Genomic DNA, 45153 nt, shown 5'->3' with positions numbered 1-45153 from the left:
CCTGCGAGCCCGCGCAGGCGGCCATTTTTGGCAAACCGGCGCGCATGGAGGGCCCTCGGCGACGGCGGCGAGCACGTGGGCATCTCCGGCCCGGAGCATTGATGGCGGGAATTCGCTCCTTCGGGCGGGTGTTTTCAGAAAATAGTAATCCTGCTTACTATTGACGGGCATACGGGCTCGGTGCACCTGTCCGCTGGGGGCTGGGAATCCGACGCCGGAACTGGAGCCTGGCGTGAGCAATGAACAGGGATTGACCCCGCTTTCCGACGACGAACTGGATGCGCAGGCAGGCACCGCCCTGCCGGACAAGGAAGTCGCGTCCGTACTCGACCTCAACGCCGACCTCGACCTCGGCATCAGTGCCGCCGCGCCGATCGACCTCGCAGTGGCCGCCAACGCCAACGTCGCCGCCCCCATTGATGCCGCGGCCTCGGCAAACGTCCTGTCCTTCGGTTCGGAATCACAGGCCCTCGCCGACCAGGGCGTCATCATCGACCAGGGAATCACCGCGGATGCCGCCGCAGACTCCGTGCAGGACAGCACCATCACCCAGGGCACGGGCGCGGACGGCGGGACTCTCGACGCCGGCACTGCTGATGTCGCTGATGGAGGCACACCGGCGGGCAGCGGTCCCGGCGTCATTGACGGCGGAACGCCTGACGCCACCCTCCCGGACGGCACAGGTGTCGGCGCCCTTCCCGTAGATCCGTCCACGGCCCTCGACGGGGACCTGCTCAACGTCAACGTGGACCTTGCGGCCGACGCCGACATCGCCGCACCGATCAACGGCGCCGTGGCCGCCAACGCCAACGTCGCCGCGCCGATCGATGCCGCCGTTGCGGCCAACATCGGCTCGATCGACAGCGACGCCTTCGCCGTTGCCCAGCAGGACGCCATCATCACGCAGGACATCGACGGCGAGGCCACGGCATCGGCAGATCAGCAGTCCGATCTGCAGCAGTAGAACCTGAATGAGCGCCAAACACAGCGGGCCGTCCGGCGTGGACGGCCCGCCGGTCTCCACTACACCCGCACCCGGTGTAGCGCCCTCACCGGGAAGCCGGGCAGGAGTCTCGACGTCGGCGGGCTCGTTCCCCACCCAAGGCACCCGGGCCGCCGTCGTCATAAGCCCGGACACCAATCAAGGCCGGGTTCCGGTACGGGCGGACGGAATCCAGCTCATTGGCGAGGCCAACGGGTCCGGCTACCGGGAGGCCCCCTCGCTGGTTCGCCGTGCCGACGGCCAGACCATCCAGCTCACCGGGCTGCTTTTTCAGGTCCTGGACTCCATCGATGGTGTGCGGGATGTCGATGAGATCGCCGAGACGGCCAGCTCGCGTTCCGGCCGGCTCATCAGCGCAGACAATGTCCGGACGCTCATTGAGGGGCAGTTACTGCCGCTCGGCCTCCTTCAACTGGCGGACGGGTCGCAGCCCGACGTGCGCAGGTCGAATCCGCTGCTGGGCATGCGGTTCCGGTACACCGTCACGGACCCCGAGCGCACCCGGAAGCTGACGGCTCCGTTCGCCGTGCTGTTCAATCCGCTGATCGTGGCAGTTGTGGCCGCGGGGTTCCTCGCCTCGTGCTGGTGGGTCCTGATGGTCAAAGGCCTGGCCTCCGCCACGCACGATGCCTTCGCAAACCCGTGGCTCCTCCTGCTGATCTTCGCCGTCACAGTCCTGTCGGCCGGCTTCCACGAATTCGGCCATGCGGCGGGAGCACGCCGGGGCGGCGCCACGCCAGGCGCGATGGGTGCCGGACTCTACCTCGTTTGGCCCGCCTTCTACACGGACGTTACCGATTCCTACCGGCTGGGGCGCGGAGGCAGGCTGCGCACAGATATTGGCGGGCTGTACTTCAACGCCATGGTTGCCGTCGCCACGATGGGTGTCTGGTGGGCCACGGGTTTCGACGCGCTGCACCTGGTGGTGCTCACGCAGATTCTGCAGATGGTGCGCCAGCTCCTTCCCCTGGTCCGTTTCGACGGCTACCACATCCTGGCCGATGCCACGGGGGTGCCGGACCTGTTCCAGCGGATCCGCCCCACACTGCTCGGGCTCCTGCCGTGGCGCTGGGGCAAGCCCGAAGCGGAGGCGCAGGCCCTCAAGCCGTGGGCGCGTGCCGTGATTACCGTCTGGGTCCTGGTCACTGTTCCCCTGCTGCTGGTCAGCCTTGTGCTGATGGTCGTTTCCTTCCCGCGGCTCCTGGGCACGGCGTGGGCGAGCCTGCAGCACCAGCAGGCCCTGCTCTCCGGCAGCCTCGCGGAGGGGAACTTTGCCGACGGCGCCGTGCGCCTCCTGGCGATTGCCGCCGTCGTCCTTCCCGTGGTGGGCGTCGCCTACATGCTGCTCCGGCTGGCGCGGCAGCTCGTCACCGGGCTCTGGGCCAAGACCCGGGGCAAGGCGATGCAGCGCGTCACCGCCATTGCGGTGGCCGGCGCCGCCGCCGCCGGGCTGGCCTGGGCCTGGTGGCCACTGCCCGACGCCTACCGCCCGGTGCAACCCTACGAACGCGGGACACTCGCCGATGCCACGGCCGCCGTCCTGCCCGCCCTGGCTGGCGGCGACGGTGCTCTTAGGGAGGGCCGGACGGGGCAGACGGTGGCACTCTGGCCGGACGGCACGGCGCTGCCCACCCGGGAGCAGCCGCAGCTCAGCATGGTCCTCGTGCCGAGGCAGGGAGCGCAACCGGCTTCCACGCCCGGCAAGCCGGACCAGAACCCAACGGACCCGGGTCAAGGCCAGGGCCAGGCGTCGGCACCTGCCGGCACGCCGCCATCATGGGTCTTTCCGTTCGGCAGGCCCCCGGCACCGGAGGAGAACGGCACCCAGGCGCTTGCCGTCAACACCACGGACGGATCCGTCACCTACGACGTTGCGTTCGCGCTGGTGTGGGCCGAGGACGGACCCGTGGACACCCGCAACGAGGCCTATGCATTCGCCAGTTGCGCGGACTGCGCGGCGGTGGCAGTCGGGTTCCAGGTGGTGCTGATTGTGGGCCAGGCCGACGTTGTGGTGCCCGAGAACCTTTCGGCCGCCGCGAACTACAATTGCGTCCGGTGCCTGACGTACGCCTTGGCCAGCCAGCTGGTGCTCACGCTGGACGGGCCGCTCAGCTCGGACGGCATGGCCCGGCTCAACGCGCTGTGGCAGGAGATCGCCGAGTTCGGACGCACACTGCAGGGTGTCCCCCTCTCCGAGATCGAGGGACGGCTGAGCGCCTACAAGGAACGGCTCATGGAGATCGTCCGGACCGATCCCAGCGGCAGGCCCCGGACCGGCACCGCGCCAACGCCGGGTTCCTCGCCGTCGTCCGGGGCGAGTGACGGTGCTGACCCGGGCCCGGGATCCCGTCCGAAGGAGCCGACGCCGGGTGTTCAGTCGCCACGTGCACCGTCGCCAGGCGTGCCGCCTGGTGGGCGGTCGCCAGGTGAGCCGTCGCCAGGCACGACGGCGGATCCCGCGGCTCCGGCGCCCGGAACGGGAACGACGGCGGACCCCGCCGTTCCGGCCCCGACTCCCACCGGTGCGGCCCCGGCCCCCACAACTACGGCTCCCGGCAGCGCAGCCTCTGCGTCGCCGACCCCGAAGTTGGCAGCCCCGTAGAGTCCTTGCGTCGTCGATTTACCTAAAATGGCCGCCCGAGTATCCGCCGGGCGGCCATTTTTGGCAATACGGGTCGACAGGCAGCTCGACGGCACCATTGAACGGCGACGTGTCACAGGCAACATATATTTGAATGATGCTCTCGGCGCTCAAGAAATACCTGCTGCTTCCCAAACTGGTGAAGCTGTCCTCCAACGCGCCCAAGGACCCCAGCGTGGCCTGGGACCAGTACTGGGGCAGGGTCGGTGCCACCGGCGCGCGCGGCGACGTCCTCTGGGATTCAGGCAGCGATCACGAACTCCGGGCCTACCTGGAGCACCTGACGCGGCAGCTGGACCCCAGCCTTCCCATCGTCGATGTCGGATGCGGCAGCGGCGTCTTCAGCCGCGCGCTTGCCGCCTACTTTCCGCATGTTTTGGGGGTGGACGTGTCAGCCAACGCCGTCGCCCGCGCAGCCGCCGAATCCAACGGGCTCGAGCGGATCTCCTACGTGGCGGCCGACATGACGGCACCCGCGGGCTCCCGCACCGTGACCGCAGCCCTGGCCGCGGCCGGGTTCACCGGTGAAGCCAACGTCTTTATCCGGGGTGTCCTGCATGTACTCAAGAGACCTGCGCAGGCGGCCCTGGCCGCGCAGCTGCACCCGCTCGTGGGCAACCGGGGCCGGGTATTTCTGGCCGAGACCGACTTCCGCGGAAATCCCATCCAGTACGTCAGCCACCTCGGCGCCACGCTGCAGTCCATCCCTGAGCCACTCGAGAAGGCAATCCGCGGACTGCCCATGCCCGGCCGTTTTGGCACCGAGCAGCGCAGGCGGGCGTTTCCCGAAGCCAGCTGGGATGTGGTGGAGGACGGCCCGGTGACCATTGAAACCCGGCCCCTCACATCAGTTGACCGCCCGGAACAGATCCCGGGCTACTTCGCCGTGCTCCAGGCGCGCTGAAAACAAGAAGCCCGCTGCGGGGCTAGTGGACATCCAGCCAGGAGAGGGCCTCGGACTCGGACGTGAAGAACTTCGTGGGGCATGGAAGCTTGTTCAGACCCAGGAAAAAGTTGGCAATCACACGGTCCACCGGTGACGCACCGAGCAGCGCGATCCGTGAGGCCTGGCAGGGACGGCCGAACACCGCACGGGCTCCGCGGCTCACATCAGCGGTGGTGGCCATGTCCACGAGCATGGGGTGGCGGTTGTCGCCGCACAGCGCGTTGACCTGCCCCATGGCAGCCTCGGCGTCCCCCTCGGTAATGCTGGAGTCCCTGGCCCAGGTCAGCCTCAGCAGGCCGTCGGCGTCCAATTCCAGGTTGAACAGCGTGTTCCGTCCGGTGCTGTTGGAATTCAAATCAAACCTCCGCAGTGGCTAAATGTGGACAACTAACAAGGTACATCCCTCCGGGACGCAGCCACGGGCCCGCCTACTGATAATGTGAATCCAAATTCACGGTAGCCTCAAAAGGCACTCGCAACACAGGGGGCACATGGTCCAGGCACCGGCGGAGTACGCCTTCGCACCTCGCGAGGCGGTGGTCGCGCTCACCGATGCCGCCCGCCTCGACGCCGTGGCGTCTGTTCTCACCCATGCGGGTTTTACCGTCCGCAAAGCTCCCGACGCCGGATCCCTCGCCCAGGAGCTGGAAGGCGACCGGGCCGCCGTCGTACTTCTTGATGCGGTGCTGACGGACGGCTACCGGTGGGAAGGCACGCCCGTGCTGCTCCTGGTGGACCTCGGCGGCGACTTCGATCTTGCCCGGCTTGAGTCCTGGGGCATCGCCGATTACATCTCCAGGGACGCCCCCGCCCGTGAACTCACGCGCCGGGTCGAAACCCTGATAGGCCGGGCGAGGGAACGCCGCCGCATCCGGGCAGAAGCCGAATTCCTGCGCGAAAGCCTCCGCAACGTCTCTGCCGCCATCCGCGGCACCAACAGCCCCCAGCAGATGGCCGGACACCTGGTCCGCGGCTTCGGCGAATCCCTGGGCGTGGACCACGTCTGGTTCACCACCTTCCAGGATTCGCGGGTGCCCCGGATCAGTTCCCAGTGGTCCCTGCCCGGCCACGCCAAGCTGCCGGACACGCTCGGAACGTTTGAGGACGAGGCCCGGGAGCAGACCACGTCGCTGTGGTCGGCCGCGGAGGCCCTGGCAGTTCCGGACCACCGGACGGACCAGCCGGCTGCTTTGGCCGCAGGCTTACTGGAGTGGTCAGGCTTGGCCTCCGTCCGCGCGTCAGTCGCCTTGCCGGTGGGAGAAGGCGAGTCGGCGCTGGGGATCATCTGGATCGCGCAGCTGGAAGGGCCGCGCGACTGGACCAGGGCCGAGATCGCCCTCATCCAGCACGTCGCCGGCAACCTGGCCCACTCCCTCATCCAGGGCCACCTCATCAGCGCGCAGCTGCAGGTGCTGCAGCAGCTCCGCGAGCTGGACAAGGCCAAAACGGACTTCCTGGCCACGGTCAACCACGAGCTCCGCACGCCGCTCACCTCCATTACGGCCTACCTCGACATGATCCGTGACGGGGCGGGCGGCCCCGTTCCCCCGGGCATCCTGTCCATGATGGACGTCATCTCGCGGAACTCGGACCGCCTCCGGAGGCTGATCGAGGACATGCTCACGGTCTCCCAGCAGGACGCCGCCGGCAACCTGAACCTCAAGCAGGTGGAGCTTGGCCAGGTCCTGCGGATCGTCGTGGCTGCACTGCGCCCGCTCGCCGATTCGCGGAATGTCACCATCACCGGCGCCGATTCGCACGAGGACGTGAAAGTCCAGGCCGATGAGGCCCAGTTGGAACAGGTCTTCACCAACATCGTGGCAAACGCCATCAAGTTCACCCCGAAAGGCGGCCGGATCAGCATCAGTTTCATGTCGGCGGCCTCCGACGCCGGCAGCCCGTTCGCCGTCGTCAACGTCATGGACACCGGCGTCGGAATTCCGGAGCAGGAAATCGCGCAGGTGTTCACCCGTTTCTACCGGGCGTCCAACGCCTCCTCCGCGGCCATCCCGGGCAGCGGACTCGGCCTGGCCATTGCCCACGACATCATCCGGCGCCACGGCGGTTCGCTGGATCTGTCCTCGGTGCTGGGCGAAGGAACAACCGTTTCCGTGCACCTTCCGGTCGACGGCCCCCGGGCCGATGAAACGGACGACGACGGGGCCGACGGCGACGAAGCACCCGGCGCACCCCCAACCGACTGAGCCCGCGCACCCCAAACCGACTGACCGCCGTCGCCCGCCGACGGGCGCAACGAGCCGGCCGCCGTCGTCCGTCCCACCCCAAATGAAAACCGCCCCGGACCTGTGGGTCCGGAGCGGCTTCCGTAATTCTGGCCAGCTACTGCCAACCTCTAGTTGGGCCACCAGCCAATGGTGGCGTAGTTGACGTCGCTCTTCGAAGTGGAGGACGTGGTGGTGTCCTTGTCCTTCGCGGCGGCGTTGGCAGGAGCAGCGAAACCTGCCACTGCAAGGATGCCGGTCATAACAAGTGTTGCGGCAAGTTTCTTCATCCGCTGTCCCTTTCGTCGTTTGTAGCCGTGAGCCGAATTACGCATTACGGGCGACAGTATACGGTCACTGGATCAAGGTTTGGTCAAGTCATTTCCTGTCAATTCCACAGGATTTGCCATGTTTTCCCGCCGGCGTCTTGCAATTGCCGTAACAAGCGGAGTTCAGCCCACTTCAGCGGCCTACCGTGCGCAGGATTATGGATAATTGGGAGCATGCCGATGCAGCGCGACTTGTCACCCTTCGTGATCGCGGAGTTGGCTGCGCGCGAAAGCTGGAAACGGCGGGACTACGCCGCCTGCCACGCCGAAGCCGGGCACGCCGCCGAACTGGCCCAGGAGGCCGGCGACGAGCTGCGCTGGTGGACGATGGTCCTGCTGCAGGCCGAATGCCTGCGGAACCAGGGATCCATCCAGGAATGCCAGGAACTCGCCGTTGAACTCGCCGCCCATCCCGTGGCAGCATCCGCCCCCGATCTGGGCGCCCGGGCGGCCATTCTCCTGGCGCATTCGCTGCAGGGCCTGGGCAGGCTCCCCGAAGCGGTTGATGCCGCCTCCACCGCCGCCCGGCTCGTGGCCGGAGACTCTGAAAACGTCTACCTGCACATCCAGGCCCAGCAGGCCCTCATCGCCGCCCTCGCGGAAAGCGGCCGGCACGAGGACGCCTGGGAGGAGTGCCTGGACCTGGAATCGCTGCTCACCGACCACGTGGACGAGGACACGGCCGGCAAGGCCTTCTGGGTGATGGGCAATGTCGCGTTCCTCAGCAACCGGGTCAATGAGGGCGGCCACTACCACGATCTGGCCGCGGGCAAACTCTCCCCCTCGCAGGACGTCGACCTGTGGGCCCGCTTCAACCGTGCCTCCGCGGAAATGCGCCTGCAGGCCAAGCTGGGCGACGCCGCAACGCTGCGCTGCATCGAGCGTGCGGAGCTCGCCACCGAGGTGGTGGGCGGCAGCGAACGGGACATTTTGGAGATGTCCCTGGTCCGCGCCCATTGGTACTACCTCACCGGCGACATGGAGACGGCGATCAGCCTCCTGACTCCGCTTCGGAGCAAGTTCCCCATCCTCGCAACCCAGACAGCGGCGGAGGCCACCTTCGTCCTCGGCAGGGCCCTGATGGCACAGGGACACGAACCGGAATCACTGCAGATGCTTGACGAGGCCGCTACGCTGTTCGATACAGCTGCTGCACCGGAGCGTAGCGCCACCGTCCGTGGTTTCATCGCCTCAGCGGAGCCTTCGGAGCGGCGGCAACAGCAATTTCTCCAGGGGGGGTAAATGCCAGAAGCTACTCTGTTTCCCGGTGCCGCACCGCTGCAGCCGGAGTCCTCGACGCGCCCTGCTCCCGCGCCAGTCGTCACCTTCACCGTGCTGCCCGACCTCGCGGTCAAAGCGGTGCTCCCCCGCGGTGCCGACCTGAACGAGACCGCGGCCGCCCAGCTGTACCGCCGCCTGGGTGAGCTGGCCGGGGACCGGAGGGTCGCCGTCGTACTTGAACTGACCGGAGTGAAGTCCGTGAACCGAGCCGCACGGGCCGCCTACGCGGCGATCCCTTCGGTGTCCGCCTGGGCGATCCTGGGCGAAACCCCGGTGGACAGGCTGCTGGGGCACTTTCTGCTGGGCGGCGAATTCAGCTCGGTGCCGGCCCGCTATTTCACTGCCGAAAACGACGCCCTCGACTGGTTGAGCCGCCTTGACGATGTTTTCTAACGACGATCCCCGGCTCGGGAAGCTGCTCGACGGCATTGTCCGCCTGGCGGCCGGGGAACTCCACTCGCGCATTGAAATTTCCGAGGCCAGGGACGAGCTGGACGCGGTGATCATGGGCACCAACCTGCTCGCCGAGGACCTGCAGATCATTTACCAGGAGCTCGAGGAACGCGTGGAAACGCGCACGCAAATGCTCAACGAGGCACACAAAGAGCTGCAGCAGATGGCGCTCACCGATTCCCTGACGGGACTCTATAACCGGTCGGCGCTGGTCAGCGCCGTCACCTCGGCCCAAGCTGAAGCGGCCGACGGCGGGCTGCCGACGGCGCTGGTACTGCTGGACCTGGACGCCTTCAAGAGCATCAACGATTCATACGGCCACTCCATGGGCGACCAGGTGCTGGCCGCGGTGGGCGAACGAATCCGTTCGTGCGTGCGCGACGACGACATGGTGGCCCGGCTGGGGGGCGACGAGTTTGCCGTACTGCTTCCGGCAACGACCCCGGCCAAGGCAGCCGCCGTCGGAAACCGGATACTCGATTCGCTTAACGGCACCCTGGAGGTGGACGGCAAAACCATCCGCTGCGGTGCGAGCCTGGGGCTTCGGATTGCGGATCCCGGCGAGACGTCCGAGGAGCTGCTCATGGAGGCGGACATCGCGATGTACGCCTCCAAGGCCGACGCCCGCAACAAGCTGCGGATATTCGAACCGGCCATGCTGCACGCCCGGCAGCTCCGCAACCAGCTGGTGGGGGAATTGCGCGAGGCGATCGCCACCGACCAGCTGGTGCTGTACTACCAGCCGGTCATCGAGCTTGCCTCAGGAAAAATCGAGGGCGTGGAGGCCCTGGTCCGCTGGAAACACCCCAAGCGCGGCCTGATCATGCCGGACGAATTCATCCCCATCGCCGAGGAGACGGGCCTCATCTCGGAGCTCGGCAACTGGGTGCTCAAGAATTCCGTGGAGCAGCTCCGGCGCTGGCGGAGCTCCCCGGGGACCAGCCGCCACAACTTCGACATGCGTATCAACGTCTCGGCCGCGGACCTGCAGCGGCTGGAGTTCATCGAGGACGTCAGGGACGCGCTCACCGGTGCAGACCTCGAGCCGGCATTGCTGGTGCTGGAGCTCACGGAGAGCGACATCATCAAGGGCAACGAGCTCGACCGGTACACGCTTGCCAGCCTGCGGAAGCTCGGAGTGGGCCTGGAGATCGACGACTTCGGCACCGGGTATTCGTCCATCAGCTACCTGAGGCGCCTGCCCGTGGACCGGGTCAAGGTGGACCGGACGCTGCTCACCGCCCTCGGCAGCGATCCCGCGCAGCCCGCCCTGATCGCGGCCATCCTCCAGCTCATCCGGGCCTGCGGGCTCGAGGCCGTGTGGGAGGGCGTCGAAAACGCGGAGCAGGCCGAGCATCTGCGGAACACCGGCTGCGTCAGCGGGCAGGGCTACTACTTCAGCCGCCCACTCCCCGCGGCCGAGTTCACCGAACGCCTCGCCTGGCAGGACATCTGGCCCGCCTGAGGGCCGGACCGGCGATTCAGGCAGGCTCAACGCCCGACGACGGCGGTTCCGGCAGGCTCACTCCCCGACGACGGCGGCAGTTGCCTCGGCGATGGCACGCTCCTCGTCCGTGGGCACCACCAGCACAGGGATGGCGGACGCCTCGGTGGAAATCACCCGGGGTTCCTTGGACCGCTCACTGTTCAGGCCGGCGTCGAGCTCTATGCCCAGCGCCCCCAGACGCTCGCCCACCAGGGAACGGAACTGGTGCGAGTTCTCGCCGATCCCGGCCGTGAACACCAGCGCCTTGGCCCCGCCGACCGCCACGTGGTAGCCGCCGATGTACTTGGCCAACCGGTAGGAGGTGACCGCCAGTGCGGTGGCCGCGCGGGAATCACCGGATTCGGCCGCCTCCACCACGGAGCGCATGTCGTTGTTGCCGGCGAGGCCCTTGAGCCCGGACTCGCGGTTGAGCATCGAATCGAGGTCCTCGGCGTTCCAGCCGGTGCGGGCCAGGAATACCAGGATGGACGGATCCAGGTCGCCGGACCGGGTGCCCATGACCAGCCCTTCCAACGGAGTGAAACCCATGGAGGTGTCCACGGATTTGCCGCCCCGGATCGCTGTGATGGAGGCGCCGTTGCCGAGGTGGGCGATCACGCCGTCGAACTCCTCCACCGGGATGTCCAGCAGCGCGGCAGCACGGTTGGTAACGTATTCGTGCGAAGTTCCGTGGAAGCCGTACCGGCGGATCCCGTGGTTGGTGTAGAGCTCGTCGGGAACGGCGTAGCGCCAGGCGTGCTCGGGCAGGCTGCGGTGGAAGGCGGTGTCGAACACTGCCACCTGCGGCATGCCCGGCCACTTCTTCGTGATGGCGCGGATGCCCAGCACATTCGCGGGATTGTGCAGCGGCGCCAGCGGGTTGAGCCGCTCGATGGCGCGGGTGATCTCATTGTCGATCAGCACGGGCTCGCCGAACCGCTCGCCGCCGTGCACCACCCGGTGCCCCACCGCGTCCAGCTGCCTCTCGCCCAGCACCTCGTGGATGGCCGCGTCCACCTGCTCGAGCGCCTCGGCGTGGTCCGCCGGGCCCACCACCTCGCCGTCGCCCTGGCCGCCGTTGGACACGCCGATCCGCTCGATCAGCCCCTCGGTGAGCACGTTGCCTTCGGCGACGTCGCGCACCTGGTACTTGAGCGAGGACGAGCCGGAGTTGATCACGAGCACGAGCATGGGGCCTCCTAAGCCTTGGCTGCTGAAACGGCGGACGGTTCGGCGGTGCCGGGGGTTTCCAGCGGGGCGGCCAAACTCTGCGCCTGGATGGCGGTGATGGCCACCGTGTTCACGATGTCCTCCACGGTGCAGCCGCGGGAGAGATCGTTGACGGGCTTGCGCAGCCCCTGCAGGACGGGACCGACGGCGACCGCTCCCGAGCTCTGCTGCACCGCCTTGTACGTGTTGTTGCCGGTGTTCAGGTCCGGGAAGATGAACACCGTCGCCTGCCCAGCCACGGACGAGCCGGGCATCTTGGACTCGGCGATGGAGGCGTCCACGGCGGCGTCGTACTGGATGGGGCCTTCGACGGCGAGATCCGGGCGGCGTTCCCTGACCAGGTCGGTGGCCTGCCGGACTTCCTCCACGGCCTCGCCGGAGCCGGAGCCGCCAGTGGAGTAGGACAGCATGGCAACCCGGGGCTCCACCCCGAACTGGGCCGCGGTCTCCGCCGAAGCCAGGGCAATGTCAGCGAGCTGCTCCACGTTGGGATCCGGGTTTACGGCACAGTCGCCGTACACGAGCACGCGGTCCGGCATCAGCATCAGGAAGACCGAGGAGACGATCTTCACGCCCTGCCGGGTCTTCACGAACTCCAGGGCCGGACGGATGGTGTGGGCCGTGGTGTGCGCGGCGCCCGAGACCATGCCGTCCACCACACCCAGCTGGACCATCATGGTGCCGAAGTAGCTTTCGTCCTGCATGACCTCCAGCGCCCGGGCCAGGTCAACGCCCTTGTGCGCCCTCAGCTCGGCGTACCTGGCAGCGAAGTCCTGACGCAGCTCCGAGGTGGCGGGGTCCACGATGTTGATGCCGGCGAGGTCGATGCCCCGGGTGGCGGCAAGCTCCCGCACGTCGGCTTCCCGGCCCAGCAGGGTGAGGTCGCAGACGTCCCGCCGGTGCAGGATCTCGGCGGCCTTCAGGATCCGGATGTCCTTGCCCTCCGGCAGCACGATGTGGCGGCGCTGCGAGCGGGCACGCTCGATGAGGTCGTGCAGGAACCGCAGCGGGGTCATCCGTTCGGCACGGGGCAGATGCAGGCGCTCGAGCATCTCAGCCTCGTCCACCTGACGGGACCACAGGCCCAGCGCGGACGCCACCTTGCGCCGGTGGCCGCTCCAGATCTCGCTGCGCACTTCGGACACGCGCCGGGCCGTGGTGTACGTGTCATCCTGGGTCGCGAACACCGGGAACGGGGCGGAGGCCAGCAGCGGATAGATGTTGGCGTCCGGGGCCAGGCCGCCGGTGAGGATCAGCCCGGACGGCACCGGGAATTCGGGCGAGAACGACGACGCCAGGCAGGCCACCATCACGTCCGCCCGGTCTCCGGGCACGATCACCAGTGCCCCGTCGTCGAGCACGTTCAGGAAGTTGCCCACATTCATGGCGGCGACCTTAACGTCCCGGACGTCCCGCTCCATGTCCGCGCGGCCGGCGATCTGCCGGACGTTGAGGGCGGCAGCCACCTCCCCGGTGGTGGGCCGGGCAATGTCCTCCAGTTCCGGGAAAACGTACACCGGCCGGCCGGATGCGCCGGGCTTCACGGCGGCCACGATCGCGTCCACGTCCGCCGGGTCGGCCCGGTTCACCATCAAGGCCAGCAGCGAGCACTTCTCCGCGGACAGTTCCTTGCGGGCGACGTCGACGGCGGCCGCGGCCTCCGCGACGCTGCGCCCCTTGGCGCCCACCACTGCCACGACGGGCGCGGCCAGGTTGTTGGCCAGCCGGGCGTTGAGGTCGAATTCGACGGCGGCGTCGTGGCCGGTGAGGTCCGTGCCCTCAACGATGATGACGTCGCAGTGCCGGCCCATCTCGGCGAAGATCTCCACGCAGCGGGAGTCGATGTCCTCGCGCCTGCCTTCGGCGAGCAGGCCGCGGACCTCGGTGAACGTCAGACCGCCGCGGCAGCGCCGGTCGTCGAGGTCGAAGCGGGACTTCATGAGCGCCACCATGGGATCCGCGCCGGCGTCGTCGCCATGGACCACGGGTTTGAAGAATCCGATCCGGTCCGCGTGCCGGTGGAGCGTGTCCGCCAGGCCCAGCGCTATGAGCGACTTCCCCGATCCCGGAGTGGTCGCACTGACATATATCCCCTTGGCCATGATCTGTCCTCTGGTTGGAAGCTCCTGGGTGGAACGTGCTGCATTGGACGCGCCGGTGTGCTGGCTGGGTGGACCGAAGCCCGCACTCCCCCATACTTTCACTTGTTGCCGCGCTTCCGGGGGCACACAATGGTGTTGATTGCCACGTCGGCGCACATTCGCCGTCCCGGACCCGGAGTGGGCCAGCGCCCCGGGACCGGTCCATCCGCAGCAAAGGCACCGATCGGCAGCCTCCGGGCTGCCAGGTCCTGAACGATGGTGGTCCCGATGAACCCCGCTGGCCCTGTTTCCGATCCGTCCGCCCGTCCCCTGCGGCGGCTCATCGCCGGGCGCCCGGTGACCGCGTTTCTGGTCATCGCCGTCGGGCTGACGTGGCTGGCACTCATCCTGTCCATCGGGCTGCTCGGCAACGCGGTGCCCGGCATCCTGGCCGAACTGCTCATCCTGCTGGGAACGGCCATCCTGGTGACCCGGTCAGCCGGCGGCAAATCCGGTGTGCGGGACCTTTTCCGCCAAACCATCCGCTGGCGCGTCGGTACGGGCTGGTACATCGCTGCGGTGCTCGCCCTGCCTGCGCTGACCGTCCTCATCGCGGCCGCCTCCGGCACGTTCCGTCAGCCGGCGGACGGGTGGGCCGCCGTTGCGGCGATGTACCTGCTGAACACGCTGGTCGTTGGCGCCCTGCTGGGGAACATCTGGGAGGAGCTGGCCTGGACGGGGGTGGTCCAGAGCCGGCTGATGGAGCGGCACGGCGTGGTGGCCGGCAGCCTGCTCACCGCCATACCCTTCGCGCTCATCCACCTGCCGCTGGCGTTCGGGGAGAAGGGCTTCGCCGGCACCCAGTGGCCTGACGTGGCGGTCGCGTGGGGCGTGCTTCTGGTCTTCGCCCCGCTGTTCCGGCTGCTGGTGGGCATCGCCTACCTCGGGACGGGCCAGAGCCTGCTGATCGTGGCCCTCCTCCACGCCTCGTTCAATGCCTCCTCGGCGGACAAGTTCACAGTGTTCGACGGCGCGTGGCAGCAGATTGCCGCGGCCACCCTTTTGCTGGTGGTGCTGGCACTCCTGCGGAGATTCCGCGCCCTGTCGGCGGAGGCGGGCCATGGCGCATCCGTCGCCCGCTGAGCAGCCCCCGTCCGCCAACCAGCCGCCGGTTAACAGGCCGTTGCCCGCTGGCGGCGGGGACCGCCGTCGGGCCCGCCGTCGAGCCTTTGAGCAGGAGGCCCGGCGCGGAACCGATACGCGGCGCCGGATCCCAGGGCGGCGTGCCGTGGCCTGGCCGGCCGGCCACCGGCTGACGCTGTTCTTCGTTCTGGCCTTTGCGATTTCATGGCTGGTGTGGCCGCTGACCCTCCTCAACCCGAACAGCTCGCCCCTGATACCGTTCGGGCCGGCTGTGGCGGCGGCCATCACCGCCTTCCTGGCGGGCGGCAAGGCCGCGCTGCTGCAGCTGCTCCGGCAGCTGGCCCGGTGGCGCGTGGCCGGCCGCTGGTACGTTGCCGCCGCGGGGCTGCCGTGCCTGCTCGTGACGATGGCGACTGGCCTCACGGTTTCCGGCGGCGCTCCCGCCCCGGAGCTCGGCCCGAATCCAGGCTGGTTCATGCTGCTGGGCACTTTCGCGTTCACGCTGGTGACCGTGGGCCTCTTCGAGGAGCTGGGCTGGCGCGGCTACGCCCTTCCGCTCATGCAGCAGAACCGCCCGGCCCTGTCTGCGGCACTGCTCCTGGGGCTGGTGTGGGCGGCATGGCACCTGCCCGAGCTCCTCTTGGATCCCACCGGGCAGCGGCCGCCGCTGCCCTTCCTGCTCATGGTCCTGGCGCAGTCCGTGCTGCTGACCTGGCTCTACAACGGCAGCGGCAGCGTTCCCATCTGCATGGTGTTCCACGCCGCGCTCAACACCTCGGGTGCCCTGGTCTTTCCCGCTATGGCGGGCCCTGACTACCTCACGCTCTGGTGGACCGTGGCGCTCCTGCATGTCCTGGCCGCGCTGGTGGTCATCGCCGTCGCCGGACCGCTCCGGCTGGCCCGCACCCTTGACATGAAGCCCCCAAATGGGTTTACCTAATGAACGATCGGTAAATAAAGCTGGAGGCAACGACGCATGGCTGAAACGGCAATCCCCGGTGTGGCCCACCACATCCTTGAGAACGACTACGCCTCGGAATGGATGGGCATAGAAGTCCTCACCCTCAGCGACGGCCACGCAACCATCCGGATGACCCTCCGGCAGGAAATGCTCAATGGATTCGGGATGGCCCACGGCGGAATGATCTTCGCCTTCGCGGACTCGGCGTTCGCCCTCGCCTGCAACCCCGCGTCGCCTGCCGATCCTGACAGCATCACCGTTGCTGCCGGCGTCGACATCAACTTCCTCAAACCGGCCTACCGAGGCCAGGTGATCACCGCCGTCGCCGACCGCCGCTCAAGCGCGGGCCGCAGCGGCCTCTACGACATCCAGATCTTCGCTGCCGATCCCGGTGCCCAACTGCCGGGGGAACTCATCGCAGAGTTCCGCGGTCGCAGCCGTACCATCCCCAAGAAGTAGGAAGCAGACCATGACCCTCCACGCCCCTGAACCCGCTGTCGCCGCGCCCGCAGTAGCCACGCCCACCGACGCCGTGCTCGACCCTGAGGAGACCATGTCCCGGGACGAACTCGAGGCGCTCCAGCTCAGCCGGCTCCAGCACACCGTGGCCTATGCCTACGACCGCGTACCGCTGTACAAGCGCAAGTTCGACGACGCCGGTATCCACCCCTCGGACCTGCGCGAGCTCACCGACCTCGGCAACTTCCCGTTCACCACCAAGGAGGACCTCCGGCAGGAGTACCCGTTCGGGATGTTCGCCGTCCCGCAGAGCGAGGTGGCCCGCGTGCACGCCAGCTCGGGCACCACGGGCCGGCCCACCGTCGTCGGATATACCAAGCAGGACCTGGCCGACTGGGCCAAACTGGTGGCCCGCTGCCTCCGGGCCTCCGGCGTCCGCCCGGGCATGAAGGTCCACAACGCGTACGGTTACGGGCTCTTCACCGGCGGGCTGGGCGCCCACGCCGGCGCCGAAGCCCTGGGCTGCACCGTGATCCCGATGTCCGGCGGCCAGACCGAGCGCCAGATCCAGCTGATCCAGGACTTCGAGCCGGACGCCATCCTGGCGACGCCCACGTACCTGCTGACCATCGCCGATGCCATGGCCCACATGGGAATCGACCCGACGTCCACGTCGCTGAAGTACGCGGTGCTCGGCGCCGAGCCGTGGACGCAGGAAATGCGCCACGAGCTCGAAGTAACCATGAACATCAAGGCCTGCGACATCTACGGACTCTCCGAGGTCATGGGCCCCGGCGTCGCCGGCGAATGCGTGGAGACCCAGGACGGCAGCCACATCTGGGAGGACCACTTCCGGCCGGAAATCATCGACCCGTTCAACCCCGCCCCGGGCAAGGAAAACGTGCTGGGCGACGGCGAACACGGCGAGCTGGTGTTCACCTCGCTCACCAAGGAAGCCCTGCCGATCATCCGCTACCGCACCAAGGACCTCACCCGGCTGCTCCCCGGCACCGCCCGCCCGGCACACCGGCGGATGGGCCGCATCACCGGCCGCAGCGACGACATGATCATCCTCCGCGGCGTGAACCTTTTCCCCTCCCAGATCGAGGAAATCGCGCTGCGCATCCCCGAGCTCAGCCCGCACTTCCAGCTGGTGCTCACCCGACCCGAGGGCCAGCGCATGGACCAGCTGACGGTGAAGATCGAGCGCCGTGATTCCGTTCCGGCAGAGGCAGTCACGACGGCGGCCCGTACCCTGCGCGAGCAGATCAAGATCCACGTGGGTTCTTCGTGCACGGTGGATGTGGTGGAGCCCGGGGCGCTCGAGCGTTCCAGCGGCAAGCTGCGCCGGATCTACGACCTGCGCCCGAAGGGGTAAGCCCGCACTGCCCCGGCACCTGCGCTTGACCGGGGCCGGGCCCGCCTGCGCGGCGGGCCCGGCCCGAGGGTTTCAAGGGGCTGTCACGGCGTGATCGACCAGCCGAACATCATGGCATGGTCCTCGTGGGCCAGGTTGTGGCAGTGCGCGACGTACGGGCCCACGAAGTCCCGGAAGCCCCGGTAGATGATCACGGACTCGCCGGGATCGAGCGCTGTCAGGTCTTCCCTCGAGGCGTCATCGGGATGTCCCGGATCCACCGTCCGGCTCACGTCCCTGCCATTGCGCATGACGGTCCGGTGCTCCTCCATGTGCAGGTGGAACGGGTGCACCCAGCCGCCGCCCCCGTTTTTGAGCTCCCAGAGGTTGAAGCTCCCCTTCTTTTGCTGGGCAAGCGGTGTGCGGCCCGCCCGGTTTTTCAGGCTGGCAAGCACGTTGTTCGGGTCGAAGGGCTTGCCGTTGATGAGCCATTCCGTTTCCCCGCCCGCGCTGCCGCGTTTGACTTCGAAGATCATGCGGTTGTCCAGCATGCTCTGCCAGTTGCTGGGCAGCGGCGGAAGATCGCGCAGCTTCGGGGGGACCTGGCTGTTGTCCGGCGCGGTATCGCCGATCACGAACTTGAGCACCGGGACCTTGTACTTCGGGTCGGGCGAGAACCGCGACGAGTTGGACCACATCCTGCCGTTGGGCATCTTCATCACGTTGGTGAGGTAGACGACGTCGCCCTTGGTTGTCGGCGTTCCGTCCTGGTACCGCGTAAAGTCGACCACCACCTCGCGTCGCTTGGCCGGCCACAGCTCAAAGGAATCGCGCTTGAGCGGGAGCGGCAGCAGCCCGCCGTCGGCCGCGATCTGGGTGAACTGCATGCACTGCTGGCCGTCCTCGATACGGTACTGCCCCTCCAGCTCATCGCCCTGATATCCGAGCGATGCCGACGACTTGGGACCCTTCGTGGAACTCATCAGCTTGAACTCGTAGATCCTTGAGACCGAGGCGTCCAGGAACCGGAAGCGGTACTTGCGGCGCTTCACCTCCAGCACCGGGGAGGCGGTGCCGTTGACCGTGAAGATGTCGCCGACGAAGCCGTGGTTGGGGAAGTGCTTGTAGAAGGTCTTGCCCCACCACTCCGGGTGCTCGGCCGGGTTCTTCGCGTTGGGAAACTCGCCCTGCACGTCGTGGATGTCCTTGTGGATGGTGACGCCGTCATCCAGGCGGCAGTCGTAGAAGGCCAGCGGGATGTCGTATTTGACGTCGAAGGATCCGTTGGCGTTGTTGGTGCGGACGCCCGGCAGCCGCAGTCCCCGGGTCTCATCGCCCATGTCCATGCCGTTAGTGGTGTCGTAGATCGGGTACAGGCCCACCATGCCCTTGTAGACGTTCGAGCCGGTGTGGTCCATCGTGTGGTCGTGGAACCAGAAGAAGCTCTGCTTCTCGCGCTCGTCGTTGCCGGCCGGCCGGTTCAGGTACAGGTTGTCGACGAACATCCCCGGCCTGAAGCCCGGGTGCCTGGGTCCGGCCACCATCGAGTAGTGCGGGTTGCCGTCACTCTCGGGCGCCGTGTGGCCGTTGTGCAGGTGGGTCAGGAAGGACAAGTCCGGGGAGCCGAAGTCCTGCCGGTCCAGGTTCAGCGGGTTCTCGTCGAGGTGGTTTTCGAACCGCACCAGCACCGGCCTGCGGTACTCGGCGTTGATCATGGGCCCGGGGAAGGTCCCGTTGAAGCCGTAGATCGTGCTGAGCGGGAGCGTTCGTTTGGTGCCCGCGGGATATTTCCTGCGATTCGCATCGAAGGAGACCGTGGGCTCGCCGTCCCCGTCGATCGGCAGAACCTGCGACGTGGTGAACGCGTGCTGCCGGAGCAGGACGTCGATCTTGTAGACGATCGGGTCCGGCTCGCCGAATTGGCTCGGCCAGACCTGGTGCTGCTCGTTGCGCAGCGAGTTCTGCTGTCCCGGGCCGGGTCCCGGCGGATTCCGCCAGGCGCTGAACACCGATTTCGGCACCGGAGCCAGCGCCTTGGGGATCGGCAGCGGGTCGCTGAACGGCGAGATGATCAGCGGGCTCGTGGGGTACTTCTCTATGTAGAACAAGTTGTCACTCAGCGCTGTCGACGTGGCGCCGAAAGCGCCGTCGGGCGAGAGCAGTCCCCGCTGGGCAAGCAGTGGAGCGGCCCAGGTTTGTGCCGCTGCCAGTGCCGCTCCGGCACCTCCGGCAGCACTCAAACGCAGTAGCGTGCGGCGTCCGAGGCCGCTGGTGTTTGCAGATTCTTCAGGCATGGTCTGGCCTCCTGGCGTTGGGGGCACAAGCGCCTTTGCCGGCCCCGGTCGTCAACCCCTATGTGCGGTTTCGAGACCAAATCATGACCACGAGGACCTCCTTGTCCCGTGGCGTCAGCTGTTCCGCGGCGATTCCCCAATGAGAACCAACTATGGGTGCGGACCCTGCGAAAAACTGGTGCCCGCGGGGCGGAGACCCTCCAAATTGGCGGTCCGCCGGCAGCAGATTGCTTCGATGACCGAACGTTCATGAGAAAATAGCCGGTATGCCTAGTACAGAAGCCAGCACAGCAGCCCCCACCAAACGCGGCCGTCCGGGCTACGACCAGCAGTCTGTGCTGCTGATCGCCGTCGATGTCTTCAACCGCCACGGTTACGATGCCACATCCATGGGCATCCTCGCCGAAAACCTGGGCATCTCCAAGTCGGCGATCTACCATCATGTGCCATCCAAGGGCGACCTGTTGAAGCTCGCCCTGGACCACGCGCTCGGTGGCCTGGAGGCCATCCTGGAACAGCCGGGGGCCACCTCGGGGGCTGCGGACGCGCGGCTGGAGTTCGTGCTGCGCCAGACCATCGCCGTGCTGGTGGAGCGGCTGCCCTTCGTCACGCTGCTGCTGCGGCTGCGCGGCAACACGGACATCGAGCGCAACGCCATGGAACGCCGCCGCGCCTTCGACCACAAGGTGGCAGGGCTGATCTCCGCCGCCCGCGACGAGGGATCGCTGCGCCAGGACATCGACCCCCGCACCGTCACCCGGCTCCTGTTCGGAACCATCAACTCGATCGTTGAGTGGTACAAGCCGGGCGGGTCGCTCTCGCCGGAAAAGCTGGCCGACGACGTCATCACCATGGCCTTCGACGGCCTGCACGCCAAGCCCTGAGCCGGGCCCCGGCCATCAACAATTAGGCGTTGACGCCGGGCGTCCGGATGCCCACCCTGAATGCATGGCCACGAAACTGTCGGATCTTCTGTTCGGCGTATTCCCCGATCTCCGGTACCAGCCCACCTCCAAGAGGATCCGCGCGGGCATCGACGGAAGCCCCGTCGTCGACACCCAGGAAGCCCTGCTGGTGTGGGAACCGAAACGCGTCACCCCGGTGTACGCCGTTCCCGAGAAGGATTTGCTGGCGCGGCTCGAGCCGCCCGCGGCCGAGGGGGACGGCGGCCCTGACGAGTTTCCCGTCCGGCTGTCGGCCGATGCACCGCAGGCGCTGGACCCGCGGACCGGGTTCCGGCGGCATACGGCGGACGGCGAGGAGCTCGACGTCGTGGCATCCGCGTTCCATGTTCCCCGGGCAGCCTTCCGGCTCACCGATCCGGACCTGGAAGGGTACGTCATCCTTGATTTCGGCGCCTTCCACTGGCTTGAGGACCACGAGGAGATCATCGGCCACCCGCGGGACCCGTTCCACCGCGTGGACATCCGCGCCACCCTGCGGCACATCGAAGTGAAGCTCGACGGCGTGACGCTCGCCGGCACTGTGGGGGCCCAGCTGCTGTACGAAACGATGCTTCCCGTGCGGTACTACATCCCGGCCCAGGACGTCCGGCTGGACCTGCTCGAGGCCAGCCCGCACCGGACCGTCTGCCCCTACAAGGGCGAGGCCAGGTACTGGAGCTACCCCGAGTCATCCAAGGGCAGGAACATCGCCTGGGCCTACGACTCGCGGTTCATCGACGCGCGGCAAATCCACGGGCTGGTCTGCTTCTTCAACGAGCGCGCCGACGTGTATGTGGACGGCGAGCCGCAGGAGCATCCGATCACCCCCTGGTCCTGAACGCTCCCTCACCTTTCGCCGCCTTTCCCCCAACCCTTCCTCACCTTTCGCCGCCTTTCCCCCAACGCTCCCTCACCTTTCGCCGCCTTTCCCCCAACCCTTCCTCACCTTTCGCGGCCCAAAACCAAACCCTCCCTCACCTTTCGCCGCCTTTCCCCCAACCCTCCCTCACCTTTCGCCGCCTTTCCCCCAACCCTCCCTCACCTTTCGCCGCGTTTTCCCCAACCCTCCCTCACCTTTCGCGGCCCAAAACCAAACCCTCCCTCAGCTAGGTGAGGAAGGGTTTGAGGGCCTGCGACGGCAGGGCGGATCAGAGCTGGTACTCAGCCTGTGTTCCGAGCCTCTCGTGAACGCAGAGGATGTTGTTTTCGGTGTCCATGAACCAGGCGCATTTCTCGGCGTCGGTTGTACAGATGTGGTGGTCAGTCTTCAATTCCGGGAGGTCGTAGTCCTGGAACCGAACGCCCCTGGACTCCATGTCCTGGACGGTCCGTTCAATGTCAGTGACTTCGAAACTCAATGTGGTGTGATCGGAATGCTTTCCGTCTCTGACGGGCATCAACTGCAGCATGGGGCCGTCAGCGTTGCCGAATAAATCGCTTCCATCCTCAGCCTTGCCACGATGTGGGAGGCCCAACGTTTCCGCGTAGAATCCGCGGGCGCGGTCCGGATCATCGACAGGCAGGATGGTTGTGGCTGTTCTTAGTGCTAGGGTCATTTCGCCACCTCCTACGGGGGTCATTTTACGCCCGGAAATCCCCGAAAGATCAGGGGAAATTCCACCATGCCGGCCACCGTTGCGGACGCGTCCCGAAAAACCCGGCAGGACCTGAGGACGCGTCCCGAAAAACCCGGCAGGACCTGAGGACGCGTCCCGAAAAACCCGGCAAGATGTGAGGACGCGTCCGGAAAAACCCGACAGGATGTGAGGGAGCGTCCCAAATGACGGTCAGGATCGGGTTACTTTTCCACCAGGGTGAGGACGTCGTAGGTGGCCACGATTTCGTCGTTCTGGTTGGTCAGGACGGCATCCCAGGCCACCTCGCCGTACTCGTCGGTCTCGCGCGGGGTAATCTTCTTGGCGGTCAGGGTCACCCGGATGGAGTCGCCCGCAGCCACAGGGGTGATGAAGCGCAGGTTCTCCAGCCCGTAGTTGGCCAGGACCGGGCCCGGTGCGGGCTCCACGAACAGTCCCGCAGCCCAGCTCAGCAGCAGGTAGCCGTGCGCCACGATGCCTGGGAAGAACGGGTTGGCCTCCGCGGCCTCCTGGTTGGTGTGGGCGTAGAAGGTGTCGCCGGTCGAACTGGCGAAGGCCGAGATGTCCTCGAGGGCCACCTGCCGCAGGTCGGAGCGGACGGCGTCACCGATGCTGAGCGTCTCCAGCGACTTGCGGAACGGGTGCGTGCCCTCGGTTTCCACCGTGAAGTTGCGGTCGGCGCCGGTGTGCCAGATCCCTGTCACTGCGGTGAGCATGTTCGGCGAGCCCTGGATGGCCGTGCGCTGCATGTGGTGCATCACCGAGCGGATGCCACCCAGCTCCTCACCGCCGCCGGCACGTCCCGGGCCGCCGTGGACCAGGTGCGGGACGGGCGAACCATGGCCTGTCGACGAACGTGCGTCCTCGCGGTTCAGCATGAGCACGCGGCCATGGTGGGCTGCGATGCCCGTCACCAGTTCCTGCGCCACGGACGGATCGTTGGTGCAAACCGAGGCGACCAGGGAGCCGCCGCCGCGGGCGGCGAGCCGGACGGCGTCGGGAATGTCCTTGTACCCGATCACGGACGACACCGGGCCGAACGCCTCCAGCGAGTGCACCGGCTCCGCCTCCGCGTCGGCCCAGCTAAGCACCACCGGGGACATGAAGGCGCCGCCTTCGACGACGCCGGTGGCGCCGTCCGCGCTGGTGACCGACGGCGAATCGAGCGTTCCGTACGCCAGCTCACCGCCGGCGTCGAGCATGGACTGCACCGCTGCCCGGACGTCGGCGAGCTGCTCAAGGGAGGCGAGCGCGCCCATGGTGACGCCCTCAGCGCGCGGATCGCCGAGCACCACGCGCTGCTCCACCCGGGCGCCGATGGCGGCAACGACGGCGGGCACCAGGTCCTGCGGCACGATGGCGCGGCGGATCGCGGTGCACTTCTGCCCGGCCTTGACCGTTATCTCGGTGACCACGGACTTGATGAAGGCGTCGAACTCCGGAGTGCCTTCCACGGCGTCCGGGCCCAGGATGGCGGCGTTGAGCGAGTCGGTCTCGGAGGTGAACCGCACGCCGCCAAGCACCACGTTCGGGTGCGACTTCAGCGACTGTGCGGTGGACGCCGAACCCGTGAAGGCCACGAGGTCGCGGTAGTCGAGCACGTCCAGCAGCCCGCGGACAGATCCCGAAATCAGCTGCAGCGAGCCCTTGGGCAGGATGTTGGATTCGATCATGGCCTTCACCACGGCGGCCGCAACGTAGCCCGTGGGGGTGGCGGGCTTGACGATAGTGGGCACGCCGGCGATGAATGCGGGGGCGAGCTTTTCCAGCATGCCCCAGACCGGGAAGTTGAAGGCGTTGATCTGCACGGCGACGCCCGGGATGCGGGTGTAGATGTGCTCGCCGGCGAACGAGCCGTCCTTGGACAGCACCTCCATGGGCCCGTCCACCACAACCTGCGAGTTGGGAAGCTCGCGCCGGCCCTTGGAGCCGAAGGTGAACAGCACGCCGATGCCGCCGTCGATGTCGATCATCGAGTCGATCTTGGTGGCGCCGGTCTGGGCGGAGAACGCGTAGAAGTGCTCGCGGCGCGCGTTCAGGTACTGCGCCAGCTCTTTGAGCTTGAGGGCACGCTGGTGGAAGGTCAGCTTGCCGAGTTCCGTTTGGCCGGTGGTCCGGCCGTAATCCACGACGGCGGCCAGGTCCAGGCCGTCGGTGCTCACCTTGGCCAGGATCTCCCCCGTACTGGCATCCCGGACGGGAACAGCGGAAGCCGCCGAGCCGGCGTCGGGAGTCCACCAGGAATCCTGCACGAAACTGGGGACGGTTTCCACGGTGTCCAGGGTGGCTTCGGGGGCAGTGGCGGTGGTGGTCATCGTTGACGGGTCCTTCCAACGGGGGACAAATCTGATCCGGCCAGAACATTACTGACCGTCCGTTCGGTAATATGTCTACAGTACATGAATGTGCCCCGCTGCACACTAGTGGCAGTTTCCCACCGGCCACGGGGGAACCGACGCGATCGAACACCAAAACCGAGGAGAGCACGTGAGGCCCGAATCCCGCGACACCAGACTGACCGCAGAAGCACCTGCACGGCCGACGCCCGGGGAGCTGTGGAAGATCACCCTCGGCGAGCTCGACGAAAAGATGGGCGTGAAGATCGTGGAGGAGTCGGTCGAGCGCGTCGTGGCGACCATGCCGGTGGAGGGGAACCGGCAGTCGTTCGGCCTCCTGCACGGCGGCGCTTCGCTGGCCGTGGGCGAGGCCGTGGGATCGTGGGCGGCGGTGATCCACGCCAGCACGCTGGGCAAGACCGCCGTCGGCGTGGACGTCTCCGCCACTCATCACCGGTCCGCCCGGACCGGACTCATCACCATCACGGCCACCCCCATCCACCTCGGCGGCACCCTGACCACGCACGAGGTTCTGATCACCAACGAGGCGGGTCAGCGCCTGTGCACCCTGAGAATCACCAACCTGCTGCTTGCTCCGAGGGCCTGACGCTCGCCAGCAGCGTCCCCACGGCTGCGGCTGCCAGCTGGACCGCGCTGCGGCCCCGGCTAGGCTGATCTGGTGACCGAGCTTGGCAGTCTGACCCCCACCCTGATCGCCGTGGGCCTCCTGATGGCGCTGACGGCCGCCGTCCTCCGCTCTTTCCGCGTTCCGCACGCCTTCGCGCCGGCCATCGCCATCCTCCGCGGCGCGGCGCAGCTCGCCGCCGTCAGCCTGATCCTCGGTGCCGTGATCGCCAGCGCCGAATGGGTGGCCGTGGCGCTGGGCGTCATGTTCACCGTCGCCGCCGTTACCGCCGCACGGCGCCTCGCCTGGTCCTGGCGCCGCCTTGCTGTCGTGGCCGGCTCGATGGCCGCCGGCATCCTCGTGGCCCTGGTCATCGTGTTCGGCACCGGCGCCATCGAGTTCACCTCCCGCTACGCGCTGGCGATCGGCGGGATCGTCGTCGGCAATTCCATGGCGATTGCCGGGCTCGCGGGCCGCAGGTTCAACGAGGCGGTGATCGACCGCTGGGACCAGGTGGAGGGCTGGCTCGCCCTGGGCGCCTCTCCCCGGCAGGCCACCCGCGAGATGGCGCGCGGTGCCGTATATTCCGCCCTCATTCCGACCGTGGACCAGACCAAGACGACAGGCCTGGTCACGCTGCCTGGAGCCTTCGTCGGGGCGATCTTCGGCGGGCTCTCACCGCTGGAGGCGGGCCGGTTCCAGATCGTGGTGCTGGCCTCGATCATGGCGGCCGGGTCGGTCACCGCCATCCTGCTCATCAGCCTGTTGGCCCCAGTCCGCGTACGCCCCGCGCCGCACGCGTAGGAGGCTGCGGTCCGGGTGGACGACGACGGCCCCTCCCGGGTGCCACCGCCCGCCCTGGGAGCACGCCCGGAAGCCCGCCCGGGACGCCCGCCCCATTCCGTTGACATTGCGCCGGGCGCTTTATACTCTGGCCGCTCCGGACCAGAGGCAGCGGCACTGCTGGGCCGGGCCCTATTGTCCGCCTCCCGGCAGGTGCAATCATGAGCTCACGTACCACCAGAAAGACTGTCGCCGCCGCACTGGCGGCTGTCCTCCTACCGGCTCTGCTGGTGGGCTGCGTCTCGACGACGAACCCTACGACGCCGTCCACCCACTACTACGTGAGTGCAGTGGGAAGCGACACCAACTCCGGGACGTCCCCGGATTCGCCGTGGCAGTCGCTGCAGAAAATCAACGACACGGCCTTCAACCCCGGCGATACCCTCAGTTTCCGCAGGGGTGACGAGTGGATCGGGAATGTCGCCTTGGACGAGAGCGGAACACCGGCGTCGGCCATCAGACTGAACGGCTACGGGAAGGGGAACCTGCCCACCATAACCAGCGGGGAAGGCGGAAACTGCTTCCGGCTGGACGGCAGCTACATCGAGGTGGACGGGCTGCGGGCCACAAACTGCGGGTACGCGGGCTTCAACGTCTACGGCGACCACGTGGTGGTGAAGAATTCCGAGGCCTCCGACAACACCGCAGGAATCAAAGTCGGCACGGGCTCGGACTTCGGAAAGTACTTCAACAATGTCCTCACGGACAACAACGTCATGAACGTCAACACGCCCGGAGACCAGTGCGGCACTCCGGAGGCGGCCAACTGCACCGACGATTCCGGCGCGTTCGGCGTGCTCATCAACGGCAACGACAACGAGTTTTCCGGCAACACCGTCACCGGTTCCACGGCGTCCTCCTACGATTTCAGCCGGGACGGAAGCGCCTTCGAGATCTACAACGGCAGCCGCAACAACATCCACCACAACAAGGCCATCAACAACAACGTGTTCTCCGAGATCGGGCGCTCCGGGGGAGCGGCCGACGGCAACGTTTTCCGCTACAACCTCATCCGTTCCTCGTGCGGCGCGGAATGCGCGGAAGCCGCGGGCCTGATCATCCGCGGCCCGGACACAAAGTTCGGCCCCACGAACGGCACCACTTTCGAGTTCAACACGGTGTGGCTGAACGGCAGCCATTCGCGCGGTGTCGTGTGCCATGCACACTGCCCCTCCTCGACCGTCATCCGTGCCAACATCCTCGTGGCCGTGCGGGACGCGCTCTGGATGGACGGGTCCGGCTGGACGGAGCAGGCCAACGTGGTCAACGGCCCCAGCAACGTTCCTCTGGACAACAGCTCGACGACGGCTCCCGCAGAGTTCGTCAATCCCCCCGAAGACCTCCACCTCACCAGCGGCAGCCCGGCGATAGACCGTGCGGGCAGCAGCCCCTCCGGGGTGGACCTGGACCAGGCTTCCGTCCCGCAAAACGGCCAATGCTCGGGATCCGGACAGGCCGACGCCGGCGCTTATGAATACAAGCCGTCCAACTGTTAGCGGGGGCTAAGCCAGCCCGGGCTGGCCGCCGCACACGGCCGTGGGAACCGCCGTCCACGCCGGCACTTCTGTTTGCGTCTTCCGCGGGCCGCGGCGCCGGAAGATAATCAGGTATCCGCACTTCGCCAATGGAGGTGATGCAACGTGCAGGTTTACACGTTGGGAATTTGGCTCATCAGACCGGGCCACGAGGATGACTTTGTGAAGGCCTGGAAGGACATGGCCGATCGAACGCACAAGGAGTTTCCGGGCGGGCGAGGCCTGCTGATGCGTGACCGCGACGTGCCCAACCGGTTCATCAGTACCGGGCCGTGGGCGTCCCTTGAGCAGATCGAACACTGGCGCTCATCGGCGACTTACACCGAGGGCCTCGCGTCGGTCCGCGACATTGTGGAACACTTCGAGCCGCACACCCTGGACGAAGCCGCCACCATCGGCTAACGCTTGCCGCGCCGCCGCACCACTGCCAGCAGCAGGCCACCCAATACCAGCGCCGCGCCTGCGATAGCTGCGGCGAGCGTCAGGCCTGACACCCCCGTGTCCGCGAGCAGTGCGGGAGCCGCTGCGGCGGTGTCCGGGACAGGGTCAGTCGGGCCGCCAGCAGGGAGCACGGCCACAACCGTCGGCTGGGGCGCAGGCACTAGCACTGCCGGTTCGGGGCCCTGTGCGGCCGCCGCCGGTGGGGACGCAACGGGTGGTGCAGTCGCCTCTGGCGCTGTCGGCTTCGGCGGCGGGGTCTGTGCCGCAGGCTCCGGCGCAGTGCGGAACGTGCTCAGCCCGGAGCGGCTGAAGCCGTTCACCGTCTGCGCGGTGAAATCCGGAGCGGGGCCGGGCGCGCTGAAGGCCCAGTTGCCCCCGGCGTCGATGTCCACGTCGAACGGGTCGCTGCCCGGGAAGGTGACCCGGACCTGGGTTCCCGCCGGCACATCGGTGGCCGGGGCCGTGGCCAGCCGGCCGGTGATCCGCTGACCCGGGGCGATCGGCCCTGCCGGCAGGGACCCGGCCAGGACCGGCTTGTTCAGGAACAGCCTCAGCTGGACGCCCGGGAGGACGGCCATCGAATCCTGGAGCGTGGCCGCCACGGCGAAGTTCTCTGCGGAGTCGCTGGAGTTTCCCGCGGAGTGCGTGCCTACGGCGTAGTTTCCGCTGATCCACGGCCCGCCGGAATCACCGCCGCTGGATTGCACGGACCTGGAGAGGAATCCGCTGAAGGATCTCACGTCGGCCGGGTCCCCCGAGCCTCCACCCACAATGTAGATCCCCACCTCGTCCACGGTGCCGCATGACCATCCCGCGGTCCGCCCGGAACGGCAAACGGCCTGCCCCACAAACGGCGGTGCCATGCCCACGATCTTCACGGAGCCGGTTCCGAGGCGGGCAGCATCCTCCCACGTGGTGGCGGCCGGGAGCGGGTCGAGGTCCGGCCGGATGGACTCGATGACCGCGATGTCGTTGCCCGGCGTGCCGGGATTCTCCGGATCAGTGACCCTCGAGTTCCCCGGACCGCCGAACTGGCTGAAACCGAATGTCCCGAGTTCTCCGGTGACCGCATTTTCGGCCGCGAATCCTCCGGCTGGGTCCCCGGCCGGAAGGGTCACCTCGGCGAGCCGCGCGGCGCCGTCGTCGGCACAGTGGCCGGCGGTGAGGACCAAAGGCTTGCCATCGGGGCTGAAGGCGCTGAAGCCCGCGGAACAGACCACCCCGCCGTCGATCCGGTACCCCTGTCCGCCGAAGAAGTCCTCCTCCGGGGCCAGCGGTTCGCCGGACTCGAGGACTACGTTGGCATACTGCTCCACGAATTCCGACGGCGACAGTCGCCCGCCGCTGGCTGGGTCCGCCGACGCCGGAGCCTGGCTGGCCGTGGATTCGGCGCCGTCCGCCTGGGTGCGGTTCGCTACTGTGCCGTTCGCCACTGTGCCGTTCGCTACTGTGCCGTTCGCCTCTGTTGCGGGCGGCGGCTCCGACTGCGGCTCGTTGACCCCGCCCGTGCGGATGATGAACTTGCCATCCGCCTCGGCGACGGCCTGGAGCCCCGCCGGTCCGACCTCTCGGAGGTACGCCTGGTAGAGCTGCCGGACGCTGGCGGCCCGGAGGTCCTTCCCGGTTTGCCCCGTCGCGGTGTTCCCGGCAGCTGGTTCCGGGGCAGTCGTTTCCTGGGCAGTCGTTTCCCGGGCAGCGGTGTTCGGCAAAGCGGTTTTCGCGGCCGCGGTATCCGGCAAAGCGCTTTTCGGTGCAGCGGCCGCACGTTTCCCCCGCGCCGCTGCGGCGTTGAATTCCGCCAGGGTCATGCCCAGGTCCCGCTGAACGGCTTCGGCAAGACCCTCACCGGAAACTCCCGACGCAGCCGGGTCTGTCGGGGACGCAGCCGGGGACGGCACCGCCGGCGAGGTGTCCGCGCCGCTGGCCACCGCCGTCGTCGTGCTTTCCAGGGCGGCGTAAGCGGGCACTGAGGTAAGCGGGGCGCCCAGCGCCACCGCCACCGCGAGGGCAAGTGCGCGCCGGAGTGCGGTGCCGTATACGGGAGAAGTCACAGGGCAACCCTGGCGCCGAGGGCCGCGAGCACTGCTTCCAGCTCCGGCTCCGTGACGCCGCTCCGCAGCAGGAACTCGCGCGTGTTGAGCTCGCGCACGAAGTCCAGGACCCGGGCGCCCCGGTTTTCCAGAAGCGGGGCCAGGGTCTCCTCGTCGAGGTAGCGTTCATGCGGATGCGGCGGCCACATGGTCCGGTGGCGCTCGTTGATGCTGCGCATGGCGGCTTGGTAGCTGGCCACGATCTCGGCATCGCCAGCGCCGGCCAGGTCCTGGAGCATGGCCGCGATCATGCCGCTGCGGTCCCGGCCGGCCGAGCAGTGGATCACGACGCCGCCCGGCGCGGCGGCCACGGCCTTGAAGACGGCGGCGAGACGCTCCGGAAAGAGCCGGGCATTGGCGGCATAGTGCGCGGGATCGTTCAGGTAGGGATCGCACAGAGCCTTGAACTCAGGATTTTCCGGGTCCTCGGTGGGGGCAAGGACCACGTCGAACGCGGCGAGCGCCTGGCCCACTTCCGGATCGCTGGGCCGGCGCTGCCGTTCGCCGGGGTTGCGGAGGTCAATGATCGTGCGGATGCCGTCGCGGTAGGCCTCCTTCCAGCCTGCCTCCGTGAGCCATTCCCGCCGCCCCATCCGGTAGACGGAGCCAGCCACAAGCCAGGCGTTCACCGCCCCGTCCCAGCCGATTTGTCCCCTCGCGTTCACGGAGCCAGCTAACCACACCTGCCCCGGCGGCCGCACGGGGTCCGGTGCAAGTTGCGGCAGATGGCGGGCTGCCGGACGCCTGGTTGCCGGGCCGGGGCGTTGACGGCGGGCGTACTCTTGGACAACGGGGGCGCCGCTCCACGGCCTGAGCGAATATGGGGATTCAGATGACAGCCAAACAGTCTTTGCCACGGCGATTCGCCCGCCTCACCGGGGTCCTCGCGGCGTTGGTCCTGGCCGGCCTGACCGCCGCGCCGGCATCCGCGGACCGGTTCGATACCTACGTGGCGCTGGGCGATTCCTATGCCGCCGGCCAAGGCGCCGGACCGTACGCGGACGCCTGCCTGCGGAGCGGCCACAGCTATCCGGCGCTGCTGGACGCGGCGCGCAAGATCAGCCTGTCCGGAAACAAGGCCTGCAGCGGCGCCACAACAAGCACCGTGCGGGCGGACCAGATTCCCTCGCTGAGTAAGAAGGTGGACCTGGTGACCATCACCGCCGGAGGCAACGACCTGGACTCCATTGGGGCCCTGGTGATCTGTTCTCAGGACTCCGGTCCGGCATGCACCGCCGCCCTGTCCCAGCGGGCGGCCGTCCTGCAGACCGCCCTGAACAATCCGGCGGCAAGCCCGTTCTTCCAGGATCTTCTGGCCATGCTGAACGACGTCAAGGCAAAGGCGCCGCGGGCTGACATCTACGTGACCGGGTACCCGTTGCTGTTCGAGCCCGGCGCTGGCCCGGCCGCCGGCCCGGTGAACGGGCTGACGCAGCAACTGAACGCGGTCATCGCCAACGCCGCCCACACAGCCGACGGCGGCCGATCGAAGGTTAGCTATGTGGACGTGTCGGGCGCGTTTGCCGGGCACGGGGTCGGATCGGCGCAGCCGTGGATCGTGGGGCTGCCGCCGCTCTGCACCGCCTCTTCCACCTGCGGCACGTCGTCCGCCGATATCTTCCACCCCACGGCCGACGGCTACGCCAAGGGCTACGCCGCCTCCATCCGGGCGGCGATCGGGTAGTTCCCGCACGGCCCGGGGCGGCCCGCCCGGACCCCGTCGGCGCGGCCCTCACTGGGGGCGGCGCGGGACTCACTGGGGGCGGCGCGGCCCGCACTGGGGGCGGCGCGGGACTGACCAACCCGGCGTGCCAGGCGGCGCGCGTGACTAGGCTGGTGTCATGATCACAGTCTCGGGCACTGTCGCTTCGTCCCTGCCGGCGCGGACTGCGTTCGCCTACCTCTCCGCGTTCGAACACACCAGCGAGTGGGACCCGGGCACAGCGGTCATGGAGAAGGTGACCGAGGGACCCGTCGCCGTCGGCCATCGATACCATGCCGAGGCGCTGTTCCGGGACAAGCGCCAGCCCATCGAGTACGAGGTCATCGAACTGTTCGACAACCACATCAAGCTCCGGGGAGAACACCGGAATCTCGTGGCCTTCGACTCGATCGACGTGCGGTCACTCACTTCCGGATCCGAGGTGCTGTACACGGCCCAGTTCAGCATCAACTGGCCCTACAAGCTGCTGCAGCCGTTCCTCACTCCGCAGTTCATGAAGCTCCGCGACCCGGCCCTGAACGGGCTCCGGCGGAAACTCGAATCCCTGTAGGCCTGCCGCAAAACTGCAGCAGTCCACACATCAGCAAAGGAGGACTTCGTGAGCAGCCAAAACCCCGATCCCCTGGAAGACCACCTCACCGGGCTGGAACCGGGCGGCGGAGTGCCGCCCGGGGAAACACCTCCTGCTGAAGGCTCCACCGGCGGTCCGCAAGGGCACGACGAGGGCGGACCGCCACGCGGAACGCAGGTGGCCGTGCTGGTGGCTCTCGGCATCGTCGTACTGCTGTGCCTGCTGTTCTTCGTCGGCTACATGATCGTTGTAGGCGGCCTGTTTTAGGCGCCCATGGGTTATTCCGCGGGTCACTCCGCCCAGTCGAAGAACCCCTTGCCGGTCTTGCGCCCCAGTTCGCCGCGGGCCACCTTGTCCCTGAGGATCTGCGGCGGCGCGAAGCGTTCCCCCAGCGTCGAGTGCAGGTATTCGGCGATGCCCAGGCGGACGTCCAGGCCCACGATGTCAGTGGTCTTCAGCGGGCCGGTGGGGTGCTTGTAGCCCAGCACCATGGCGGCGTCGATGTCTTCCGCGGAGGCCACGCCCTCCTCCACCATTCGCATCGCCTCCAGCGCAATCGCCACGCCCAGCCGGGAGGATGCGAATCCCGGGGCATCATTGACGACGACGGCGGTCTTGCCCAGTGCTTCCGTCCAGCCTTTCGCTGCGGCCGCCAGCTCGGATGACGTCTCCTTGGCCACCACCACCTCGATCAGGGTGGAGGCCGGCACGGGATTGAAAAAGTGCAGCCCCACGAAGCTGGCCGGCCGCTGCAGCTGGGCGGCGAGATCGGTCACTGAGAGCGACGACGTGTTCGAGGCCAGGAACGCCCCGGGCGCCAGCCGTTCCTCCACGGCTTTCAGGGCGCTGACCTTCAGCTCGAAGTCCTCCGGGACGGCCTCCACCACCAGGCCGCAGCCAGCGAAGGCCGAATAGTCGGTGGACGTGCTGAACCTCGCCAGAACATCCTCCGGGGTTCCTTCCAGGGCGCCGCGGGAAGCGGACTTGGCGACGGCATCGGCGACGCGGGTGCGGGCGCCGGCGGCAGCATCGCCGTCGCGCTCCACCACCACGACGGTGGCGCCTTTGATGAGGAAGGCATGGGCGATTCCTGCGCCCATCCGGCCGCCGCCGAGGACTCCGACGTGCTGGGGAATGGCGGTCATGACTTGGTCCCGTCTGTGGTGTTCTTTTTGGCTGGGTTCTTCTTGTCCAGGAAGGCCTGCATCCGGTCGAACTTGGCCTGCGACTCGAACAGGATTCCCTGGGCCAGCTGGTCGATCAGCGGGTGCGCCTCCGCCGGGGCGTGGAACACCGATTTGGTGATCCGGACGGCCAGGGGGTCCTGCCGGGCGATGCGGTCAGCCAGCCGGTGGGCCGCGTCCATGAGCTCGGCCGGCTCGTGGAGTTCGGTGACCAGGTTGACGGCGAGGGCCTCGTCAGCCTTCAGCACCCGGCCGGCAAGCAGGATTTCCTTGGCCACCGGCTCCCCCACGAGTTCCTTCAACCGCCAGCTGGCACCGGCAGCGGCCAGGATGCCGAGGCCTGTTTCCGGGTTGCCGATCCGCACCGCGGGGGTGCCGATCCGGAAGTCGGCAGCGTAGGCCAGTTCGGCTCCGCCGCCCAGGCAGTAGCCGTCCAGCGCGGCGATCACCGGCATGGGCAGTTTGGCGATCCGCACAAAGATGGTGGAGTTGATGCCCTGCAGCGCGTCGTCGCGGCGCCGCTCCCGCAACTGCGCGATGTCTGCGCCCGACGCAAAAACGCCGCCGGTGCCGGCGATGATGAGGACCTTGGGGTCCTTTTCCAGCGCGGCGCACACCGCATGGAGCTCGTCCACCATCTGCTGGTCGATCGCGTTGCGGACGTCCGGGCGGTTGAGGAGCACCACCACCCGGTCATCGCGCTCTTCGACCAGGAGGGTGCTGAACTCGTGCGTGCTCAAGTGGCCATTCGCGCTGTCCTGGCCCGGCACTAGACGCGCTCCAGCAGCATGGCCGTGCCCTGGCCCACGCCGATGCACATGGTGGCCAGGCCGATCCGCGCGTCTTCGCGCTCCATCCGGCCCAGCAGGGTGATGGCAATCCTGGAGCCGCTGGAACCCAGCGGGTGTCCCAAAGCGATCGCGCCGCCGTCGTTGTTCACAATGCCGGGGTCCAGCCCAAGGCGCCGCACGCTGGCAAGGGACTGGGTGGCGAAAGCTTCATTAAGTTCGACGGCGCCAAGGTCACCGACGCTGAGCCCGCTCCGTTTGAGCACCTTCTGGGTTGCCGGAACCGGACCGATGCCCATGATTTCCGGCTCACAGCCGGCGGACGCGCCGTCGATGATGCGTGCGCGGGGCGTGAGGCCCAGCCGCTGGACTGCGGCTTCGGAGGCCACGATGATGGCGGAGGCGCCGTCGTTGAGGGAGGACGAGTTGCCGGCCGTGACCACCGAGCCGCCCGGAACCACGGGGCGGAGGCCGGCCAGCACGTCCATGGAGGTGCCCGCGCGCGGACCCTCATCGGTGTCCACCACGGTCTCGGCCTTGCGGGTCTTGACCGTCACCGGGACGATTTCGTCCTTGAAGCGGCCCTCCTCGATGGCCGCCAGTGCCCTTTCGTGGGAACGGACGGCGAAGGCGTCGGCGTCCTCGCGGGAAATATTGTCCACGCGGCCCACTTCCTCGGCGGTTTCCGGCATGGAGAACGTCATTTTGCCGTCCCGCGACAGCTCGCCCTTCGTGAACAGCGGGTTCACGAACCGCCAGCCGATGGAGGTGTCGAAGATGTCGCCGGGCTTCGCGAAGGCGGTCTGCGGCTTCTCCTGAACCCAGGGCGCGCGGCTCATGGACTCCACGCCGCCGGCCACCACGATGTCCGCAGCCCCGGACTTGATCATCTGGCTGGCCATGATGATGGCGCTAAGGCCGGACGAGCAGAGCCGGTTCACGGTGATGCCCGGGATGTGCAGCGGAAGGCCGGCGAGGATAGTGGCCATGCGCGCCACGTTCCGGTTCTCCTCGCCTGCGCCGTTGGCGTTGCCCAGGATGACCTCGTCGATCGCGTCCGGATCCACGCCAGCCCGGGCCACGGCCTCGCGGACCACCAGAGCGGCCAGATCATCGGGCCGGACCGCCGAGAGCGCTCCGCCGTATCGTCCTACCGGGGTGCGGGCACCGCCGACCAGAAAAGCCTCGACCATGAGAACATCCTTTTCGCAGAAGCTGGGCCGGAAGCTGAATAAATTACCGACCGTTCGTTCTATAAAGATTACACGGTGCGGGCAACCGGTCAACGGGACCGGAGTTTTTGTCCAGCTGTCGCGGGTTAACATGCCTCGAAGTCGTGACACGTGGACAAAAACTCCTCAGCCGTCGGGCTCCTTCAGGCGACTCTTCTGGAAGACGGTTCCGCTGGGCCTCAGTCCTCGTAGCCGCAGATCGCGGCAACCTTGTCCGCCGAGGCGCTGCTTTCGTCGAAGGTGTAGCCCACCCACTCCCTGACCAGGCGGCGCGCCAGTTCAAGGCCGATCACGCGCTGGCCCATGCACAGGACCTGGGCGTTGTTGCTGAGTACCGCCCGCTCCACGGAGAAGGAGTCGTGGGCCGTCACGGCGCGGACACCTTTGACCTTGTTGGCGGCAATCGCCACGCCCAGGCCCGTGCCGCACACCAACAGTGCCCGGTCCGCTGCGCCGCTGGCCACCATGCGGGCGGCCTCGACTGCCACATGCGGGTAGGCGGTGTGGCCGTCGGCACCCACGCCGACATCGACGACGTCGGCCACCAGGCCGTGTGCGGCCAGGTCGTTTTTCAGGGCTTCCTTGTATTCGAAGCCGGCGTCATCGGAGCCGACGACGATTCTGAGTTTTTCTGTCATGGTGGGAATCCTTTCGGGGTGGTTGGTCAGAGAGTTCAGGAGGCCAGCGTCCCGCTGCGAAGGCCCGCCAGGTCGCGGACCAGCAGCCCGAACGAGGTGGCGCCCGCATCGGGGGTGCCAATGGATTTTTCAGCCAGCGGGCGGGCGCGGCCCAGCCTGGGCCGCAGGGATGCCGTCGCTTCGGCCTGTTCCACGGCCACCCCGGCCGCGGCCCGCCAGGCGTCAGCGAAAGGGTGGCCCTGCTCGACGCCGTCGGCGAGTTCGCCGGCGAACGGCAGCAGCGCGTCCACGAGGGTCTTGTCCCCCACCGTGGCCCGCCCCAGGTCCAGGATCGCGCCGGAAAACGCCTGGACCGCGGCCACGAAGTCGCCGTCTGTGTAGTCGGCCTTCCCGTCCGTGAGTGACAGACCGGCAGCCTCGAGGGCAGCTCCCCACAGTACTCCGGAGGTGCCGCCGGCGTGCTCCGCCCAGCTCTGGCCAGCCGACTGCAGCACGTAAGCCGCGCCAGCCCCGCCGTCGTATGCCGTCCTGGCAGCCGCGAGAGCGGCGTCAATCCCCTTGACCATGCCGCGGCCGTGGTCGCCGTCGCCCGCCACAGCGTCGATCTCGCCCAGCCGCGCCTCGTTCGCGTGGAGGCTGGCGGCCATGCTTTCAAGGGCACTGAGTGCCGTCCCGGCAAGAACGACGGCGGCCGGGCTCGCTTCCGGGATGGCCCGGGTTTCCCGGACCCCGCCATCGGCGTCCTGCACGTAGCCGGCGGCGGCCGCGATGGGAGCCCGCTGCTTGCGGAATGCCGGGGTGTAGGCGTCAGCTGTCCAGAATGTTTCGAGCTCATCATCGAGCCACATCAGCGTCAGCGACACGCCGCCCATGTCCAGGCTCGTGACGAGTTCGCCGACTTCGGCGTCCACCACTTTCAGTCCCGCCTCCCGCAGCAGCCGCGCCACCGTGCCCCAGAGGAGGAAGAGCTCTTCGTACTTGGTGGTGCCGAGTCCGTTCAGGATGGGTGCCACGCACCTTCCCGCGCCCTGCGGCGCGGCTTCCAGCAGGGACGCGACCAGCAGCTGTGCCAGCTCTGCGGCCGGGGGCATGGCCTGGTCGCGGATACCCGGCTCGCCATGGATGCCCAGCCCCAGGCCCAACTGCCCGTGCGGCACCGTGAACAGCGGCCGCCCGGCCCCCGGCATGGTGCAGCCGGAGAAAGCGACACCGATGGTCCGGGTGGCGGCGTTGGCGGCACGCCCGGCCCGCTCAACGCCGTCGACATCCAGACCGGCCGCCGCAGCGGCGCCGAGCACCTTGAAGACGGAGAAGTCGCCCGCAATACCCCGGCGCTTGTCCTCTTCGGCGGCGGAGGCGACGTCATCCGTGACCACCACGACCCGGGTATCGATGCCCTCCTTGCGCAGGCGCTCCGCGGCGATGCCGAAGTTCATGTTGTCGCCGGCGTAGTTACCGAACGTCAGGACCACGCCCCGGCCTTGGTGGGCAGCCTTCGCAACCGAGTACACCTGCGCCGCCGACGGCGACGTAAACACATTTCCCACGACGGCACCCGTGGCAAATCCGCTGCCGACCAGGCCGGCAAAGGCGGGATAGTGCCCCGAGCCTCCGCCGACGACGACGGCCACCTGCGGTTCGCCGGTGCGCAGCGCCACGGCCCCGCCCGGTACGCCGCGGAGGCGATCTGCGTAGAGGTCAAGGAAGCCGGCGAACTGGTCTTCGGCGAATTCGGCGGGATCGTTGAAAATCCTGGTCATGGGTGATTACTCCAAAATCTTGGTATCGGGGTCTTAGTGGTGGCGCGTGCCGGCGTTGTCCTCCGGCACTTTGAGGAAGGTGGTGAGGATGAAGGCGACGCCGTAAAGCGCCACAAACGCCCAGACCACGCCGGTGTTTCCGCCCCAGGGCAGGACAGCCGCAACGACCGCTGCGCCGAGGAACGCCGCTCCGCCCGCAGCGGTGGTGTACATCGCCATGGCCGCGCCCTTGTGGTCGGGCGTCAGTGCGGGCATGATCGCGCCCATCGGGACGAAGCCTGCCAGCAGGATTCCAAACACGACGCCGGCCAGGACGGACAGCCAGTAGCCCCAGTCGGATCCAGGGGCAACCAGGTGCGGAACGTACCACCAGGCGAGGAGGCCGGCGGCCGAGCCGACGACGCCGAACCAGCGGACAGTACGCTGCCATCCCCACCTGTCGCCGATGGCGCCGAAGACGGCGTTGAAGGAGATGTTGGATGCGTACACGATGACCGTCATCATCAGCCACTGCGTCTGGGACCAGCCGAGTTCGCCGCTGATCACGCCGGGCAGGATCACGAACATGCCGTACTGCGGCGCGGTGTTGATGAGGCGGACGATGAAGCCGGTGAGGATCCGCGGTTCACGCGCCAGGAGCCGGACGCCGCCTGTCAGGACTGCCGCCGCCGACTCCCCCTCGGGGGCCAGCCGCCGGCCGCCCCGCTCTTCCCTGACGCCCAGCCGGGCGATCAGGAAACCGGCGGTGACCAGGCCGATCGAGGCGGCCATCGTCAGGGACTCGCCGCTGTGGCCGCCGCCAAACAGCGGGATGAAGGTCAGGGCAAACAGGGAGCCGAACGTGGGCAGGCCGCCGGTGAACATGACGTAGAACCAGCCCACGGCCGTTCCGTTGCTCTTCCGCGGGGCCACGGTGTTGATCCAGACCAGGAACGCGAAGGCGAACAGCGGATAGCCGAGGCCGCGTAGGAAGTAGCTGGCCATGATTCCGGGGGTGAATCCGGCATTCAGGCTGACCAGGAACAGGATCTCGAACGTGACCCACGCCGCGAAGCCGAGCGCCATGACGCGGCGGGGCCCCACAAGGTCCGAAAGCGCGCCGGAGAGGTAGGAGGCGACCGTCACCGCGACGCCGTACATGGTGATGATGGTGGGGACCAGCATCGCCTGGCCACCAAGCGCCGCTGCCATGTGCGGGGCGATGAAGTTTGATTCGACGCCGTTGCCGGTCATGAAGACCAGGACGCCGAGGAAGCCCCATCGCAGCGGATGCGGAATGCCGAGCCGGTCGAGCAGCCGTTCCCGCGAATCGGCAGCGGGCGTTGCAATTGTGGTCATGGGAAAACGCCTTTGTTTTGGGATGGATGGGTTTTTCGGGGCCCGGCCGGGGCCGGAGCCCCGGCGGGACGCTGTAGCCAGCGTGCCCGTCCGGGCAAGGGTGCCTAGCGGGCCGCGCCGGGCAGGATCGAGACCTTGACGGAGGCGCCGGCGGTGTCACCCACAAGGTCCAGGGCGTCCTGGAACCTGTCCAGCGGGAACTGGTTCGTGCAGATCTCGTCCATGGGCAGGATGCCGGATTCGATCATCTTGATGGCGGCGGGCCAGCAGTGGGGGCCCAGATGCGCGCCGCGAACGTCGAGTTCCTTGTCGTCGCTGATGATGGACCAGTCCACGGAGACGTCCGAGCCGAAGACCGAGTACTCGACGTACGTACCCAGTTTGCGCAACAGGTTCAGCCCCTGGCCCACGGCCGAGGGATGCCCTGTACCCTCGATGTAGACGTCGGCGCCGTAGCCGTCCGTCATGTCCTTGACCAGCTGGACAGCGTCCTCGCGCCCGACGTTGATGACGACGTCGGCTCCGCATTTCCGGGCGAGGGCCAGCTTGTCGTCCGACATGTCCAGGGCGACGACCTTGAGCGGGCTCTTGGCCTTGGCACCGGCGATCATGCCGAGCCCGATCGGACCGCAGCCGGCGATCACCACGACGTCGTTGAACTGGATGTTGGCCCGCTCCACCGCATGCAGGGAGCAGGACAGCGGTTCGGCAAACGCGGCATGCTGGGGCGCCAGTTCCTTGGACACCTTGTGCGCCCGGGCGTTGATGGGTACCACCAGGTAATCGGCCATGGCGCCGTTGTAGTTGCGGAAGCCGAACATGTCGTGCGGACCGCACATCCAGTACTGGCCGCGCTGGCAGTACCGGCACTCTTCGCAGGGCACGATCTGCTCGCAGGCAACGCGGTCGCCAAGTTCCAGTCCGTGATGGGCCAGGGCAGCCGTTCCGCCGCGCACGATAGTTCCGACAAACTCGTGCCCGGGGGTGACCTCCTTCTGCGCCCAGGCGGGACGGTTCTCGTCGCCCCAGAACTTGGCGGCCCCGTGGTAGCACTTGAGGTCGCTGGCACATACGCCCACAGCCTCAACCTTCATGAGCAACTCATCCTCAGTGGGGACCGGAGTTGCCACCTCTTCGAGCGTGTAGTTCTCCGGCCCGTGGCAAATGACTGCCTGCATGACAGCCGGCACCAGGGCCTCGGTTGCAGCCTGCTCTTCGTATGTGGTTGACATGGTTCCCTCCTTGGAACGTGTGATCTGCGTCAATGAATCCAGTCTGGGATCCTTGTGAACAAATGTCAAGAACAAAATTTCTAAGATGATTTTGGCGTGAAATTTTGTTCAAGGGTCCGCTATGATGAAGGCATCTGACACGCGATGAAGGGGACGGATCCATGCGGGACGCCACTGACGACCCGGCTGGCACCAGCAGCAAATTTCCGCTGGAGACGCTGTACCAGGCGGCCAGGATGTATTACCTGGAGGATGCCAACCAGGTCAAGATCTCCGAGGCGCTGGACGTGTCCCGGCCCACCGTCAGCCGCCTCCTCGCCGAGGCGCGGCGGATCGGCCTGGTCAAAATCGAGGTGGTAAATCCGTCCCGGCACGCCTCCGGCTCCCTGGGCGCCGAGCTTGCCGAAGCCCTGTCACTCCAGAAGGTCTACCTGGCCGACGGCGACCAGTCACGCCGGCTTCGGGTGGGGCTGCTCCCCCAGGTCTCCGAGGCCGTCATGGACATGGCACTGGCCCCCGGCGATGTTCTGCTGGCCTCTTCCGGCAGGACCATATATGAGCTCAGCCAGGCCGTGCTGCCGAGACTTCCCGGCGTACTGGTTGCCCCCAGCGTCGGCGGCCAGACCGAGCCGGAGCCGTGGTACCAGACCAACGAAATTGCCCGCGCCATGGCAGAGCACACCGGCGCACACCCCGCATTTCTCTGGACGCAGGCGCTGCCCTCCCCCGAGATGCATCAATTCCTGCAGCAGGACCCGGACTTCCGGCGGATCCAGCGGCTCTGGGAGTCCGCCAAGGGCGCGCTCCTGGGCGTTGGCGCGCCGCCCACCACCCGGAGCTCCATTTCGCGCTTCATTCCCAAGGACGATGACTCCCTGGCGCGCGCCGTGGGCGACATCTGCCTGAACTTCTTCGACGCTCGCGGGGCCCGTGTTGAGTTTCCCGGCAGCGACCGTGTGGTCGCCACTTCAGCGGAGATTCTGCATGCCATTCCGCATACCGTCGGTGTTGCAGTGGGTACCGAAAAGGCCAGCAGCATAGTGGGCGCGGCCAGGGGCGGATACTTGCAGAAACTGGTCACTGACGCTGTCACTGCCAGGGCAGTCCTCGACTACCTGGCGGCCTAGCCCACGCCCATGACCCGGCAGGCCCGCGACACCCGCTCCGCCTGCACGGTTCAGTCCCGCGCGGAACCGGCCGCTCGTTCCTGCATGCCCGCCAGCGCGTGCATGTGCTCACGGTTGCTGGGGTAGAGGCCGCAGAAGGTTGCGTACATCTCCTGATAGACACCCGAGCTTTCCGGCCTGGGCTCAACGCGCCCAGCCGCCTGCATCCAGTCAGTCTCCGGCGCCACCGCCCCGGTGCCGACGGCAGCCAGCAGGGCGTCCCCATAGCTGGCCCCGATGGTCACCCGGGGAACAATCTGCGTCCTGCCCGTGATGTCGCTAGCGATCTGGGACCACAGCCGCGCCTGGAGACCGCCGCCCACGGCCAACAGGCGGGAAACGGGCTCCCCCGCTTCCTCCACCAGGTCCAGCGTCTGCCTCAGGCCCAGGCAGATGCCCTCGAGCGCCGCGCGGAGGAGGTGGCCGCGCCCATGCCTTAGCGTCAGGCCCGTGATCATTCCCCGGGCCGCGGGGTCGAGGATGGGTGTCCGTTCGCCGGCGAAGTATGGGAGCACCAGCAAGCCCTCGGCACCGGCGGGCACCTGGGCGGCTTCGGCGAGGAGGTCGGCCATCGGCGCTCCGCCCATGATCTGCTGCATCCAGGTCAGGAGGCTGCCCGAGGTGGCCATCCCGCCGGACAGGGTCATCGAGCGCGGCTCGACACCCGGAACCGCCCACAGCCGCGGGTGGCTTCTGAACGCCCTGAGCCGTTGCACAAAAAACATGGTGGAGCCATACATCAGCATGGTGTCCCCGGGACGGCGGACTCCAACGCTGTGCGCCTCCACCCATGCATCCACTGTTCCTGCGCAGACTGGCGTCCCAGCCGGAATGCCCGTCAGCGCGGAGGCTTCCGGGGTGACGTGGCCGGCTATTTCAGCGGGCCACAGCAGCCGGGGCAGGGGCAGGTGGCCGGCCACGGCGGCAGCCCGGTCCCCGATCCACTCCAGCTTGTGGATGTCATACAGGGGATCGCACTGGCCTGCTGTGGGGTGATCCATCACGTATTCGCCGGTGAGTTTTTGCACCAGGAACGAACTGCAGGAGTACCAGTACCGTGCGGCAGCGAAGGTCCGCGGCTCGTTCCTGGCTATCCAGCGCAGCTTTGGCCCCACCGACTGCGACGACAGGGCCTTTCCGCCGTCAGCTTCGATCTGCTCTGTGCCGAATTCATCGTTGAGTTCGTCAATTTCCCTTGCAGCCCGGGTGTCCACGCCGTAGAGGATGGCCGGCCGCAGGGGCACCTGGTTGGCGTCCGTGACAACCAGGCACGGCCCCATGCCGCTGACCGCCACCCCTGCGACGCGCCGCGGGTCCTGGCTCGTGAACAGTTGCTCGCAGAGCTGCCGGACTTCTGCCCACCAGGTGTTCTCCGCATCGAATTCCGCCCAGCCCGGCCGGGGCAGGGAGGCAGCGTGGTGCACGGTGGCGGAGTCGAGGATCGTGCCGTCGGACGTGGCCAGCACGGCCTTGCTGCTGCCGGTTCCTATGTCGAGTCCGAGGAACAACCGGCGACCACCTCCCTTGTGGGGCCCGCTGCTGGGCACTGGGGCCATCGTATCCCGCAGCCGGGGGCCGCTTCTTGTCGGCGGGGACGCCTGCCCGCCCCTCCCTGGGAGTTTTTGTCCAGCTGTCGCGGGTTAACATGCCCCGAAGTCGTGACAAGTGGACAAAAACTCCTCAGCCCCGGAGCAGGGGTTCCTCATCGGCTTAGGCCCGTCAGGCCACCACGACGCCCAAATGCGCCGCCAGCAGCGGGGCCAGGAGCCCTAGCTGGTATTCGTCGATCACGACGCCGGCAAGACTGCCCAGGCCGCTGATGCTCCGGAAGTCGGTGCCGCGCAGGTCGAAGTCCTTCAGCTTGGCGCCGGTGAGGTCCAGGCTTCCGATGGTGCAGTTTTTCAGCGCCACCCGGGCGGCGGTGGCGGAGCCGAGGTCCAGTTCGCTGATGATGCAGTCACTGATCTGCACGTCCGCCAGACGCGATCCCCGCAGGTTCAGGTAGTCGATTTTGCCGCCATCGATCCGCACCGACTGCCAGCCGCCCTCGTACAGCTCCGCCGACCCCCACCTGGGGTTGCTGAAGACGACGTCGTGCATCGTGGACCGGGCGGCGTTGAGGACAGGGGCAAAGGCCTCCTCGACAACGCAGTCCCGGAAGGTGGCGCCCCGCAACTGGGCTTCATTGAAGGAGACGCCGGCGAATTCACATTCGGCGAAGGTGATGCCGCTGAGCTCCAGCCCGTCGGCGGCAGCGCGGCTGTACCGCACGCCGTCGTACCGGTCGGCACGCCTGAAGTCCGGCGCGTCGTCATCCCTGAGCCCGTCCAGGGTGACCGGCGCCAGCCTCGGCGGGGTAACCTTCAATGCCGCACCCTGCCGGGGTTTGCCCGCAGACCTTCCCGCCACTAGAGCCGCTCCGCTTTCGCCGCGATCTCGGCCAGATCCTTCGCCAGCGCCTTGCGCGTCAGCTTCATGCCCATCCGTCCAAACAGTGCGAGCATCAGCCGGCTGAATACGGTGGGCCTGAGGACCTCCGCGCCGAAGGTCATGGTCAGGTCAGTCCCGCCGCAGCTCTCTTCCAGCGTGAAGCGGGACGTGTAGTCGGCTCCCCCCTGCAACGCTTTGACCGTAGTGCTGTGCGGCGCATCCGCCTGGGACACCCACATTTCCACGGTTTCGCGCCGGCCCATCATGGACCGCGTCTCCTTCCAGCGGGTCCCTTCGCCGTACGGCCCCTCGCTGACCATCTGGATGGACTCGACCCCGGACAGCGTGGCGGCGGACCCCGGAACATCCGAAATCACCTGCCACACCTTCTCCGGACTGGCGTTGACGTGCTGACTCAGGCTGATGCTGTGATCCATCCTTCGAGCCTAACCGCGGCACCGACATTCTGGGCGCCACAGAAAACGTTGGACCGGGGCTTGAAATAGTAAGCATGCTTCGTGTTAGGCTGAAATGGCTTTGTCAGATCAACCGGCAACGGAAGGTGGTTCCCACCATGGGTATCGGAGACAAGATCCAGAACGCTGCAGAGGACTTCGGCGGCAAGGCGAAGGAAGCCGCCGGCAACGCGACGGACAATGACCGCCTGAAGGCAGAAGGCCAGAAGGACCAGGTGGTGGCCGACGCCAAGAAGGTTGGCGAAGACGTCAAGGACGAATTCAAGCGGGATTAGTACACCACGCTCAACGGCGACGCCGGACTCCCTTGGGGGGAGCCC

41 protein-coding genes are annotated in these 45153 nt (G+C 67.5%); 22 read left to right on the top strand and 19 right to left on the bottom strand.

All coding sequences use genetic code 11. The features are described from left to right. The first annotated feature begins 232 nt into the window (after nt 1–232). The 3 genes from ACFQ50_RS17335 (at nt 233) to ACFQ50_RS17325 (ending at nt 4548) form a co-directional block, all read left to right on the top strand. Complete coding sequence (locus ACFQ50_RS17335) at nt 233–964, top strand: peptidoglycan-binding protein (protein ID WP_377996884.1); 732 nt, start codon at nt 233–235, stop codon at nt 962–964. A gap of 7 nt (nt 965–971) precedes the next feature. Beyond that, entirely contained in the window at nt 972–3605 is a 2634-nt protein-coding gene (locus ACFQ50_RS17330) for a hypothetical protein (protein WP_377996883.1), read from the top strand. Nucleotides 3606–3741: 136 nt separating this feature from the next. Next, nucleotides 3742–4548 carry a methyltransferase domain-containing protein gene (locus ACFQ50_RS17325; protein WP_377996882.1) on the top strand — a complete coding sequence of 269 codons (807 nt, stop codon included), beginning with the start codon at nt 3742–3744 and terminating at the stop codon, nt 4546–4548. A 22-nt stretch (nt 4549–4570) separates the two neighbouring features. Here ACFQ50_RS17325 and ACFQ50_RS17320 read toward each other — a convergent pair whose 3' ends face one another. Then, on the bottom strand, nt 4571–4945 hold the full coding sequence (locus ACFQ50_RS17320; protein ID WP_377996881.1) for an STAS/SEC14 domain-containing protein: 375 nt from the start codon (nt 4943–4945) through the stop codon (nt 4571–4573). A 136-nt stretch (nt 4946–5081) separates the two neighbouring features. On the opposite strand from ACFQ50_RS17320, the gene ACFQ50_RS17315 reads away from it, so the two are divergent. Then, nucleotides 5082–6794: an ATP-binding protein gene (locus tag ACFQ50_RS17315; protein WP_377996880.1), complete on the top strand. Its 1713-nt coding sequence runs from the start codon at nt 5082–5084 to the stop codon at nt 6792–6794. A gap of 149 nt (nt 6795–6943) precedes the next feature. Here ACFQ50_RS17315 and ACFQ50_RS17310 read toward each other — a convergent pair whose 3' ends face one another. After that, nucleotides 6944–7102, bottom strand: a complete 159-nt coding sequence (locus ACFQ50_RS17310; protein ID WP_377996879.1) for a hypothetical protein — start codon at nt 7100–7102, stop codon at nt 6944–6946. A 213-nt stretch (nt 7103–7315) separates the two neighbouring features. Here ACFQ50_RS17310 and ACFQ50_RS17305 point away from each other — a divergent pair, with 213 nt between their 5' ends. From ACFQ50_RS17305 to ACFQ50_RS17295, 3 genes are read left to right on the top strand one after another with little or no spacing between them, the layout of a single operon-like run. Beyond that, entirely contained in the window at nt 7316–8383 is a 1068-nt protein-coding gene (locus ACFQ50_RS17305; protein WP_377996878.1) for a tol-pal system YbgF family protein, read from the top strand. Then, on the top strand, nt 8384–8815 hold the full coding sequence (locus ACFQ50_RS17300) for a hypothetical protein (protein ID WP_377996877.1): 432 nt from the start codon (nt 8384–8386) through the stop codon (nt 8813–8815). Further along, nucleotides 8805–10340: a putative bifunctional diguanylate cyclase/phosphodiesterase gene (locus ACFQ50_RS17295; protein WP_377996886.1), complete on the top strand. Its 1536-nt coding sequence runs from the start codon at nt 8805–8807 to the stop codon at nt 10338–10340. Before ACFQ50_RS17300 ends, ACFQ50_RS17295 begins: the two co-directional genes overlap by 11 nt. Nucleotides 10341–10397: 57 nt before the next feature. Here ACFQ50_RS17295 and ACFQ50_RS17290 read toward each other — a convergent pair whose 3' ends face one another. Beyond that, a complete protein-coding gene (locus ACFQ50_RS17290; protein WP_377996876.1) occupies nt 10398–11552 on the bottom strand; it encodes an acetate kinase in 1155 nt (384 codons plus the stop codon). A gap of 8 nt (nt 11553–11560) precedes the next feature. Further along, nucleotides 11561–13693, bottom strand: coding sequence for a phosphate acetyltransferase (pta, locus tag ACFQ50_RS17285; protein ID WP_377996875.1), 2133 nt, complete (start codon nt 13691–13693; stop codon nt 11561–11563). A 267-nt stretch (nt 13694–13960) separates the two neighbouring features. Between pta and ACFQ50_RS17280 the strand changes: the two genes are divergently transcribed. The 4 genes from ACFQ50_RS17280 (at nt 13961) to paaK (ending at nt 17613) form a co-directional block, all read left to right on the top strand. Continuing rightward, the gene (locus tag ACFQ50_RS17280; RefSeq protein WP_377996874.1) at nt 13961–14815 is read left to right on the top strand and encodes a CPBP family intramembrane glutamic endopeptidase; all 855 of its coding nucleotides are present in this window, start codon (nt 13961–13963) and stop codon (nt 14813–14815) included. 145 nt (nt 14816–14960) lie between these two features. Continuing rightward, nucleotides 14961–15755, top strand: a complete 795-nt coding sequence (locus ACFQ50_RS17275) for a CPBP family intramembrane glutamic endopeptidase (RefSeq protein WP_377996873.1) — start codon at nt 14961–14963, stop codon at nt 15753–15755. A 36-nt stretch (nt 15756–15791) separates the two neighbouring features. Continuing rightward, nucleotides 15792–16235 (top strand): hydroxyphenylacetyl-CoA thioesterase PaaI, encoded by a 444-nt coding sequence (gene paaI, locus ACFQ50_RS17270; protein WP_377996872.1) that lies wholly within the window; start codon nt 15792–15794, stop codon nt 16233–16235. Between the two features lie 10 nt (nt 16236–16245). Next, entirely contained in the window at nt 16246–17613 is a 1368-nt protein-coding gene (gene paaK / locus ACFQ50_RS17265) for a phenylacetate--CoA ligase PaaK (RefSeq protein WP_377996871.1), read from the top strand. 83 nt (nt 17614–17696) lie between these two features. Here the strand turns inward: paaK and ACFQ50_RS17260 are convergent, their stop codons facing one another. Next, nucleotides 17697–19886 (bottom strand): multicopper oxidase family protein, encoded by a 2190-nt coding sequence (locus ACFQ50_RS17260; RefSeq protein ID WP_377996870.1) that lies wholly within the window; start codon nt 19884–19886, stop codon nt 17697–17699. Between the two features lie 266 nt (nt 19887–20152). Between ACFQ50_RS17260 and ACFQ50_RS17255 the strand changes: the two genes are divergently transcribed. Together ACFQ50_RS17255 and ACFQ50_RS17250 are read left to right on the top strand one after the other, a co-directional pair. Continuing rightward, nucleotides 20153–20770, top strand: a complete 618-nt coding sequence (locus tag ACFQ50_RS17255; RefSeq protein ID WP_377996869.1) for a TetR/AcrR family transcriptional regulator — start codon at nt 20153–20155, stop codon at nt 20768–20770. Between the two features lie 64 nt (nt 20771–20834). Beyond that, nucleotides 20835–21668 carry a DUF427 domain-containing protein gene (locus ACFQ50_RS17250; protein ID WP_377996868.1) on the top strand — a complete coding sequence of 278 codons (834 nt, stop codon included), beginning with the start codon at nt 20835–20837 and terminating at the stop codon, nt 21666–21668. A 310-nt stretch (nt 21669–21978) separates the two neighbouring features. Here ACFQ50_RS17250 and ACFQ50_RS17245 read toward each other — a convergent pair whose 3' ends face one another. Next, nucleotides 21979–22386 carry a VOC family protein gene (locus ACFQ50_RS17245; RefSeq protein WP_377996867.1) on the bottom strand — a complete coding sequence of 136 codons (408 nt, stop codon included), beginning with the start codon at nt 22384–22386 and terminating at the stop codon, nt 21979–21981. Nucleotides 22387–22628: 242 nt separating this feature from the next. Further along, complete coding sequence (paaZ, locus tag ACFQ50_RS17240) at nt 22629–24740, bottom strand: phenylacetic acid degradation bifunctional protein PaaZ (protein ID WP_377996866.1); 2112 nt, start codon at nt 24738–24740, stop codon at nt 22629–22631. A 274-nt stretch (nt 24741–25014) separates the two neighbouring features. Here paaZ and ACFQ50_RS17235 point away from each other — a divergent pair, with 274 nt between their 5' ends. The 4 genes from ACFQ50_RS17235 to ACFQ50_RS17220 all read left to right on the top strand — a co-directional run bounded on the left by ACFQ50_RS17235 (nt 25015) and on the right by ACFQ50_RS17220 (nt 28166). Beyond that, complete coding sequence (locus ACFQ50_RS17235) at nt 25015–25368, top strand: PaaI family thioesterase (RefSeq protein WP_377996885.1); 354 nt, start codon at nt 25015–25017, stop codon at nt 25366–25368. Nucleotides 25369–25440: 72 nt separating this feature from the next. Next, nucleotides 25441–26190 carry an ABC transporter permease gene (locus ACFQ50_RS17230; protein ID WP_377996865.1) on the top strand — a complete coding sequence of 250 codons (750 nt, stop codon included), beginning with the start codon at nt 25441–25443 and terminating at the stop codon, nt 26188–26190. 200 nt (nt 26191–26390) lie between these two features. Continuing rightward, nucleotides 26391–27725, top strand: a complete 1335-nt coding sequence (locus ACFQ50_RS17225; RefSeq protein WP_377996864.1) for a choice-of-anchor Q domain-containing protein — start codon at nt 26391–26393, stop codon at nt 27723–27725. A gap of 144 nt (nt 27726–27869) precedes the next feature. Continuing rightward, on the top strand, nt 27870–28166 hold the full coding sequence (locus ACFQ50_RS17220; protein WP_377996863.1) for an antibiotic biosynthesis monooxygenase family protein: 297 nt from the start codon (nt 27870–27872) through the stop codon (nt 28164–28166). Here ACFQ50_RS17220 and ACFQ50_RS17215 read toward each other — a convergent pair. Then, nucleotides 28163–30256, bottom strand: coding sequence for a S1 family peptidase (locus ACFQ50_RS17215; protein ID WP_377996862.1), 2094 nt, complete (start codon nt 30254–30256; stop codon nt 28163–28165). The genes ACFQ50_RS17220 and ACFQ50_RS17215 overlap by 4 nt on opposite strands. After that, the gene (locus ACFQ50_RS17210; RefSeq protein WP_377996861.1) at nt 30253–30960 is read right to left on the bottom strand and encodes a tyrosine-protein phosphatase; all 708 of its coding nucleotides are present in this window, start codon (nt 30958–30960) and stop codon (nt 30253–30255) included. The genes ACFQ50_RS17215 and ACFQ50_RS17210 overlap by 4 nt, the downstream gene beginning before the upstream one ends. Nucleotides 30961–31127: 167 nt before the next feature. Here ACFQ50_RS17210 and ACFQ50_RS17205 point away from each other — a divergent pair, with 167 nt between their 5' ends. The 3 genes from ACFQ50_RS17205 (at nt 31128) to ACFQ50_RS17195 (ending at nt 32856) form a co-directional block, all read left to right on the top strand. After that, on the top strand, nt 31128–31979 hold the full coding sequence (locus ACFQ50_RS17205; RefSeq protein WP_377996860.1) for an SGNH/GDSL hydrolase family protein: 852 nt from the start codon (nt 31128–31130) through the stop codon (nt 31977–31979). 157 nt (nt 31980–32136) lie between these two features. Then, nucleotides 32137–32568, top strand: coding sequence for an SRPBCC family protein (locus ACFQ50_RS17200; protein WP_377996859.1), 432 nt, complete (start codon nt 32137–32139; stop codon nt 32566–32568). A gap of 48 nt (nt 32569–32616) precedes the next feature. Continuing rightward, complete coding sequence (locus ACFQ50_RS17195) at nt 32617–32856, top strand: DUF6480 family protein (RefSeq protein ID WP_377996858.1); 240 nt, start codon at nt 32617–32619, stop codon at nt 32854–32856. Between the two features lie 23 nt (nt 32857–32879). Here ACFQ50_RS17195 and ACFQ50_RS17190 read toward each other — a convergent pair whose 3' ends face one another. The 7 genes from ACFQ50_RS17190 to ACFQ50_RS17160 form a co-directional block, all read right to left on the bottom strand. Beyond that, nucleotides 32880–33734, bottom strand: a complete 855-nt coding sequence (locus tag ACFQ50_RS17190) for a 3-hydroxyacyl-CoA dehydrogenase family protein (RefSeq protein WP_377996857.1) — start codon at nt 33732–33734, stop codon at nt 32880–32882. Beyond that, the gene (locus ACFQ50_RS17185; RefSeq protein ID WP_377996856.1) at nt 33731–34513 is read right to left on the bottom strand and encodes an enoyl-CoA hydratase/isomerase family protein; all 783 of its coding nucleotides are present in this window, start codon (nt 34511–34513) and stop codon (nt 33731–33733) included. The genes ACFQ50_RS17190 and ACFQ50_RS17185 overlap by 4 nt, the downstream gene beginning before the upstream one ends. Before the next feature lie 29 nt (nt 34514–34542). Beyond that, nucleotides 34543–35754: a thiolase family protein gene (locus tag ACFQ50_RS17180; RefSeq protein WP_377996855.1), complete on the bottom strand. Its 1212-nt coding sequence runs from the start codon at nt 35752–35754 to the stop codon at nt 34543–34545. A gap of 218 nt (nt 35755–35972) precedes the next feature. Further along, complete coding sequence (locus ACFQ50_RS17175) at nt 35973–36431, bottom strand: ribose-5-phosphate isomerase (RefSeq protein ID WP_377996854.1); 459 nt, start codon at nt 36429–36431, stop codon at nt 35973–35975. Between the two features lie 35 nt (nt 36432–36466). Beyond that, on the bottom strand, nt 36467–38191 hold the full coding sequence (locus ACFQ50_RS17170) for a dihydroxyacetone kinase family protein (RefSeq protein WP_377996853.1): 1725 nt from the start codon (nt 38189–38191) through the stop codon (nt 36467–36469). Between the two features lie 33 nt (nt 38192–38224). Then, complete coding sequence (locus tag ACFQ50_RS17165; protein WP_377996852.1) at nt 38225–39529, bottom strand: RbtT/DalT/CsbX family MFS transporter; 1305 nt, start codon at nt 39527–39529, stop codon at nt 38225–38227. A gap of 104 nt (nt 39530–39633) precedes the next feature. After that, entirely contained in the window at nt 39634–40761 is a 1128-nt protein-coding gene (locus ACFQ50_RS17160) for a zinc-binding dehydrogenase (RefSeq protein ID WP_377996851.1), read from the bottom strand. A gap of 161 nt (nt 40762–40922) precedes the next feature. On the opposite strand from ACFQ50_RS17160, the gene ACFQ50_RS17155 reads away from it, so the two are divergent. Beyond that, on the top strand, nt 40923–41888 hold the full coding sequence (locus tag ACFQ50_RS17155; RefSeq protein ID WP_377996850.1) for a sugar-binding transcriptional regulator: 966 nt from the start codon (nt 40923–40925) through the stop codon (nt 41886–41888). Nucleotides 41889–41938: 50 nt separating this feature from the next. Here ACFQ50_RS17155 and ACFQ50_RS17150 read toward each other — a convergent pair whose 3' ends face one another. The 3 genes from ACFQ50_RS17150 to ACFQ50_RS17140 form a co-directional block, all read right to left on the bottom strand. Next, the gene (locus tag ACFQ50_RS17150) at nt 41939–43474 is read right to left on the bottom strand and encodes an FGGY-family carbohydrate kinase (protein WP_377996849.1); all 1536 of its coding nucleotides are present in this window, start codon (nt 43472–43474) and stop codon (nt 41939–41941) included. A gap of 172 nt (nt 43475–43646) precedes the next feature. Continuing rightward, complete coding sequence (locus tag ACFQ50_RS17145) at nt 43647–44294, bottom strand: pentapeptide repeat-containing protein (protein ID WP_377996848.1); 648 nt, start codon at nt 44292–44294, stop codon at nt 43647–43649. Between the two features lie 41 nt (nt 44295–44335). Further along, the gene (locus tag ACFQ50_RS17140; protein ID WP_377996847.1) at nt 44336–44794 is read right to left on the bottom strand and encodes an SRPBCC family protein; all 459 of its coding nucleotides are present in this window, start codon (nt 44792–44794) and stop codon (nt 44336–44338) included. A 137-nt stretch (nt 44795–44931) separates the two neighbouring features. Between ACFQ50_RS17140 and ACFQ50_RS17135 the strand changes: the two genes are divergently transcribed. Beyond that, nucleotides 44932–45108: a CsbD family protein gene (locus tag ACFQ50_RS17135; RefSeq protein ID WP_003797692.1), complete on the top strand. Its 177-nt coding sequence runs from the start codon at nt 44932–44934 to the stop codon at nt 45106–45108. Nucleotides 45109–45153: the final 45 nt, after the last annotated feature.

Source organism: Arthrobacter sp. NPDC056493, from assembly GCF_042795115.1.
GTDB lineage: Bacteria > Actinomycetota > Actinomycetes > Actinomycetales > Micrococcaceae > Arthrobacter.
The sequence above is the reverse complement of the archived record's forward strand: the minus strand, read 5'-3'. Positions and strand labels throughout refer to the sequence as shown.

Coding starts and splice junctions, on each gene's coding strand:
- ACFQ50_RS17155 (WP_377996850.1), top strand. CDS start 40,923: ATGCGGGACGCCACTGACGACCCGGCTGGCACCAGCAGCAAATTTCCG.
- ACFQ50_RS17205 (WP_377996860.1), top strand. CDS start 31,128: ATGACAGCCAAACAGTCTTTGCCACGGCGATTCGCCCGCCTCACCGGG.
- ACFQ50_RS17315 (WP_377996880.1), top strand. CDS start 5,082: ATGGTCCAGGCACCGGCGGAGTACGCCTTCGCACCTCGCGAGGCGGTG.
- ACFQ50_RS17225 (WP_377996864.1), top strand. CDS start 26,391: ATGAGCTCACGTACCACCAGAAAGACTGTCGCCGCCGCACTGGCGGCT.
- ACFQ50_RS17260 (WP_377996870.1), bottom strand. CDS start 19,886: ATGCCTGAAGAATCTGCAAACACCAGCGGCCTCGGACGCCGCACGCTA.
- ACFQ50_RS17235 (WP_377996885.1), top strand. CDS start 25,015: ATGGGCGTGAAGATCGTGGAGGAGTCGGTCGAGCGCGTCGTGGCGACC.
- ACFQ50_RS17325 (WP_377996882.1), top strand. CDS start 3,742: ATGCTCTCGGCGCTCAAGAAATACCTGCTGCTTCCCAAACTGGTGAAG.
- ACFQ50_RS17330 (WP_377996883.1), top strand. CDS start 972: ATGAGCGCCAAACACAGCGGGCCGTCCGGCGTGGACGGCCCGCCGGTC.
- ACFQ50_RS17295 (WP_377996886.1), top strand. CDS start 8,805: ATGTTTTCTAACGACGATCCCCGGCTCGGGAAGCTGCTCGACGGCATT.
- ACFQ50_RS17165 (WP_377996852.1), bottom strand. CDS start 39,529: ATGACCACAATTGCAACGCCCGCTGCCGATTCGCGGGAACGGCTGCTC.
- ACFQ50_RS17190 (WP_377996857.1), bottom strand. CDS start 33,734: ATGACCGCCATTCCCCAGCACGTCGGAGTCCTCGGCGGCGGCCGGATG.
- ACFQ50_RS17250 (WP_377996868.1), top strand. CDS start 20,835: ATGGCCACGAAACTGTCGGATCTTCTGTTCGGCGTATTCCCCGATCTC.
- ACFQ50_RS17305 (WP_377996878.1), top strand. CDS start 7,316: ATGCCGATGCAGCGCGACTTGTCACCCTTCGTGATCGCGGAGTTGGCT.
- paaI (WP_377996872.1), top strand. CDS start 15,792: ATGGCTGAAACGGCAATCCCCGGTGTGGCCCACCACATCCTTGAGAAC.
- ACFQ50_RS17135 (WP_003797692.1), top strand. CDS start 44,932: ATGGGTATCGGAGACAAGATCCAGAACGCTGCAGAGGACTTCGGCGGC.
- paaZ (WP_377996866.1), bottom strand. CDS start 24,740: ATGACCACCACCGCCACTGCCCCCGAAGCCACCCTGGACACCGTGGAA.
- paaK (WP_377996871.1), top strand. CDS start 16,246: ATGACCCTCCACGCCCCTGAACCCGCTGTCGCCGCGCCCGCAGTAGCC.
- ACFQ50_RS17140 (WP_377996847.1), bottom strand. CDS start 44,794: ATGGATCACAGCATCAGCCTGAGTCAGCACGTCAACGCCAGTCCGGAG.
- ACFQ50_RS17180 (WP_377996855.1), bottom strand. CDS start 35,754: ATGGTCGAGGCTTTTCTGGTCGGCGGTGCCCGCACCCCGGTAGGACGA.
- ACFQ50_RS17300 (WP_377996877.1), top strand. CDS start 8,384: ATGCCAGAAGCTACTCTGTTTCCCGGTGCCGCACCGCTGCAGCCGGAG.
- ACFQ50_RS17280 (WP_377996874.1), top strand. CDS start 13,961: ATGAACCCCGCTGGCCCTGTTTCCGATCCGTCCGCCCGTCCCCTGCGG.
- pta (WP_377996875.1), bottom strand. CDS start 13,693: ATGGCCAAGGGGATATATGTCAGTGCGACCACTCCGGGATCGGGGAAG.
- ACFQ50_RS17245 (WP_377996867.1), bottom strand. CDS start 22,386: ATGACCCTAGCACTAAGAACAGCCACAACCATCCTGCCTGTCGATGAT.
- ACFQ50_RS17290 (WP_377996876.1), bottom strand. CDS start 11,552: ATGCTCGTGCTCGTGATCAACTCCGGCTCGTCCTCGCTCAAGTACCAG.
- ACFQ50_RS17160 (WP_377996851.1), bottom strand. CDS start 40,761: ATGTCAACCACATACGAAGAGCAGGCTGCAACCGAGGCCCTGGTGCCG.
- ACFQ50_RS17170 (WP_377996853.1), bottom strand. CDS start 38,191: ATGACCAGGATTTTCAACGATCCCGCCGAATTCGCCGAAGACCAGTTC.
- ACFQ50_RS17200 (WP_377996859.1), top strand. CDS start 32,137: ATGATCACAGTCTCGGGCACTGTCGCTTCGTCCCTGCCGGCGCGGACT.
- ACFQ50_RS17255 (WP_377996869.1), top strand. CDS start 20,153: ATGCCTAGTACAGAAGCCAGCACAGCAGCCCCCACCAAACGCGGCCGT.
- ACFQ50_RS17175 (WP_377996854.1), bottom strand. CDS start 36,431: ATGACAGAAAAACTCAGAATCGTCGTCGGCTCCGATGACGCCGGCTTC.
- ACFQ50_RS17310 (WP_377996879.1), bottom strand. CDS start 7,102: ATGAAGAAACTTGCCGCAACACTTGTTATGACCGGCATCCTTGCAGTG.